This is a genomic window from Streptomyces sp. NPDC007088 (genome assembly GCF_042869355.1).
Classification (GTDB): Bacteria; Actinomycetota; Actinomycetes; order Streptomycetales; family Streptomycetaceae; genus Streptomyces.
The window spans coordinates 1-57092 of sequence record NZ_JBIAFO010000017.1 but is presented as its reverse complement, the minus strand read 5'-3'; the positions used below and the strand labels follow the sequence as shown (position 1 = coordinate 57092).

The 57092-nt window shown below is 73.2% G+C and carries 41 protein-coding genes, 4 tRNA genes and 7 pseudogenes (1 of these 52 running past the window's edge); 30 read left to right on the top strand and 22 right to left on the bottom strand.

What is annotated here, in order from left to right; genetic code table 11:
- On the bottom strand, nt 1–1755 hold the 5' portion of the coding sequence (locus ACFYMP_RS24335) for a SpoIIE family protein phosphatase (protein ID WP_388861556.1). The gene continues 39 nt to the left of window position 1, outside the view; only the first 1755 of its 1794 coding nucleotides appear in the window; the start codon lies at nt 1753–1755; its stop codon lies beyond the left edge, outside the window.
- A 631-nt stretch (nt 1756–2386) separates the two neighbouring features.
- Here ACFYMP_RS24335 and ACFYMP_RS24330 point away from each other — a divergent pair.
- The gene (locus ACFYMP_RS24330) at nt 2387–4570 is read left to right on the top strand and encodes a TerD family protein (protein ID WP_388861554.1); all 2184 of its coding nucleotides are present in this window, start codon (nt 2387–2389) and stop codon (nt 4568–4570) included.
- Between the two features lie 187 nt (nt 4571–4757).
- Here the strand turns inward: ACFYMP_RS24330 and ACFYMP_RS24325 are convergent, their stop codons facing one another.
- Together ACFYMP_RS24325 and ACFYMP_RS24320 are read right to left on the bottom strand one after the other, a co-directional pair.
- Entirely contained in the window at nt 4758–5621 is an 864-nt protein-coding gene (locus tag ACFYMP_RS24325) for a DUF4232 domain-containing protein (RefSeq protein ID WP_388861437.1), read from the bottom strand.
- A 217-nt stretch (nt 5622–5838) separates the two neighbouring features.
- Nucleotides 5839–7848, bottom strand: coding sequence for a protein kinase (locus tag ACFYMP_RS24320; protein ID WP_388861435.1), 2010 nt, complete (start codon nt 7846–7848; stop codon nt 5839–5841).
- A gap of 44 nt (nt 7849–7892) precedes the next feature.
- Between ACFYMP_RS24320 and ACFYMP_RS24315 the strand changes: the two genes are divergently transcribed.
- Nucleotides 7893–8471 carry an RNA polymerase sigma factor gene (locus ACFYMP_RS24315; protein WP_388861433.1) on the top strand — a complete coding sequence of 193 codons (579 nt, stop codon included), beginning with the start codon at nt 7893–7895 and terminating at the stop codon, nt 8469–8471.
- Here ACFYMP_RS24315 and ACFYMP_RS24310 read toward each other — a convergent pair.
- Together ACFYMP_RS24310 and ACFYMP_RS24305 are read right to left on the bottom strand one after the other, a co-directional pair.
- Nucleotides 8410–9390 carry a hypothetical protein gene (locus ACFYMP_RS24310; protein WP_388861431.1) on the bottom strand — a complete coding sequence of 327 codons (981 nt, stop codon included), beginning with the start codon at nt 9388–9390 and terminating at the stop codon, nt 8410–8412. The two genes, ACFYMP_RS24315 and ACFYMP_RS24310, sit on opposite strands and share 62 nt — an antisense overlap.
- Nucleotides 9391–9427: 37 nt before the next feature.
- The gene (locus ACFYMP_RS24305; RefSeq protein WP_388861429.1) at nt 9428–10030 is read right to left on the bottom strand and encodes a CGNR zinc finger domain-containing protein; all 603 of its coding nucleotides are present in this window, start codon (nt 10028–10030) and stop codon (nt 9428–9430) included.
- A gap of 26 nt (nt 10031–10056) precedes the next feature.
- On the opposite strand from ACFYMP_RS24305, the gene ACFYMP_RS24300 reads away from it, so the two are divergent.
- The 5 genes and pseudogenes from ACFYMP_RS24300 to ACFYMP_RS24280 all read left to right on the top strand — a co-directional run.
- Nucleotides 10057–11067, top strand: a complete 1011-nt coding sequence (locus ACFYMP_RS24300) for a DMT family transporter (protein ID WP_388861427.1) — start codon at nt 10057–10059, stop codon at nt 11065–11067.
- 94 nt (nt 11068–11161) lie between these two features.
- On the top strand, nt 11162–11578 hold the full coding sequence (locus tag ACFYMP_RS24295) for an SSI family serine proteinase inhibitor (RefSeq protein WP_388861425.1): 417 nt from the start codon (nt 11162–11164) through the stop codon (nt 11576–11578).
- A gap of 65 nt (nt 11579–11643) precedes the next feature.
- Nucleotides 11644–12588 (top strand): RNA polymerase sigma factor SigJ, encoded by a 945-nt coding sequence (gene sigJ / locus ACFYMP_RS24290; RefSeq protein WP_388861423.1) that lies wholly within the window; start codon nt 11644–11646, stop codon nt 12586–12588.
- Between the two features lie 233 nt (nt 12589–12821).
- Nucleotides 12822–14051 carry an NAD(P)/FAD-dependent oxidoreductase gene (locus ACFYMP_RS24285; RefSeq protein WP_388861421.1) on the top strand — a complete coding sequence of 410 codons (1230 nt, stop codon included), beginning with the start codon at nt 12822–12824 and terminating at the stop codon, nt 14049–14051.
- 329 nt (nt 14052–14380) lie between these two features.
- A pseudogene (locus ACFYMP_RS24280) lies at nt 14381–14666 on the top strand (tyrosine-type recombinase/integrase); the annotation flags it as partial.
- Nucleotides 14667–15392: 726 nt separating this feature from the next.
- Here the strand turns inward: ACFYMP_RS24280 and ACFYMP_RS24275 are convergent.
- Nucleotides 15393–15818 (bottom strand): hypothetical protein, encoded by a 426-nt coding sequence (locus ACFYMP_RS24275; RefSeq protein WP_388861419.1) that lies wholly within the window; start codon nt 15816–15818, stop codon nt 15393–15395.
- 124 nt (nt 15819–15942) lie between these two features.
- Nucleotides 15943–16764 carry a class I SAM-dependent methyltransferase gene (locus ACFYMP_RS24270; RefSeq protein ID WP_388861417.1) on the bottom strand — a complete coding sequence of 274 codons (822 nt, stop codon included), beginning with the start codon at nt 16762–16764 and terminating at the stop codon, nt 15943–15945.
- 56 nt (nt 16765–16820) lie between these two features.
- On the opposite strand from ACFYMP_RS24270, the gene ACFYMP_RS24265 reads away from it, so the two are divergent.
- The 12 genes from ACFYMP_RS24265 (at nt 16821) to ACFYMP_RS24210 (ending at nt 26598) form a co-directional block, all read left to right on the top strand.
- Nucleotides 16821–17537, top strand: a complete 717-nt coding sequence (locus tag ACFYMP_RS24265; protein ID WP_388861415.1) for a GntR family transcriptional regulator — start codon at nt 16821–16823, stop codon at nt 17535–17537.
- A gap of 607 nt (nt 17538–18144) precedes the next feature.
- The gene (locus ACFYMP_RS24260; protein WP_388861413.1) at nt 18145–18411 is read left to right on the top strand and encodes a DUF6284 family protein; all 267 of its coding nucleotides are present in this window, start codon (nt 18145–18147) and stop codon (nt 18409–18411) included.
- A complete protein-coding gene (locus ACFYMP_RS24255; protein WP_388861411.1) occupies nt 18408–18698 on the top strand; it encodes a DUF6303 family protein in 291 nt (96 codons plus the stop codon). The genes ACFYMP_RS24260 and ACFYMP_RS24255 overlap by 4 nt, the downstream gene beginning before the upstream one ends.
- Complete coding sequence (locus tag ACFYMP_RS24250; protein WP_388861409.1) at nt 18695–19681, top strand: DUF2637 domain-containing protein; 987 nt, start codon at nt 18695–18697, stop codon at nt 19679–19681. Before ACFYMP_RS24255 ends, ACFYMP_RS24250 begins: the two co-directional genes overlap by 4 nt.
- Entirely contained in the window at nt 19681–20016 is a 336-nt protein-coding gene (locus tag ACFYMP_RS24245) for an RRQRL motif-containing zinc-binding protein (protein ID WP_388861407.1), read from the top strand. The genes ACFYMP_RS24250 and ACFYMP_RS24245 overlap by 1 nt, the downstream gene beginning before the upstream one ends.
- Nucleotides 20017–20030: 14 nt before the next feature.
- Nucleotides 20031–20402, top strand: coding sequence for a DUF6251 family protein (locus ACFYMP_RS24240; protein ID WP_388861405.1), 372 nt, complete (start codon nt 20031–20033; stop codon nt 20400–20402).
- A 262-nt stretch (nt 20403–20664) separates the two neighbouring features.
- Nucleotides 20665–22452 (top strand): MarR family transcriptional regulator, encoded by a 1788-nt coding sequence (locus ACFYMP_RS24235; RefSeq protein ID WP_388861403.1) that lies wholly within the window; start codon nt 20665–20667, stop codon nt 22450–22452.
- 92 nt (nt 22453–22544) lie between these two features.
- A complete protein-coding gene (locus ACFYMP_RS24230; protein ID WP_388861401.1) occupies nt 22545–23459 on the top strand; it encodes a bifunctional DNA primase/polymerase in 915 nt (304 codons plus the stop codon).
- The gene (locus ACFYMP_RS24225; RefSeq protein ID WP_388861399.1) at nt 23456–23800 is read left to right on the top strand and encodes a hypothetical protein; all 345 of its coding nucleotides are present in this window, start codon (nt 23456–23458) and stop codon (nt 23798–23800) included. The genes ACFYMP_RS24230 and ACFYMP_RS24225 overlap by 4 nt, the downstream gene beginning before the upstream one ends.
- On the top strand, nt 23797–24960 hold the full coding sequence (locus ACFYMP_RS24220) for a DUF3631 domain-containing protein (protein ID WP_388861397.1): 1164 nt from the start codon (nt 23797–23799) through the stop codon (nt 24958–24960). The genes ACFYMP_RS24225 and ACFYMP_RS24220 overlap by 4 nt, the downstream gene beginning before the upstream one ends.
- 166 nt (nt 24961–25126) lie before the next feature.
- A complete protein-coding gene (locus ACFYMP_RS24215; RefSeq protein WP_388861395.1) occupies nt 25127–25324 on the top strand; it encodes a helix-turn-helix domain-containing protein in 198 nt (65 codons plus the stop codon).
- A complete protein-coding gene (locus ACFYMP_RS24210) occupies nt 25324–26598 on the top strand; it encodes a tyrosine-type recombinase/integrase (RefSeq protein WP_388861393.1) in 1275 nt (424 codons plus the stop codon). The genes ACFYMP_RS24215 and ACFYMP_RS24210 overlap by 1 nt, the downstream gene beginning before the upstream one ends.
- A gap of 81 nt (nt 26599–26679) precedes the next feature.
- Here ACFYMP_RS24210 and ACFYMP_RS24205 read toward each other — a convergent pair.
- Both ACFYMP_RS24205 and ACFYMP_RS24200 read right to left on the bottom strand, forming a co-directional pair.
- Nucleotides 26680–26752, bottom strand: a tRNA-Arg gene (locus tag ACFYMP_RS24205).
- Between the two features lie 192 nt (nt 26753–26944).
- Nucleotides 26945–27035: transfer RNA gene (locus tag ACFYMP_RS24200), tRNA-Ser, on the bottom strand.
- 266 nt (nt 27036–27301) lie between these two features.
- Between ACFYMP_RS24200 and ACFYMP_RS24195 the strand changes: the two are divergent.
- Both ACFYMP_RS24195 and ACFYMP_RS24190 read left to right on the top strand, forming a co-directional pair.
- Nucleotides 27302–27751, top strand: a pseudogene (locus ACFYMP_RS24195) (SSI family serine proteinase inhibitor); the annotation flags it as partial.
- 572 nt (nt 27752–28323) lie between these two features.
- Complete coding sequence (locus tag ACFYMP_RS24190) at nt 28324–32649, top strand: PAS domain-containing protein (protein ID WP_388861391.1); 4326 nt, start codon at nt 28324–28326, stop codon at nt 32647–32649.
- Nucleotides 32650–32862: 213 nt separating this feature from the next.
- Here the strand turns inward: ACFYMP_RS24190 and ACFYMP_RS24185 are convergent, their stop codons facing one another.
- The 9 genes and pseudogenes from ACFYMP_RS24185 to ACFYMP_RS24145 form a co-directional block, all read right to left on the bottom strand.
- Nucleotides 32863–33540 carry a lactate utilization protein C gene (locus tag ACFYMP_RS24185; protein WP_388861389.1) on the bottom strand — a complete coding sequence of 226 codons (678 nt, stop codon included), beginning with the start codon at nt 33538–33540 and terminating at the stop codon, nt 32863–32865.
- Nucleotides 33537–35192, bottom strand: coding sequence for a LutB/LldF family L-lactate oxidation iron-sulfur protein (locus tag ACFYMP_RS24180; RefSeq protein WP_388861387.1), 1656 nt, complete (start codon nt 35190–35192; stop codon nt 33537–33539). Before ACFYMP_RS24180 ends, ACFYMP_RS24185 begins: the two co-directional genes overlap by 4 nt.
- A complete protein-coding gene (locus tag ACFYMP_RS24175; RefSeq protein ID WP_388861385.1) occupies nt 35189–35986 on the bottom strand; it encodes a (Fe-S)-binding protein in 798 nt (265 codons plus the stop codon). Before ACFYMP_RS24175 ends, ACFYMP_RS24180 begins: the two co-directional genes overlap by 4 nt.
- Nucleotides 35987–36334: 348 nt before the next feature.
- Nucleotides 36335–37054 (bottom strand): annotated as a pseudogene (locus ACFYMP_RS24170) (class I SAM-dependent methyltransferase).
- 228 nt (nt 37055–37282) lie between these two features.
- Nucleotides 37283–38014 (bottom strand): FadR/GntR family transcriptional regulator, encoded by a 732-nt coding sequence (locus ACFYMP_RS24165; RefSeq protein ID WP_388861383.1) that lies wholly within the window; start codon nt 38012–38014, stop codon nt 37283–37285.
- 182 nt (nt 38015–38196) lie between these two features.
- Nucleotides 38197–39837 carry a long-chain fatty acid--CoA ligase gene (locus tag ACFYMP_RS24160; RefSeq protein ID WP_388861381.1) on the bottom strand — a complete coding sequence of 547 codons (1641 nt, stop codon included), beginning with the start codon at nt 39835–39837 and terminating at the stop codon, nt 38197–38199.
- A 277-nt stretch (nt 39838–40114) separates the two neighbouring features.
- The gene (locus ACFYMP_RS24155) at nt 40115–40699 is read right to left on the bottom strand and encodes a SigE family RNA polymerase sigma factor (protein ID WP_388861379.1); all 585 of its coding nucleotides are present in this window, start codon (nt 40697–40699) and stop codon (nt 40115–40117) included.
- Nucleotides 40700–40889: 190 nt separating this feature from the next.
- Nucleotides 40890–41822, bottom strand: coding sequence for a glycoside hydrolase domain-containing protein (locus ACFYMP_RS24150; RefSeq protein ID WP_388861376.1), 933 nt, complete (start codon nt 41820–41822; stop codon nt 40890–40892).
- Nucleotides 41823–42114: 292 nt separating this feature from the next.
- Nucleotides 42115–42798 carry a histone deacetylase gene (locus ACFYMP_RS24145; protein WP_388861373.1) on the bottom strand — a complete coding sequence of 228 codons (684 nt, stop codon included), beginning with the start codon at nt 42796–42798 and terminating at the stop codon, nt 42115–42117.
- Nucleotides 42799–43020: 222 nt separating this feature from the next.
- On the opposite strand from ACFYMP_RS24145, the gene ACFYMP_RS24140 reads away from it, so the two are divergent.
- Complete coding sequence (locus tag ACFYMP_RS24140; protein WP_388861370.1) at nt 43021–43467, top strand: VOC family protein; 447 nt, start codon at nt 43021–43023, stop codon at nt 43465–43467.
- A 78-nt stretch (nt 43468–43545) separates the two neighbouring features.
- Here ACFYMP_RS24140 and ACFYMP_RS24135 read toward each other — a convergent pair.
- A tRNA-Ser gene (locus tag ACFYMP_RS24135) sits at nt 43546–43632 on the bottom strand.
- 818 nt (nt 43633–44450) lie between these two features.
- Here ACFYMP_RS24135 and ACFYMP_RS24130 point away from each other — a divergent pair.
- Nucleotides 44451–44914, top strand: a pseudogene (locus tag ACFYMP_RS24130) (HD domain-containing protein); the annotation flags it as partial.
- Nucleotides 44915–45011: 97 nt separating this feature from the next.
- Nucleotides 45012–45250, top strand: a pseudogene (locus ACFYMP_RS24125) (DNA primase); the annotation flags it as partial.
- Nucleotides 45251–45788: 538 nt separating this feature from the next.
- Here the strand turns inward: ACFYMP_RS24125 and ACFYMP_RS24120 are convergent.
- A tRNA-Ser gene (locus ACFYMP_RS24120) sits at nt 45789–45875 on the bottom strand.
- Nucleotides 45876–46019: 144 nt separating this feature from the next.
- On the bottom strand, nt 46020–47591 hold the full coding sequence (locus tag ACFYMP_RS24115) for a S1C family serine protease (protein ID WP_388861367.1): 1572 nt from the start codon (nt 47589–47591) through the stop codon (nt 46020–46022).
- A 551-nt stretch (nt 47592–48142) separates the two neighbouring features.
- Between ACFYMP_RS24115 and ACFYMP_RS24110 the strand changes: the two genes are divergently transcribed.
- From ACFYMP_RS24110 to ACFYMP_RS24100, 3 genes and pseudogenes are all read left to right on the top strand, one after another.
- Nucleotides 48143–48976 (top strand): glycerophosphodiester phosphodiesterase, encoded by an 834-nt coding sequence (locus tag ACFYMP_RS24110; protein WP_388861364.1) that lies wholly within the window; start codon nt 48143–48145, stop codon nt 48974–48976.
- Between the two features lie 421 nt (nt 48977–49397).
- Nucleotides 49398–50125, top strand: a pseudogene (locus tag ACFYMP_RS24105) (ATP-binding protein).
- Nucleotides 50126–50377: 252 nt separating this feature from the next.
- Complete coding sequence (locus tag ACFYMP_RS24100; RefSeq protein WP_388861361.1) at nt 50378–51379, top strand: DUF5926 family protein; 1002 nt, start codon at nt 50378–50380, stop codon at nt 51377–51379.
- A gap of 479 nt (nt 51380–51858) precedes the next feature.
- Here ACFYMP_RS24100 and ACFYMP_RS24095 read toward each other — a convergent pair whose 3' ends face one another.
- A complete protein-coding gene (locus ACFYMP_RS24095) occupies nt 51859–52773 on the bottom strand; it encodes a bifunctional DNA primase/polymerase (RefSeq protein WP_388861358.1) in 915 nt (304 codons plus the stop codon).
- A gap of 772 nt (nt 52774–53545) precedes the next feature.
- On the opposite strand from ACFYMP_RS24095, the gene ACFYMP_RS24090 reads away from it, so the two are divergent.
- The 3 genes and pseudogenes from ACFYMP_RS24090 to ACFYMP_RS24080 form a co-directional block, all read left to right on the top strand.
- Complete coding sequence (locus tag ACFYMP_RS24090; protein WP_388861355.1) at nt 53546–54964, top strand: PP2C family protein-serine/threonine phosphatase; 1419 nt, start codon at nt 53546–53548, stop codon at nt 54962–54964.
- A gap of 251 nt (nt 54965–55215) precedes the next feature.
- Nucleotides 55216–56685, top strand: a complete 1470-nt coding sequence (locus ACFYMP_RS24085) for an aminopeptidase P family protein (protein WP_388861352.1) — start codon at nt 55216–55218, stop codon at nt 56683–56685.
- 241 nt (nt 56686–56926) lie between these two features.
- Nucleotides 56927–57092 (top strand): annotated as a pseudogene (locus ACFYMP_RS24080) (oxidoreductase); the annotation flags it as partial.

Below are 57092 nucleotides of genomic sequence, written 5' to 3'. Positions count from 1 at the left end.
GGTCTTGCCCTCGGGCTCCGGGCGGACGCCCCAGGCGTTGGACAGGAGGTCGAGGAGGACAAGGCCGCGGCCCGAGGAGGCGAGTTCGCCGGGGGCGCGCTGGTGGGGCAGTTCGTCGCCCCGGTCGGTGACCTCGATGCGCAGGGCGCGCCGGCCGCGCTCGCCGAGGACCCGTACGGAGAGCGCGGCGGACTGGTCGGTGTGGACGAGGACGTTGCCGAGGAGTTCCGAGGTGAGCAGGACGGCGGTGTCGATCTGGTCCTCGCGTGTCCAGTCGTGGAGCAGGGCGCGCAGTTCCTCACGGGCCTCGGACAGCCCTTCGCCCTGGTCCTGCCGGATGGTGAGGACGAGGCGGCGTTCGGGGACGGCGGTGGAGTCGTCGGCGTCCCTGCGCAGCAGGAGCAGGGCGATGTCGTCGCCGCCCCGGGTGGGGGCCTGCTCGTGGGGCTCGCGGGCGGGGCCGGTGACGACGCCCATGAGGCGGTCGGCCATGCCTTCGAGGTCGGCGGCGGGGGCGTCCGTCATGGCGTCCCGCAGCCGTACCCAGCCGGTGAACATGTCGTGGCCGCCGGTCTCGATCAGGCCGTCCGTGCACAGCATGAGGATCTCGCCCTCGGCCAGCTCCATGACGTCCACGGGGTAGTCGTTCTCGCCCGCCATGAGCCCGAGCGGCAGTCCGCCCCGGATGTGCCGGATGAGGCACGTGCCGTCGGGCAGCCGCAGGACGGGGTGCGGATGCCCGGCGCGGGCCACGTGGAGGGTGCCGGTGGCCGGGTCGGCCTCGACGTAGATGCAGGTCGCGAACCGTTCCTCGTCGACGGCGGCGAGGAACCGGGAGGTGCGCGAGAGGATCGCGTCCGGGCCGTGCCCCTCGGCGGCGTAGGCGTGCACGGCCGTGCGCAGTTGCGACATGAGGCCCGCCGCGTGCACGTCGTGCCCCTGGACGTCGCCGATGACGAGCCCGACCCGGCCGCTGGGCAGGTCGATGACGTCGTACCAGTCGCCGCCGACCATGAGGCCGCCGCCGGTCGGGACGTAGCGCGTCGCGACGGCGAGGCCGCCGCGTGCCTCCCCGGCGGCCCCCATACTGCTGCGCAGGCCCCGGGAGAGCGCCAGTTCCGCCGTGTTCGCGCGGCTGCGCTCGAAGACCTGGGAGAGAAGTGCGGCCGTCGTGTCGAGAAGGGCCCGTTCGGGTGAGCCGAACTCCGTCGGGCTGTCGAAAGCGGCCAGCCACACGGCGGTGACCCGGCCCGCCGCGGTCAGCGGGAGGAAGGCCCAGGCGCGCCGGCCCTTGCGCGCCGAGAGCTGCCAGGTGGCGGGGAAGCGGTCGCGGTACTCCTCCGGGGAGGACAGGTAGACGGAGCGGCCCGTGCGCGCGACCTCCACCGCCGGATAGCCCGTGGTCAGCGGCATACGGAAGCTCTTGTCGGGCCCGCCGGGACGGAAGTCGGCCTGCGCCACGGCGTTGAGGAAGTCGTTGCCGACCCCGAAGACGACCTGCCCGTTGAGGGCGAAGTCCGCGCCGTCCCGCAGCCGGGCGGCGACGCGCAGCGCCTCCTCCAGCGAGGTGGCCTCCGAGAGCGCGTGCCCGGCGTCCAGGAGCGTGGCCTCCCTGGGGCTGCGGGGTCCTCCGCCCGCCGCGGGCGCGGGTCCGGGCAGGTGGTCCTCCGGCGCGCTGACCTCGGGCGTGGGCGGCAACTGGTTGAGCGCCTCGATCTGCCGCCGCTCCGCCGCCTTGTGCCCGTCCCCGCGCAGTGGCGGGAACGCGCCCTTGTCCTGCGGGGCCCGCGAAGGATCCACGGGTGCGGAGGGGCCTCGTCCCGCCGCACCGTCCGCCGCCTCGGAGTCCCCCGTACCGGCCGCCGCCTCGGGGTCCCCCGTACCGGCCACATCGGGGTCCTCCGTACCAGCCGCCGGCTCCGGGCCACCCGCACCGTCCGCCGCCCCGGAGCCACCCGCGCCTTCCGCCGTCCCGGAACGGCCCCCGGCGGTCGCGGTCTCCTCACCACCGTCAGCGGAACGGCCCTCGCCCTCATCGCCCTCGCTCAAGCCCCTCTCCTCCCAGCGGCCTCGTAGGCGCACGCGCCCTCGTACGGATACGACGGGTACGCGGGGACGTGCGCGCGGCTCTCTGGGTCCATGCTCCGACTGTCCGGCGGGGTCCGCAGCGCGGAAGAAGGCCGGGCGGGTGGGACGACGGGACGCCGGCGCGGCGATTCGGAGGACGGAATTCCGGCCTTCACCCGATCTTCCGATCCTCTCCACAAGTCCGGGAGCCGGGCGTACGGTGAGCGCGGGGGTGCGCGGCGAGTGACCGCCGTGGCACAGAACGACGTCCGGTGGGCCGTGGGGATGCGGCATCGCCGTGGGGGGCCGTATGCATGAGATGACCAAGGGGTCGAACGTGGACCTCTCCGCGCTGAGCGAGGACGCGGACTCGGTCATGGTGGGGCTGAACTGGGGCAGCGCCGACGGTGAGGGCGACGCCGACGTGTCGGTGCTGCTGCTCGGCGCCGACGGCCGGGTGCGCAGCGACGCGGACTTCTTCTTCTACAACAATCCGTCCGCCGCCGACGGCAGCGTGCAGCTCCTGGGCAAGGTGCCGACCGGGACGGGCAGCGAGGACCGGGTCAGCGTCGACCTGAGCGCGGTCCCGGCCGCTGTCGAGCGGGTGGTGGTCGCCGCGAGCCGGGACCGGGGATCACGGTTCGGGGATCTCGACGGGCTGCGCGTGACCCTGGGCGACCGGCACGGGGAGCCTTTGCTGAGCTATCCGATCGACGACGCCACGGTCGAGAGCGCGTTCCTCTTCGGTGAGCTGTACCGCAGGAACGGGCACTGGAAGTTCCGCGCGATCGGCCAGGGCTACGAATCGGGGCTGGCCGGGCTCGCGACGGACTTCGGTATCGACGTCGACGAGGAGGCGGAGGAACCGGCGGAGACCGGGGCCGGTGCGGGGGCCGTCTCCGGCACGGACAGCGCCCCCGGCACGGAGAACGTTTCCGGTACGGAGAACGCCCCCGGTACGGAGAACGCTTCCGGGGTCTCCCCGGGTGGCGGGACGGCGGTCCTCCCGGCGGCGCGCGTCCACGCCGGGGGAGCCTCGGCCCCGGACGCGGCGCCGGCGAACGGGGGCGCCGTCCCGCCGGTGCCGGGTGGGCCCGCCGCCCCCGCCCCCGCCCTCGTCCCCGCGCAGGCCGCGGGTCCGGGAGCGGACGGGTCGCAGGCGCCGCGCCCCCGTCGTCCCCGGACCGCCAAGAAGAAGGTGACGCTGCCGAAGGCCGTCGGGAAGTCGCTCGCCGAGAACGAGACCTGGCGCCCCGCCCGGCTGTTCCCCGTGCCCTCGCTCAAGAGCGACCGGGAGCGCGAGGTGCGGGCGACGTCCGTGCTGCTCGCGGTGCTCGCCGAGGTACCGGAGTTCGCGCGACGCCTGCTGGCCGGTTTCGGGGCGCCGGCCGGGCGGACGCAGACCTTCACCGAGGTCACGCTGCCCCACGGGGACAGTCCCAGGCGACCGGACGGGATCATCCGCGTGGAGCGGGCCGGGAAGCTGTGGACCGCGCTCGTCGAGACCAAGACCAACGGCAATCCACTCAAGTCCGATCAGGTCCAGGCTTATATGGACATCGCGACGCGGCGCGGGTACGAGGCCGTGATCACTCTCTCCAACGACGTCGCCCTTGAGGGCACCCCGCTGGTCGAGGTGCGCACCGACCGGCGGCGCAAGAACCGGGCGGCGCTGCGGCATTTGTCCTGGGCCGAGGTGACGCATCAGGCACAACTGCTGATCCGGCACGAGGGCGTGGGGAACGCGGCGCACGCGTGGCTGCTCCAGGAACTCCTGCACTACCTCCAGCACGACAACTCAGGCTGTCACGGCTTCCAGAACATGGGCCCGGCCTGGGTCCCGGTACGCAACGGCATCGACGCCGAGACGCTGTGCCTGGGGGACCCGCAGGCGGTCGCGGTCGTGGAGAGCTGGGAGCGGCTGATCCGCCAGGTGTGTCTGCGGCTCGGCGGTGAACTGGGGCGCAGGACCCTCCCGGTGCAGCGGGCACGACGCGGGAGCGGGCCGGGGGACCGGCGTCTCGCTCAGGCGGACCGGCTGTGCGGGACGGGGCTGCTGGAGGCGGAGATCCGGACCGAGGGGGCGGTCTCGCCGGTCGGGATCGCCGCTGATCTGCGGACCGGGAAGATCCGCGTGTCCATGGAGGTGCCCCCGCCCGAGGCCACCTATCCGCTCACGGTCGTCAAACGGCTCCTGCGCCTCCTTGAGCAGGCGCCCGCCGATCTGCACGTCGAGACGCTGGTGTCCGGCGGGAGCGGGAAGGGCCCGCGCGGCACCCTGGAGCGGCTGCGGCCGGAGCCGGGTGACCTGCTGCCCAAGGACGGAAGCGCGGTGACGGGCTTCCGGCTGTCCCTGTTCAAGGGGATGGGTCTCACCCGGGGCAGCGCGGAGACCGGATTCATCCGCAGCGTCGACGACGCCGTGGACCGCTTCCACGGACAGGTCGTCGCGCGGTTCGCGGCGGCCGGCGGCGCGAACGCGACGAGCCCGGCGGCCGGCTGAGGGACGAACCCCGGCCGCTTGGCGCGAGCGAGGAGGCGAGGAGGCGAGCCTCGGGTGGGCGGGACCGGTGCCGCGCCCCACCCCGCCCGGGACCGGTGCCCCGCCCCCGCCCAGCGGCTCGCCCGCCCGAGGATCGCCCCCGCCCGGCCTCTCCGTCAGGCAGGCCCGCTCCCCGTCTTCCGCGGTCTCAGCCCCCCGTGCCCAGGGCCATGGGGCCGATCTTGGCGCGGCCGGTGGCGCCGTCGGCCGAGAGGGGGCCGCCGTCCCACGGGATGGGGAGGGGGGTCTCCTGGTCGGGCGGGGTGATGCGGACGGTGGCCGGGGTCACCTGCTCGCCCCCGGTGACCTCGGGGTTGGTGAAGGACAGGGGCGCCCACGCGCTCTTGCCGGGGGACAGGGTGATCTTCGTCTTGGCCCCGCCGGTCCGTTCCGGGTCCGCGGTGACCGGTGTGCCCGCGCCGTCGAGGAAGGACAGTCCGGGGAAGCCGTACACCGTGCAGGTGCCGCCCGACGTGTTGGTCAGGACGACCGCGAAGTTCTTCTGGCCCGCGCCGGGGTGGTCGGCGCCCACGGAGGCCCGCAGTTCGTTGCTGCGGCAGGCCGAGGGCGCGTCCTCACCGGACGAGCCGCCCTGTGCGGTGCCCCCGGAGTCCGGGGAACCGGTGGACCCGGAGCCGCCCGAGGAGGAGCCGGAGCCGGAGCCGGAGGACCCGCCGTCGGTGGAGCCGGACGTGCCGGTGGAGGAGTCCGGAGCCTTCCCGTCCGGGGAGCTGCCCTGCGAGGGCTTGTCGCCCTTGTCCGGGGCGCTGCCCTTCGAGCCGCCGGTGCCCGTCTCCTTGCTCGGGCCGCCGTCGTCCTGCACGGGACCCGCGCCGGTCCTGACGTGCTGCGGGCCGGCGTCCTTGTCGCCCCCGGCCCCGCAGGCCGTCAGGAGCAGTGCGGCGGCCGTGAGCGCGGCCGCCGTACCCGCGGCGGCGGACCTGCCGCGCCGCCCGGAACGGTCGCGTCCGGTCGCCGTGGGGCCGTGTGTGCTTCGTCGCGTCCTGGTCATGGCTGCGTCACTCCCGTTGTCGTTCCCCGTCGCCCCGCCCCCTCAAAAGCCCTGCACCCTTCTGGGATGCACCCCTGCCCGGAAAGGTTCGCGGAATCCCGGATCGGTTCTCCGGATCTTCCGCGACTCCCCGCGACGACGGCCCGCCACCGCCTCGGGACGGCTCAGGACGGCTCAGGGGACGGCCCACCACCGCCTCAGGACGGCTCAGGACGGCTCAGGACGGCTTCACGCTGAGGCTGCGCAGGATCTCATCCGTGGTCCTCTCGCAGTCCGCCGGGGCGATGCCGCCCTCCTCACCCCCGCAGCGGATCTGCGCGTACACGGCGTCGGTCCCCTTCTTCCCGGCCTTCCCGGCTTTTCCGGCCTTCGGGGTCATCGCGATCTCGTAGAGCCGCTGTCCGTCCGTCCCGCACTTCTCCCACGTGCGGACGGTGGCGTCCCAGTCGGGGAGGCCGGCCTTCCGCTCGCCACCGGCGCGGCAGCTTCCGTGCCGTACCCGGGCGACGTTCTCGGCGAGCGCCGTGGCCCCGGGCGCGAGGCCCGCGAAGACCCCGTTGACGTCCTTGCCCAGGTCACCCCAGTCCGCGACCTGCTGGGCGACGGTGAGCGCGGGCTCCTTCCCGGCGGTGAGCCCGAGCGTGGCCGGGTCCCAGTCCGGGTCGGCGTACTGCCCGGCCCACCGCGCGGGCACTTCGAGGCTGATGCGGTGCCTGCCGTCGCTCACTACGGCGGTCGTGGCGGTCCGCGCCTTCCCGCCTGCGTCGTGCTGTGCGGCTATGACCCCCGCCCCGGCGGCGAGCACGACCACCGCGGCGGCCACCGTGATCCAGCGCGCGCGACGCCGGGGACGCGCGGGCCGGCCGGCCACGGGCCCGAGCGCGGTCGCCGTGACCGGCTCCGGGACCGGGTCCGGGGATGTACGGGGGGACGGGAATGTGGACGCCGGGAGCGGCGGCGACGCCGGGGTCGCGGAGGACGCCGAGGGCGACGCGGGGGCCGCGTACGCATGCTGCGGCGGGACGGGGACGGGTTCCGCGCCCGGGGCCGCCCCGGCCCCCACACCCGAGACCGGCCGGACCACCGACTCGGGCGCCGCCCGGAGCCTCGACTCCGACTCCGTGCCCCGCACGGTCACCGCCCCCCACGCCGGGGAGGGGGGCCGCTGGGAGGACGAGGAGGACGAAGAAGACGGGGACGGCGAGGAGGACGAGGAGGGCGACACGGTGGAGGACGGGGCCGCCACCGGGGCCGGCGCCTCGCCCGCGACGGAGGTCCCGGAAGCCGGGCCCGGGTCCGGGTCCGCCCCCAGGTCCGGGTCCGGGTCCGCCGCCGGTGTGCCGCTCCCCACCGGTCCCGTCTCCGGTCCCGTCTCCGGTCCCGGAGAGGCAGCCGCCTCCGCCCGCCCCGCCGGGGTGTTCCGCAGGTGGCGCAGCGCGTCCATCATCTCGGCGGCCGAGCTGAAGCGGTCCTCGCGCTCGGGGGCCATCGCCTTGGCGATGACGGCGCTCACGGTGTCCGGGACGTCCGGCAGCAGTTCGTGCGGGGGCAGGACCCGGCCGGGCGGGCCCGGGACCGAGCCCGTCATCAGGTGGTAGAGCAGCGCCCCGAGCCCGTACACGTCGGCGCGTACGTCGATGCCGTCGACGGGCGGGTCGGACTGTTCGGGCGCCATGTAGCCGACGGACCCGGCGACGACCGTCAGCCCGGTGGCCTGGGCGAGGTTCTTGGCGAGGCCGAGGTCGGCGACCAGGACGCGTTCGCCGCTCGCGTCCGTGGCTCCCGCCGGCCCCGCCGCCCCCTTGAGCAGGACGTTCGAGGGCTTGATGTCGCGGTGCACGATCCCGGCCTCGTGCAGCGAGGCGACTCCGCGCGCGGCCCCGGTCGTGAGCCGCAGCGCCTCCGCCAGCGGGAGCGGCCCCGCGGTCAGGAGGTCCTCGACGCTGCCGAGATCCGCGTACTCCATGACGAAATAGGGGCGTTCGTCCGGAAGCTCGCCGACGTCGAAGACCTGCACCACCCCGCCGGAGCCGGCCCGCCGCAGCAGACGGGCCTCGCTCAGGAAGCGTTCGCGGATGTCCATGCGGTAGGCCCAGTTGTCGGCCAGGACCTTGACGGCCACGGGGGCGTCGAGGCGGTCGTCGTGGGCGAGCCAGACAACGGCGAAGGCTCCGGAACCGAGACGGCGCAGAACCCGGTACCGGCCGATCTGTTGAGGTGATGGCATACCTTTTATGATGCCCGGATGACGTCTCTCGCTCCGAAGGCCCCATGACTTCCGCCACGATCCCCCCCGACCAGCACGGACGTCCCGACACCGAGGCCCTCGCCCTGCGGGCCTCGGAGGGCGACGAACAGGCCCTCGACGAACTGCTGCGCGCGGTGAGCCCGGAGGTCGTACGCCGATGCGGCCGCTTCCTGCTGTACCGGGAGGACGCCGAGGAGGCCGCGCAGGACGTCCTGCTCCAGATCGCCCGCAACATCCGCCGCTTCGAGGGCCGCAGCCGCTTCAGTACGTGGCTGTACACCGTCGTCGCCAACTGCTCCCGGCAGAAGTACCGCGAGCTGAAGCGCAGGTCGGCCGAGCAGTCCATGGCCCCGGAGGAGCAGCAGAGCGCCGATCCGCGCACGACCAGCGTCATCGCCGGTTCGCGGCTCGACCTGCTGGAGGCGCTCGACCGGCTCGAACGGGACAGTCCGCATCTGGTCGCGCCGCTCGTCTACCGCGACATCTGCCAGATGGACTACGCGGAGATCTCCGACCGCATGGGCATCCCGCTCGGGACCGTCAAGTCCCGGCTGCACCAGGCCCGTCGGCTGATCCGTCCGTGGCTGCTGGAGGCCATCTGAGGGGTACGGGCACCCCGGGGCGAGCGTCCCCGGGGCCCGGTGGCAGCAGGCGGCGGGCCACGTCCTCCGTCTGCGCGCCCAGCTCCGCGAGGGCCGGCTCCGCGCGGACGGCGGCGCGCACGAGCAGGCCGACGGCGGCCGGCCAGTCCCTCGCCTCCGTGCCGCGTTCCTCCCGTCCCGGTCCGCGGGGCTCACCTCGTCCCCGTGCCGCCTCCCGCGGGCCCGGGTGCGCGCCGAGCCGGTCGAGGCCCCGGCGCAGGAGTCCGGCCGCGGTCTCCGGGTCCGCCCTGGCCACGGCCTTCACGGCGGCGATGGCGTTCTCCAGCGCGCTCGCGGGCAGCGACCACTCCGTCTCCGGGACGGCCCCGCCCGGCCCCTCCCCCGCCGCCGTACCGCCCTCGGCCAGGACCATGAGGTCCAGCCGCCAGAACAGCGGGAGCCCGGGGAACCGTACGAAGAGCAGGCGGGCGCCGGGGGAGTGCGCGTACTCGGGATCGGTACGGACCGCGCAGCCGTACTCCGGGATTCCGTACTCCGGGACGCCGTTTTCCGGGCCGCCGGACTCCGGAGCGCTGTGCTCCGGGCCGCCGGACACCGGAGCGCTGTGCTCCGGAGCGCCGGGCATCGCGCGGGCGCGTGCCGTCGCGGGGGCCCGCCGCCGCGGCCACGCGTCGCCGTACGCCTCCCGCAGCACGTGGGCCGCGTCCCGCAGTACGGTGCCCGGTTCGCGTACGCACGCGGCGAAGCGGTCCGCGGGCACCCGCCACTCGATGTCCATGTCGCTGTAGGCGTCCGCCCGGCCGGCCGCGAGCGAACCGCGCAGCCGGGTGACCGAACCGGGGCAGGCGCGCTCCAGCGCCGAGCGCACCAGGGACGCGGCCTCCGCCGGGGCCCCGAACTCCTCCTCGTCCTGCGTCATCCCGGCAGCGTAGGGCCTGACACGGCGCGATCCCGGCTCATGGCCGTGTCCCCGGGTGCCGGGCGCGGTGCCGGGCCACCGCGTCGTTGTTCGCGCACCGCACCGAGCAGTAGGCGCGCCGGCCGCCCCGCGAGGTGTCGACGTACGCGCGAGCGCAGCCCGCGCGGGCGCAGCGGCCGAGCCGGTGGGCGCCCGCGAAGCACACGACGTACGCGAGAGCGGCGGCCGTCGAGGCCTTGACGTGCGCGACGGCGTCCCGGTCGTCGGGGCCGTAGTGCAGGTGCGGGTGCCCGTCGTGCAGGGAGATGCGCGGCTGCGTCGAGGCCGCCGCGAGCAGCGCGTTGACCCGTGCGCAGCGCGCGGCCAGCGCGGCTGCCCGTTCGGCCGCTTCGCGGTGGGCGGCGACGGCCGCGAAGCAGGGGGACAGACCGTCCGCCGCCCAGCGCAGGAGCGCGCGGCGAGCAGCCCCGGTGAGCGGCGGACGGTGCACGCCGTGCGCCGCCAGGACGAGGTCGAGATCGGGGACGGGGGCGGGACCGGGGTCGGAGCCGGGGGCGGAGTCGGGGGCGGTGTCCGACGCGGCGTTGACCAGATCGGCGGCCAGTCGCGCCGCCTCGCCGCCGTAATGGTTGAACTGCACAAGGCCATGACAGCACGCTGAACGGCATGAGCACCAGGGAGTCGTGGGCCAGGAGCCCCGCAGGACCGGCGGACACGGGCACCGAGGAGTCGGCGGCCCGTGCGGCACTCGTCCCCGAGGGGGCGGGCGACCGTCTCGTCCGGGCCGCGCCGCTCCTCGTCCTGCTCCAGATATGCAGCCTCCAGGCGGGCTCCGCGGTCGCGAAGACGACGTACGACCGGCTGGAACCGACGGCGATGGCCGGCCTGCGACTGGGCTTCGCCGCGCTGGTCACGGCGGCGGTGGTACGGCCCGCGGTGCACCGGCTCAGCGCGCGGCAGTGGGGCGCGGCGGGCGCCCTCGGCCTGGTGTTCGCGGCCAACAACCTGACCTTCTTCCAGGCCATCGAACGGCTCCCGCTGGGCGTCGCCTCCACCGTCGAGCTGCTGGGACCGCTGCTGCTCGCCGTCGCGCTGTCGCGTCGCCCGGCCCATCTCGCGGCCGGGCTGCTGGCCCTGGCCGGAGTGCTGCTGCTCGGCGCCCCCGGGGGCCACGTGCCGCTCGCCGGGCTCGGGTTCGGGCTCGCGGCGGCGGGCTGTCGCGCGGCGTACGTCGGCTTGAGCAAACGGGTGGGGCGGCTGTTCCCCGACTTCACCGGCCTGTCCGTGGCGCTGCTGGTGGGCGCGGTCGTCCTCGTACCGGTGGCGGCCCTCGCGGACGGCGACGCGGTGGTACGGCGGCCTGGCCTGCTGCTGCCGGGCCTCGCGGTGGCGCTGCTGTCCTCACTCCTGCCGTACGCCCTCGACATGACGGTGCTGCGCCGCATCGACGCGCGCGCCTTCGGCGTCCTGCTGGGCCTCGGCCCGGCCGTGGGCGCGGGGATCGGATTCCTCGCGCTGCACGAGCCGTTGAGCGCGCGGCAGGCGGTGGCGGTGGCCCTGGTCGTCGCGGCGGCCCTGTGGTCCTTCGGGGGCGGGCACGGCCGCCGAACCGGGCCGGAGGAGCCACCCGCCCGATCGCTCCGCGAGCCGGACGGCGGGCGTTCCCGGCGTACGTGACGACGCCCACACCCGCCCCGGTGTCATAGGTGACCGCCCACAGCCACCCCCGGTGTCGTACGTGACCGCCCACAGCCGCCCTCGTTGACCGGCCGTGACCGGACTCCGACTCGCCTCACTGCTCGCGGCCGCCACCCTCCTCACGGCCGCGTCCGGTGCCGCGCACGCCACCACCGTCCCCGCGCCGCCCCCGGACGCCGGGACCGCCCGCCTCCTCCTCACCGTCGAGGGCTCCGGCAGCACCTGGATTCGCGGCCTGAGGCTCGACTGCCCGCCGGACACCAGCCCCCCGTCCCACCACCCGTACGCGCGCGAGGCGTGTGCCGAAGTGTCGGCGGCGGAGGGCGACTTCGACGCGCTGGCCGGTGCCCCCCGCCCGTGCGCCTTCGTCTACGACCCGGTGACCGCCAAGGCCAGGGGGACGTACGGAGGCAGCGAGGTGGCGTGGACGCGTACCTTCCCCAACTCCTGCGCCCTGGAGGCGGCCACGGGCCACGTCTTCCGCTTCTGACCCGGCGCCCCACCGTCGCGAGCGTTCCAACATCCGCCGGACAGCGGCGCGTTACCATCCGGCCCATGGCTCTGCCCACGAAGGACACGGACCGGTTCACGGCCGCGATGCCCCGCCTCCAGGCCATCGCCTACCGTCTCCTGGGCTCGGCGAGCGACGCCGAGGACGCCGTGCAGGACACGTTCCTGCGCTGGCAGGCCGCCGACACGGACCGCGTCGAGGTCCCCGAGGCGTGGCTGACGAAGGTGCTCACCCACGTGTGCCTCAACCAGCTCGGCTCGGCCCGCGTCCGGCGCGAGACCTACGTCGGCCAGTGGCTGCCCGAACCGCTGCTCGCGGGGGACCCCATGCTCGGCCCCGCCGACACGGCCGAGCAGCGCGAATCGGTCTCGTACGCGGTGCTCGTCCTGCTGGAGCGCCTCTCCCCGAACGAACGGGCGGTGTACGTGCTGCGGGAGGCGTTCGGCCACACGCACCGGGAGATCGCGGAGATCCTCGGCATCACCGAGGCGGCCGGCCAGCAGCTCCTGCACCGCGCCAGGAAGCACCTCGCGGACAGCAGGTCCCGCGCCGCGATCGACGAGGCCGCCGCCCGGCGGATCGTCGAGGAGTTCCTCACGGCCGCCGCCAACGGCCGGATCGAACCGCTCGTCCGGCTGCTCACCGAGGACGCCGTCGCGGTCGGCGACGGCGGCGGCAAGGTCCCGGCCCGGACCAAGGCGTTCGAGGGCGCCCTCGCGGTCGCGACGTTCATGCGGGGCCTGTTCAAGCCCGGCAAGTCCAAGCGCGCCCTCGTCGGCGGCTCACCGGACATCCACACGACGACCGTCAACGGCGCCCCCGCCTTCGTGGCGGTCCTCGACGGCCGGGTCATCGGCGTCGTCTGCCCGGAGATCACCGCCGACGGCATCGCCGCGCTGCGCAGCCAGGCCAACCCCGACAAACTCGAACGCGCGACCCGGCGCTGGGCGGCCACGGACCACGGAGACCCCCTGTTCACCGTCTTCTGACCCCCTCTCGTGCCGCCCTCCCCCTACCGTTCCCCCTGCCGCCTCCCCCCGCCCCCCTACCGCCGTCCGCCCGCCCTCCGGCCATCCCGCGCCGCGCTGTGAGCTGCTTCACACCCCGTCCCTGTCAGGAAACCGCGCGCTGCCCGGTTCAAGGGGCGAACGACCGGGCGAGTCGCCGGACGGCGCGTCACCGGGACCGCGCGTCACCGCGAACCTGAGACAGGAGTCAGGACATGCAGAGGCAGCAGCAGCACCGCATCCTCGTCATCGGAGCCGGTTACACCGGGGCCGTCGCCGCCGGCCGCCTCGCCAGGCGGCTGCACCGCGAGGACGTGACCATCACCCTCGTCAACTCCTCGCCCGACTTCGTCGAGCGTGTCCGGCTGCATCAGGTGGCGGCCGGCCAGGACCTCGGGGCCCGGCCGCTCAGCGAGATGTTCGCGGGCACGGGCGTCGCACTGCGGGTGGCCGGGGTCGTCGGCGTCGACGCCGACCACAAGACGGTCACCGTCACCACCGGAACCCCTGAAGACCGGACGCCGCCCGAGCAACTGCGCTACGACACCCTCGTGTACGCCCTCGGCAGCGGCTGGAACACCCAGGGCGTCCCGGGTGCCGCCGAGTACGCCCACGAGATCGCGAGCCGCCCGGGAGCGCTGCGGCTGCGCGAGCGGCTCGCCCGCCTGGACGCCGGACAGCCCGTGGTCGTCGTGGGCGGCGGCCTCACCGGCCTGGAGGCCGTGACCGAGATCGCCGAGGCCCGTCCGGACCTCGACGTCGCCCTCGCCGCGCGCGGCGAACCCGGCGACTGGCTCTCGCCCGGCGCCCGCGCGCACCTGCGGAAGGTCCTCGCCCGGCTCGGCGTCACCGTGCACGAGCACACCGCCGTCACCGGCGTGCAGCCCGACCGCGTCATCACCGCCGGCGGCGGGACCGTGCCGTCCGCCGTCACCGTGTGGACCACCGGCTTCGCGGTCCACCCGGTCGCGGAGGGCAGCACCCTGGAAACCAGCGGCACCGGCCAGATCGTGGTCGACGCGACCATGCGCTCGGTCTCCCACCCGGACGTCTACGCCATCGGCGACGCGGCCCTGGCGACCGGACCCGGCGGCAAGCCGCTGCGCATGTCCTGCGCCTCGGGCGTCCCCGCCGCCTGGCAGGCCGCCGACGCCCTCGCGGCCCGCCTGACCGGTGGAAAGCTCCCGGCCAGGACGCCGCGCTACTTCAACCAGTGCGTGTCCCTGGGCCGCAAGGAGGGCCTGATCCAGTACGTCACCGCCGACGACCGCGCCCGGCGCGCGGCCCTGACGGGACGGCTCGCCGCCCTCTACAAGGAGGTGGTCTGCAAGGGCGCGGCCTGGGGCGTCGCCCACCCGACCCTCGCAGTACCGGGCCGACGCCGCCGGGTCGCCGGCACGCCGGAGGGGACGGGAGCGAACGCGGCGGCCGGGGCCGCGGTCTGACCGGTACGGGCGGTCCGGGCGGGACGACAAGCCGGACGAGCGGAGAGCCGGACGAGCGGACGGCCGGACGAGGGCGGAGACGATCCGTCCGTCGTCCGGCCCGACGCGGCCAGGTCCGATCCGGCCCCGGCACAGCCCGTTCCGGCCGGCTCACCGGCGCTCCGCGCTCCGCGCTCCGCGCTTCAGCGTCACGTCAACGATCGCGTGGGCCGCACGACTTCACCACTGTCCTCCGTGGTCACGCGATTCTGTGACCGTGGGCCGCGTTCGTCGGGTGCTCGACTCATGACCTCCGGGCCTATCCACAGTGGGCGGGCGTCGGCGCAGCGGTGATCTTCACCGCCAAGTACGGGACGCCCATCGAGCCGGGCAACCTCACTCGGATGTTCGCCCTGCGGGCTCGACGTGCCGACCTCCGCGTGATCTCACTGCGGAACACCCGGCACACGTGCAGCTCGCTCCTGGTCGCCCTGAAGGTGCACCCTAAGGTCGCGCAACGCATCCTGCGGCACTCACAGATCGCCATGACGATGGAGGGTCTACGCGGAGGCGGGCGACGAACAGGTGCGCTCGGCTCTCGACCAGCTTTCCGGCGCAATGGACGGTAGCGGCTGACCTGATTGCTGTACTTCGCTGCTGTACGGCCCAACGTAAGAGGCCCCCGGATCATGTCCGGGGGCCTCTCACCTGTGTGCACTCGGCAGGATTCGAACCTGCAACCTTCTGATCCGTAGGCGGGTGCGCAGACGCGCCACACCCTCTGGCGTGGCCGTACGGGCCCGTCTGACGTGGTTCGCCTGCGCTTCGACATACGCCTGTGTGCGCCGACGTTGATGTCAGGTGTTGATGTCAGTCGGCGCGGCCATCCGGCACTCCTAGCCTGGCCATGGCCTTGCACGGACCGGGCTCGTAACTCCCGCCCAGGCCTGCCTGATCGCCCCTGCTGCAAGGGCACCAGGCGCCGCAGGGCAGTCAATCAATCGTTGACAGATATGTGATCATCACCAACCCCCCGTGAGTCAGTCACCTGCAACGCTTGGCTACGGAGACGAGCCATAGGCCTTGATAATATTTTGTCGCTTCACGGGCGGCCCCTCAGGCTTCGGCATCATTAATGCATCGGACCAAAACCACCAATCAGTGACGGGAGAGAAATGCCTCCGATGCACATGACTCGCCTTGTTCGGACTAGACGCCTAGCGTGCTCTTTCAATGCCGGGTTCGCTCTTCAGGTAGGCACCCTTGTGGCCTGCTCGTATTTTGTTGACCCGGAGCGCCTGACCGCCATCACGGCACTTTTGCTTCTTTGGCAACAGGCTTCTACGGCGAGGTCAGAAGGTGCTAGGAATTCACTTCCCCTTCTTCCTCGACCTCCCCAGGGAGAGCCGATTCAAGATCCGCCCAACGCAGCGCATGAGACAGGTTGACCCAGTGGTCCTCATGCATCTCCTGCGCGTTCACCACGTACCCCAGGCGATCCCTACGGCGACCATTCATGTACGCCTGTTCCGCTTCACTCCCGCCGCCGACAAGCCGGATGAAGCGCTGCTCTGCTGCCTGCCGACTGCGCATAGCCATAGCGTCGGCTATCTCGCGGAACGAAATTCCTCGGCGCCTCGCCTCGCGGAGTAGTCGCTCCTCCGAAGACTCGACAAGGACCTTTAGCTCGCTCACCAAAGTGAGACCATCGAGTAAGTCTTGCTTGGTCCTGCGCATTCCGTTCGGCGGATTCGCCGCAATGGAGAGAAAGGCCGCAACGTCGATCATGAAGTGCTGCGATTCTTGATATCTCGCAGCATGACGTTTGTATAGCCGCATGCATGCCCGGACTGCCGCATGCGGCAGCCATGTATATCGGTCCGGAACTCGCCGGCGAGCGATGGCCATGATCTCAACCGCCAATGCCGCTGGGAGCTTTCCCTGTGGCCAGTAGGTGCGAACTGGCAGCGAGTAGTTCCGGATACGGCTCCGCCAGCCTAGCCGCTGCCATCGCGGAGGCGATCAGATCGTCCGTGGGCCCCTCGCCCGGCTGCTGTTCGGCCGCCTTCACCAGGGACCACGCGGGCCCTTCGATACCGAAGACCTGCACGTCTGTCAGGCCGGAGGCGGTCAGCTCCGCCACAAGCTCTTCGGCGCGGTGGAAGTAGGACAGGGTGAACCCTCGCACACCGTCGTAGACGGCCGTCTCAAGAATCTTGGAGACGGAGTCGTGAATCCGCTCGGTGTGCAGGTGTGCGTACGTGACGTGCTCGAAGAGCGACGCGTAACGGTTGATCGCGGCAGCAGCGATCAAGCCACCCGGCTTCACCACACGGCGTGCCTCCGCCAGCGCCTTACGCCGGTCGTCCGGGTCAGGGAGGTGGTAGAGCGGCCCAAGCAGCTGCACTACGTCGAAGCTGCCGTCCGGTTGCGGCAGATCGCGGGCATCCCCCACGAGCGCTGAGCACACGGCCGCGGCGCTCTTTATATGGCGGGGCACGGGGTCTACGAGCGTGACTTCGTAGCCGTCCTTCACCAGCCATTCAGCGTGAATCCCGGTTCCCCCTCCCACGTCGAGCACACGTGCCGGCGCGGGAGGCAAGAAGCGTCGGAGGAGCTCTTGAGTCCTGGCCAGCTCCATGCGGCCGTCTGCCGAGCTGCGCAGGCGGTCGTCCTCATCCACTGTCTCGCCGTAGAACCGCATCACGGAGGGAGCCAATTCGAGATTCGACATGGTCGCAGTATCGTGTGTACCGGTGGACCAGTCCAGCGCAGGAATTAGGAGAAGCCATGGCAGTCCTGAAGTACGAAGAGATCGCAGAGTTCCTGCGCGCCCGTATTGCCGCTGGTGAGATCGCTCCCGGGGGGACGATCCCGTCGGGCCGCGAGCTGGCCGAGCAGTGGGACGTGTCACGGGCTACCGCCATCAAGGCCGTCGATGTGCTGCGGAACGACGGCGTGGTCGTGGCCAAGCAGGGAACCGGGTTCGTCGTCACGGAAACACCCGTGGCACGCCCTGCCGGCGCTCGCCGCGCAGGGTCGGCGCGCATCCTGGGCGGCATGCCGTTCCTGCGCGTCGGTACGCCTGACTGGGCGGAACCCCCCGCCCACGTCGCCGCCGCCCTCCGCCTCTCCCCTGGGACTGAGGCGCTTCGGCGCGTTCGCATCCTCCAGCTCCCGGACGGAACCCCGAATAGCTGCGTTGAGGCGTGGTTCCCCCCGGAGATTGCGGAGGCATCGCCACGCCTTGCCGACACCAGCCCGATCGCCGAAGGCACAACGCGCTACGTCCGTCGCCAGACCGGGCGAGGCCCGGCCGAAGGGGTGGACGTCACCACAGTGCGCCTCGCATCGGAGACGGAGGCGGACCGCTTGAAAGTGCCCCAGGGCACACCAGTGGCCGTGCTTCTGCACACGGCGTACGACGAGCATGGGAAGCCGCTGGTCTGCGAGGAGGGCGTAACGCCGTCCTCGTTCTTCGAGCAGGTGGATACCTACGCCATGTAGGCGCAGCACGAGCAACAAAGCCCGCTGGACCGGTCCACCGGTTCAGCTTTTTTTGTTGCCCCGAAAGTGCTCCCCGCCTGCGTCTTTGCTCGTGATGGACCGACGACGCGCGGATCCATCGCTTGACTGGACCGGTCCACCGGTCCAGTCTCTTGTTGTGGCCATCGCCCAATCCGGAATCTACGGAGAGGGCCGATGCCGTCACGCCAAAACTCAACAGCGTGATCCACCGCGTCAGTACGGCCGTGACCACACCGGCCGGGGCGAGTGGAGACCAGCCGACCGAGAACCGGCCCCCGTCACACCGGGGCCCACACCCCCTGACCGGGGAACGCCATCGGCTCTAAGAACCGCACAGCACACCTTCGAAACTGCGACGACTTCCGGGATCTCGGACCTCCCCGGAACGAGCAGCGCCGTGCGACATCAGGAGAACCGAAGCACCAGCGCTCACGGTGCCCGGCATTCGGCCTGCCTCTCCGGCGGGCTGCGGTGCCGGGTTGCCGTGGTCGCTCGTAGCCCACGAACGACCCAGACGGCGCGAGGCCCCGGTGCGGACACACCGGGGCCTCTTTCGGGCCGCCCCACTGTGAGGAGAAAACGACCCATGAAGACCATCGCTGCACTTCAGCCCACTGTTACGGCCGCCTCGCTCGACTTCGAGCCTACGGCCGCCGAGCTGGACGCGATCGAGCACGAGATGCCGCTCATCCGGGCGGAGGTCGCTCTGCTGGACGCGCAGATCATGACCATCGACCGCCCGGCGAACGAGCTGGACACGCGGCGGGTGCGCCGGGCCCGCAACCGGGTCCTGGCCGCCCGCCGCGACCTGACCAACCGCGCCGGCACGGTGCAGCCGGGCGGTGCGGCATGAGTGCGGCCGACACCTTCACCGCGCAGATGGCCATCGGCCGGAACACTGGCCGGTGGCGCCTGTACGTGGTGATCTTCGGCGGACTGGTCTCCGAGTGGCCCGAGTACGGGTTCGACGGTGACGCGGTGCCGAGCGTTCAGGACCGTTCACGGGCGCTGGACGCGCTCGGTTACGTGTTCACGGACGGCCCGATCTGGGACTGGACCGAGGACCACGCCCCCGGCGACGACCCGGCCGGACCGGTCCGCCTGATCGCTTCCACGCGGGTGCGGGAGGTGGCGTCGTGAACGATGTTCAGATCCGTTCAGCGGAGCGCGCGTTGTCGGTCGGGACGTGGCTGATCGTGGGCGGCGCGATGCTGTTCTCCATCCTCACGGTCACCCCGCTGATGGAGCACCACACCCCCGAGGGCTGGACCTGGACCGCCCCCATCCTCCCCTTGGTGGTGGATGCGGCGGTCGTCATCGTCGTGCGTCTGGATGCCGTTCTGGCCCGGTTGGGCGGGCACGGCGGCCGGTGGCCGATCGCGTTGCGGTGGATGACCGGGTGCATGACCCTGGCCCTGAACGTCGCGGACTCTGCGCTGCGAAAAGAGCTGGTCGGAGTGGCCGTGCACGCGGTCGCGCCGTTGCTGCTGATCGTCACCGCAGAGACCGGCCTGGCCTATCGGCAAGCCATCACTGCCGCGCAGACGGCCCGCGAAGCTCAGCTCAAAGCCGAGCGGGCCGAGCGGGAGCGGACCGCCAGCGAGCGCCGCGAAGCACAGGAGCGGCGGGCCCGTGAGGAGCGCGAGCACGCCGCCCAGTTGGCCCGCGAGCAGCGTGACCACGAAGCCCTGCTGGCCCGTGAACAGACCGCGCGGCAGGAAGCCGTACGGCGTGAGGAACGCGAGCGGGCCGAGGCTCGGGAACGTGCCGAGCGGGAGGCTCGTGAACGCCGTGAACACGAGCGTGAACAGCAGCGCGCCGAGCGTGAACGCCTTGAACGCGAAGCCGTACAGCGCCGCGAGCGCGAGCGGCTGGAGCGTGAGCAGGCCGAGCGTAGGCAGCAGCAGGAGCGGGCGGAACGGGAGGCCCGTGAACGCGAGACGCTGCTGTCCGGCGGCCCGGTGAACACCAAGCTGCCCGAGGACAAGGCCCGGCAGATCGTCACCGCCGCCCACGACTCCGGGCTCCCCGTCCGCACGGCCTCAGACCTGTGCGGCTGGTCGACCGGTTGGGTCTCCACCCGCTACCAGGAGCTGCGCGACCGGTCGGCGGTGGCTGCGTGATGGCCGCGCTTCCTGAGTACCGGTGGCGTCTCGCACCGGACGGACTCGCCACCCGCCGTCAGCTCCGTGCGATGGGGCTGCGACCGGGTGGTCAGGACGTGGTTGCTGAACTCCAACGTCCCCGCCGTCGGCGTGGCCCGCTGGTCGCCTACCTCTACCGCATCGACCGGGCCAAGCCCGTAAGGCCGATGACCCCGGGTCGCCGGACCGCTCTCGCCAAGGCGATGACGGCCCGGCGGACCTGCCCGAACTGCCGCCGCGACGCCGGGTACTGCATCCCCCGTTCGCTCGGCATGTGCGTTGCCTGCTCCGACTCGTTCGCCCCCGCGGCTTGAACCGAAGGAGAACCATGGACCAGCACCTTCCCGCCCCGAGGGCGGTCACGGTCGTCCAGCTCCCGGACGGCTCCTACACCTACGCCGACGCCACCCACCTGCCCGCACAGCAGCAGGCACCGCAGCAGATCGTCCAGCACATCCACCAGGCACCGCCGGACCGCACGGTGCAGCGCATCGCGCTCGGCTCCGGTGTCGGTGCCGGGGCGGTCGCGGCCGGCGTCTACTTCGGCCCGCTCCTGGTCGGCGTCCTGACGGCTATCGCCGCGAACCTCGCGATGCTCGCGTTCCTCGCGGCCGTCATGGCGTGGGGTGTGGTGAGCGTCGTGAAGTCTGTGGGCGGGTCGGACGGCAAGGCCGCCTCGAAGAGGCTCCGGCGCCGCTGAGCACCCCCGAAGCCGTAGGCGGCCCGCAGGGCGCCTGACCCCCCGTCCGGGTGGGTTGAGACCCCCCGGGCCGCGTTCGGCCACCACAACCCTCGTAGCAACGCAGCGTGAGCGAAGTTTCCCGCCTCGCGCGCACACGCGTAGGGACCCCCTGGGAAACCAGGAAACCGGAAACTTCGTAACTCCGCGTACACACACCCGCGTGTGGGGGCGGGCCATGCCGGGCCCGCCCCCACCGACTCAGAACCCTTGGAGAGATCCCGTGAGTCAGTCTCAAGTCTGGCGTACGCACCGCCAGTACGCCGCCACCGCCGCCCGATGGAGTGCGGACCGGTGGCGCAAGGAAGCCGACCGCCGCCACACTCTGCGCGCCGACCGCAAGCCCCTCGTCCGCGACGCACGCCGCGCGCTGGCCACCGCCCGCGCCATAGACCCCGAAGGCGTCACCCCTCTGCGTCACCGCGCGGAACGGGAGCTGCGCACCGCCAAGCGCCGCGTCCCGGACCCGATGTGGCTGTTCGCCTCCAAGACCGCCACCGCTCTCGGTGTCGCCGGGTACGTGTGGCTGCCCACCGTGTCCGTCCGCGCCTGGGTGTGGACGGCCGTTGCCGTGGTCGCCGCCGTCACCGCCCTGACCGTGGTCGCCGCCGTGCGCGGGCGCGACACCATCGGCCTCACTCCCACCGCTGAGGAGACCGCGCTGCTGAAACGCCTCCAGCCGCAGCACTGGAAGGAGCACGCCGAACAACGCGGCCTGGCCGGAACGCTCACCGGCCGGCCGAAGCTGACCGACGCCGGGATCGTCGTCGCGGTCCGCCTCGACGGCACATGGACCGCCACCAAGCTCCGCTCGGCTGAGGACCACGTCCGGTCCCTGCTCGGTGCCCGCACCAGCCTGCGCATCCAGACCAAGGCGGGCAAGCAGGGCGGGTGGGCCGAACTGACCCTGCGCACCCGCAGCGCCGCCGACGGCGACGACCTGACGTGGACACCCGAGCGGCGTTCCCTCGGCATCGACACCGTGACCGGCGAGCAGGTCACCGTGCCCCTCGGTGAGCGCCTCCTGATCGCGGGCCGCTCCGGCGCGGGTAAGTCCGTCGCCTCCCGCCCGCTCCTGTTCGACGCGTCCGAGGGCGAGTCCAACGCGCTGGTCATCATCGATCTCAAGCGCGTGGAAGGGCGGTTGTGGGACCACCGGGCCCGCGTCGCCTCCACCCCGCACGAGGTCATCGACGTCACCGACGAGCTGGAGACGGAGATGCTGGAACGGCTCTCCGTCCTGCCCAAGGGACAGGACACCTGGACTCCGACCCCGGAGCGGCCCCGCATCACCGTCGTCGTCGACGAGGGCGCCGAAGTCATGACCGCCGCCGACAAGGTCACCTACGAGACCGAGACCGCCGACGGCAAGACCCGCACCGCCACCCGGTCCGCCCTGCCCGCCCTGGAGTCCATCGCCCGTATGGGGCGGGCCGCGTGCATCGACCTGTGGTGGATGACGCAGAAGCCCACCATCGGCGACGGCATCCCCAAGCAGATCGCCCCGCAGATCGGCGTCTCCATCTGCCTCGCCGTCCGCACGCCGGCCGAAGCCCGCGTCGTCCTCGGAGAGGACGCACAGGCCAAGGGATGGACCGCCGACGAACTCCCCGTCCCCGGCGTGGCCCTGATCCGGGACGGCAAGCGCAAGCCCGACCCGGTCAAGGTCCGCTACATGGACAAGGCCGTCGTCATCGCCCTGCCCGACCGCACCCCCTGGTCACGCTCGGGCGTGCCGACGGAGGAAGCCGCGGGCACCCCGACGCTCACCCTCGTGAAGGACACCGCACCCGAACCGGCACCCGCTTCGGACGGTTCCGCCGCGCGCGTGCTCAAGGCGATCGAGACGGCCGATGAGCCGGTTCGGCAGAAGGACTTGGTGACGCTCACGGGCCTGTCCAAGGGTGCAGTGTCCAAGGCCGTCAAGGCCCTCACCACCGAGGGCACCGTCGTCCGCTCCTTGGACGGTTACCTGAACGCCGTCCAGGGCGACGACATCGCCGCCGCCTGACCTACCCACACCACGAGGGCGGCCCCCTCGTCTCGCCAAAGTCGCGGGGCCGCCCTCATCCAGCGCTTCTCACAGAACTGGAGACATCCAGCATGACCCATCACCCGCCATCCGCGCTGCTGTCCGCAGCCTTACAAGCCGCCGAACGCGGCTGGCATGTCTTCCCGCTCCGCCCCGGCGACAAGCGCCCCGCCCTCCACGGCGAGACCGCCTGTCCCCGCACCGGCCCCTGCACCGACGGCCACCTGAAGTGGGAGCAGCGCGCCACCACCGACCCCGACCGCATCCGCGCCGCATGGTCCGCCGGAGCGTTCAACATCGGCATCGCCACCGGCCCGTCCGGGCTAATCGTCGTCGATCTCGACAAGCCCAAGCTCAACAGCGAAGGGGACGCGCCTGACGGCGCGGCCAACCTTTCGGCGCTCTGCGAGCGCGCCGGGCACCCGGTGCCCCGCACCCGCACCATCCGGACCGCGAGCGGCGGTACGCACTTGTACTTCTCCGCTCCCGCCGCCGCCCACCTTCACAACACCGCCGGAACCCTCGCTCCCCTGGTCGACACCCGAGCATGGGGCGGATACGTCGTCGCCTCCGGCAGCACCGTCAACGGCCACACATACGCGGTCGACGGGCCCGCCCTCATCAACCCCCTGCCCTCATGGCTCCGGACACTCCTCCTGCCCCAGCACCCGAAGCACGCAGCCGCCGTTCCGGCGCCTGCTCCGGTGTCGTTGCGAGGCCACCGGTACGCGGAAACCGCCCTCCAGCGTGAACGCGAGACCGTGCGTGCTGCAGGTGAGGGACGACGCAACACGACCCTCCTCGCGTCCGTACGGGCCGTGGGCCGGTTCGTGGCGTGGGGCGACCTTCCCCGCCACGTCGTCGAAACGGCTTTTCAAGCAGAGGGCGAGGCGCTCGGGCTCACCGCGGCCGAGTGCCGCGCCACCATCACCAGCGCTCTGAACTGGTCCCTCCGCACCTGCCGGCCACGACCGGAGGCGGCATGACCACCCGGACCGATCCCCACCTGAAAAGCCTCCCCAACCCGCCCAGGCATCGCCGAACCGGCCCCGACCGCAACGGCGAGGGGGCGCCGAAGGTCGTCGCCGAAGGCGTCCGCATTGCTGTTCGCCCTGACCCGCACACGGTCACCGTGACCGGCCTCCAACCCGGCCTGACCGTGCGCAGCATCGGGCGCAACGAACTCCCCGTCGCCGACTGGCTCTGCGCCTGTGGTCGCCACGAACGCGCCCGGGGCCGCCGCGCCGTCATCGAACTCACCACCCGCGCACGCGTCCAGCAGTGCCCCCACACCACCCCCGCTGCCTCTGGGAGGGCCGCCGCATGACCGACCCCACTCCCACCACATCGCCTATCGATGGCGCCGCTCTCCTCGACGAGGTCGAGGCGTTCCACCGGCGCTTCAACGTCTTCCCGAGCGAGGCCGCGTTCGTCGCGGTGGCTCTGTGGGACGCGCACGCGCACCTGCTCGACTGCTTCGACTCCACGCCCCGCGTCGCCTTCCTGTCCCCCGAACCGGGGTCCGGGAAGACCCGGGCGCTGGAGATCGTGGAAACCCTCGTTCCGCAGCCCATGACGGCTGTCAACGCGTCCGCCGCCGCTCTGTTCCGGTCCGTTTCGGCAGGCAACGGGAAGCCCACCATCCTGTTCGACGAGATTGACACCGTCTTCGGGCCCAAGGCAGGGGACAACGAAGAACTGCGCGGCTTCCTGAACGCCGGGCACCGCCGCACTGGGGTCACCTACCGGTGCATTGGCGACGGCGGACAGCAGACCGTGCAGGCCTTCCCGTCGTACTGCGCGGTCGCGGTCGCCGGTCTCGGCTCACTGCCGGACACGATCATGAGCCGCGCCGTCGTCATCCGCATGCGCCGCCGCGCCCGCAACGAGAAGGTCGAGCCCTTCCGGGCCCGCATCCACGAAGCCGAGGGGCACAAGCTCCGGGACCGGCTCGCCCACTGGGCAGAGCACGCCCGCGACCTCGTCATGGGCGCCTGGCCGGACATGCCCGAGGGGGTCAGCGACCGGCCAGCCGACGTGTGGGAACCGCTGCTCGCCATCGCCGACGCCGTCGGCGGTCACTGGCCCGAGCGGGCCCGCGCCGCATGCGTGACCCTCGTCACCGCCTCCCGCGCCAACGACAAAGGCAGCGTCGGAGTCCGGCTGCTTACCGATCTGCGTGACCACGTCATGGTCGGCATCGACCGCCTGCCCACCGTTGCCATCCTCGACAGGCTCAACGCCCTGGACGACGCCCCGTGGGCCGACCTCCAGGGCAAGCCGCTCGACAACCGGCGCCTGTCCAAGATGCTCGCCGAGTACATGACGGCCGACAACGAGCCCATCGCCTCCCGCAACATCAAGACCGCCGGGAGCGTGCTCAAGGGCTACTACACCGCCGATCTCTGGGACGCCTGGGCCCGCTACTGCCCCCCACCCCCGGAAAGTCCGCTACCTGCGCTACCGGGCACCGAAAACATGGTCTGACCAGCACCAACGCGGTAGCGGCAGCCAGTCTTGGTTGCCGCTACCCATCCGCTACCGCTACCTCGTCCGCTACCTCCGACAGGCCCCTGACCTGCGAGGTAGCGGCGGTAGCGCAAGTAGCGGCCCTCAGAGGTATGCCCCGAGGACCATTCCGGAGGAGCCCCGCATGACCACCGCCATGCCCGCCAGTCACGAAGCGCTCAAAGTCCCCGAAGTCATGGCGGCGCTTCGTCTCAGCCGCAGCAAGGTCTACGACCTCATTCGCTCCAAACAGCTCCCGAGCTTCACTGCCGGCCGGGCGCGACGCATCCCGGTCGACGCCCTCCGCGAGTACATGCGCAACCAGATCGAGGAGGCCGCCTGATGGCCAAACGACGCGCCAACGGCGAAGGAACGATCACCAAGCGCACCGACGGCCGCTACCACGCCGCCGCCTACGTCTACCGCCCGGACGGGACCCGGACACGGAAGTTCGTCTACGGCAAGACCCGCGAAGAAGTTGCCGACAAGCTCACCGAGTTGCAGGAGAAGACGCGTCAGGGCATCCCGGCCGCGTCCTCCACGATGGCGTTCGGCGACTACCTGACCTACTGGCTCGCCGCCATCGCGCCAGAACGGCTCAAGCCCGCCACGCTCAACAGCTACGAGGGCCTGACCCGGCTCTACATTCGGCCGGCGCTCGGCAAGAAGCGGCTCAACCGGCTCTCGCCTGCCGACGTACGTCGGTTCCTGACCGAGTTCAAGGGTTCTTGTCTCTGCTGCCTGCGACGCGCCGACCACGAGCGCCCGGAAGGCAAACGCGGCTGCTGCGCCGTGGGCAAGTGCTGCAAGCGGCTTCCGTCCGCCCGCACGGTCCAGTACGTGCACGCCGTACTGCGGTCAGCCCTACAGCAGGCGATGCGCGAAGAGCTGACCGCTCGGAACGTCGCGCGCATCGTCGAGACCCCGACCGTCACACGCAAGGAGGTGCGCCCCCTGGACGGCGCCGAAGTCCGCATCCTGCTCAAGACCGCCCGCACGCACCGGCTGTACGCGCTGTGGCTGCTGCTCGTGTCGACTGGCCTGCGGCGCGGGGAAGCTCTCGCCCTCACGTGGTCGGACGTTGACCTCACGAACCGACAGCTCCGGGTACGCCGGAACGTGCAGCGCATCCGGCGGGAGCTCCTCTTCGGGACACCGAAGACCACACGGTCGATCCGCACCGTGTCCCTGCCGCGGCACCTCGTGCGGGCGCTCGCCCATCACCGCGAGCAGCAGGAGCGCGAACGGAAGGTTGCGGGCAAGAAGTGGCAGCCGACGCACGGGCAGCCTGACGGACTGATCTTCACCACGCAGACCGGGAGGGTCATCGACCCTCGCAGCCTCAACCGGATGCTGACGATCCTGTGCAGGAACGCGAACGTACGGCGCGTCAGGGTCCACGACCTCCGGCACACCTGCGCCTCGATCCTGCTCTCACGAGGGGTGGACGCCCGCACGATCATGGAGACGCTGGGCCACAGCACCATCACCATGACGCTCGACACCTACGCGCACGTGATGGACACGACGCTGCGGGCGGCTGCGGAGCGCATGGACGACGCACTGAATCTCGATGACCCCGACGACGAGTCGGAGGAGGAAGCGTCGGACGGCTGAGAGCGTCTCTCCGGGTGCGTTGATGTCACCCGCTGATGTCAGAGGCCCCCTGGACGATGTCCAGGGGGCCTCTCACCTGTGTGCACTCGGCAGGATTCGAACCTGCAACCTTCTGATCCGTAGTCAGATGCTCTATCCGTTAAGCTACGAGTGCTTGTGCTCTGCGTTACCGGGGTTTTTTCTGCCCCGTCGGCGTTGCGTGGACAACATTACATGACCTGCGGCCGGACGTGAAATCCGTATCGCGCACCCCATCTGACCTGCGCAAACGCTCGCGCGTGCGCGGGGTGTCCGGGGGACGCGCAGGGCCCCGGTCGTGGGAACGACCGGGGCCCTGGCCTGGCTGCGGAGGCGGAGGGATTTGAACCCTCGATGGGCTTTAAGGCCCAAACCGCATTAGCAGTGCGGCGCCATAGACCGGACTAGGCGACGCCTCCATAGCTGCACCTGCGCCCGGGATACGTGCGCGGGGTGCGGAGAGATGATGACACAGCCGAGCGCGGTGCCACCAATCGGCACCCACGGTACTGGGTGGGGAGAGCCTCGGGCAAAGGGGTTCCGCGCGCCCGGGGCGCCCCTTCCCGCCCCCGTACTCCCGGTCCTCCCGGTCCTTCCGCAACGTCCCGGCCGTCGCCGCGTTAGGCAGGCGGACCCCTCCCTGCCCGGCCGGCAGGTCCCCGCACCTCACGACGGAGCGCCCCTCATGAGCACCAAGATCTCCGAGAAGACCGCGCGCCACGGGATTCGTACGCCGCTGCTCGCCGCCGCCCTCGTCTCCCTCGGGCTGTTGTCCGCCCTGCCCGCCTCCGCCGCGCCCGCCGCCCGGGACGCCTGGGGGGACCGGCTGACCGTGACCATCTCGGGGGCGGGAGCGGGCGTGGACGGGACCGTCACGCTGCGGTGCCACCCGGCCGGCGGGAGTCACCGGGAGGCGGCCGCCGCCTGTGCGCGGCTCGACGGGGTGACGCGGTGGGGGAAGGACACCTTCGCGCCCGTGCCGGAGGACGCGCTGTGCACGATGCAGTACGGCGGTCCGCAGACCGCGCGGATCACCGGGCGGTGGGCGGGGCGGCACGTCGACGCCTCCTACGCGCGGACCGACGGGTGCGAGATCGCGCGCTGGAACGCGCTCGTGCCCGTCCTGCCCTCGATGACCCGCTCGGAGGCCGCGACCGGCGAGGGAGCCGCCAGCCGCCCGGACGCCGCGACCCGTCAGGGAACCGTCAACCGCCCCGACGCCACGACCCGCGAGGGGACCAGCGCCCTCACAGACGCCACCACCCGCGAGGGGTCCCGCACACCCGCCGACGCCACCACCCGCGAGGGAGCCGTGATCCCCGCCGACGCCGCGCCCCGCGCGCAGGACGCGCCCGGGGGCGGAGCGGCCGCCCTGCGCTGAGACGGCCGCCGCCGGTACGGCGGGGTGTCGGGTGTGGGGAGCACGTGTGCGGGCGCGCCGGTGCCACGTGTGCGGGCGCGCCGGTGCGGGGCCGCCCGGTGCCCCGCCGTACCGGCGTGCCGCGCCTGCCGGGGCTCCGTGCCGGGTTCTGGTCTCATCCGGCGTTGCCCGTCCGGGCGCTGCCCGTAGACTCCCTTCCGTGACACGTCGCGGGCCGCGCGGCAAGATGGCCCGCACGGGCCGCCGGACGGTTCGTGGTGTGGGGTAGAGCGCGGCGCCTCGCCTGAGTGCGGGGCAGCGCGGAACGTCAGGGAGGAAGCGTCGTCGTGAGCAGCAGGCCATCCCGGGGCACTGCTCGCCTCGCAGCCATACTCGACTCCCTGCCCGACGCCCTCGTGCTGGTCAACGCCAACGGCACGGTCGTCAACGCCAACACCATCGCCCTCCAGGCCCTGGAGTCGCCCGGTACCGCCCTCGTCGGGCGCGGACTGCTCGACCTGCTGCCCCAGTTCGACTCGCGGCTCATCCCCGGGTCGATGCGGCGCCCCGAGTCCACCGACGAACGCGGGCGCACCAAGCCGGCCCGGATGGTCGCGCGCCGCACCGACGGCAGCGAGTTCCCCGTCGAGGTCACGAGCGCGAACCTCGCCGACGGCCGCACCGCCACGGCGGGCTCCGGCTCCTCCTCGTACGAGGACCACGGCGGCCGATACTCGGGCGACGAACTGCTGATGATCGTGATCCGCGATCTCACCGGGACCGTCGACACCGAGGCCGAACTCGCGCGCTCCCAGCGGCAGACCGAGATGATCCTGCGGGCCGCCTCCGAGGGTGTCGTCGGCACCGACACCGAGGGCCAGGTCGTCCTCGTCAACCCGGCCGCCGCGCAGATACTGGGGTACCGCGCGGGCGAACTCGGCGGGCGCGAACTCCACCCGCTCGTGCTGCACTCGCGGGCCGACGGCAGCGAGTTCCCGTATCCCGAGTCGCCGCTCGCCGACACGCTGCGCTCGGGCCGCAAGCACCGCGTACGCGGGCAGGTCCTGTGGAACAAGCGGGGCGAACAGGTGCCCGTGGACCTCACGACGGCGCCGGTGCGCGACGGGGACCTGCTCGTCGGGGCCGTCATGACCTTCACCGACCGCCGCGCCTACGACGAGCTCGTCACCCGGCACGCGGCGGAGGTCGAGGAGCTGACCGCGCGGCACGCCGCCGAGGTCACCGAGCTGAAGGACGGGTGGAGCGAGGAGGTCTCCGCGCTCAAGGAGGCCCGCGCGCGCGAGGTCGCCGAACTCACCGAGCGCCACGAGAGCGCCCTCGCCGAGATCACCGGAAGCCACGAGAGCACGCTCAGCGAACTCACCGGGCGGCACGACGAGGAGATCGCGCAGGAGAAGGACCGGTACGCGGCGCTCGCCGAGCGGGAGAAGGACCGCTTCGAGGCGCTGTCGGCCCGGCACGAACAGCTGCTCGCCGTCCTCGACACCTCGCTGCGCGGGCCGCTGGAGGAGCTGCGCCGCGAACTGGGCACCCTCGCCGCCGACCCGGCCGGGCAGTTGTGGCCCGAGGCCAACCAGATCCTGCACCATCTCGCGGCCGGCTACGCGCGGATGACGACGCTCGTCGACAACGTCCTCAGCTATCAGCGGCTCGACGTCGGCACCGATCAGCTCCGGCGGCGGAACGCGATGCTGGACGCGGTCGTGACCGCCGCCGTCGACGGCGCCGTCGACCTCATCGGGCCCGGCCGCGCCCAGTTCGCGGTGCACGCCCCGCCCATCGAGGCGCAGGTCGACGCGGACCGGCTCGCGACCGCCCTCGCCCACCTCATCGCCGACGTCGCCGGGATCGACGCGACCGGCAACGCCCGTACGGGGCTGGTGAACACGGGCTACGTCGACTCGACCATCGTCGTCGCGGCGGCCCAGCGCGGGGACGCCGTACGCATCGAGGTGCGCGGCCCCTACCCCGGGGGCGACCCGGTGCACGGGCCGATCGTCGCCGGGATCGTGCGCGCCCACGGCGGCGTGCTCCAGACGCACACGGTGCCGGGCGTGGGCGGCAGCGCCTACATCCTCGACGTGCCGATCGGGGAGGGCGCGGGCGTCGTACCGGCGGCCGTCGCCCCCGTACCGGCCATCGAGAACCCGGCGCCCGCGCAGCCCACGTCCCCCGAGCCCTCCGAGGCCGGTACGGAGTCCGGGGCCGCGAACAGCTCCGCCCCGAACGGGCCCGCCACGAACGGGCACGGGCGGCGGCGCGCGCGGCGCTCGTCCACGGACGCCTTCCTGGAGAGCGAGGTGCGCCAGGAGACGCAGGCCGGTCAGGGCGGCGCGCCGACCGGGCGGCGGCGTGGCCGGCCCGCTCCGGAGGAACCCGCCGCCGCGCCCGCCCAGGGCTCGCCCTTCGCGCTGACCGCCGGGCCGTCCGACACGTCCGCGGCGCCCGGTTCCCCGCAGACACCGCCGCACGGGGCCGTCGTGACGGCCGCCGAGCACGCGGCGGGGACGGCGGCCGCCTCGCACTCCCTCGGGCCCGTCAGCGTGTCGCCGCGCGGGGTGCCCGTGGGCCCGGCCGGTACGGGGATGCCCGCGCTGCCCATGCCGAACGGGATCGATCCGGCCGCGGCCCAGCCGATCGGGCCGGACGGCGGTCCCGCCGCGGACCAGCCCACCGGACGCCGCGCGCGCCGGGCGCTGACCGCCGTGACCGGACCGGGGTCCGCCGGGACGCCGGGCACCGGGCAGGCGCCTTCCGCCCCGGCGGGCCCGACGGAGCCGGCTCCGGAGCCGCAGGCCGGGGTCGAGGCCGGGGCCGGGCAGGCGCAGGCCCTCGCCTCGGGGCCCCGCGTGCCCTTCGCGTTGCCGCCCGCCCAGGCCGACCAGCAGTCCGGGCCGGCGGCTCAGTCCGCGCGGCCCGCTCCGTCCGTGGGGCCCGAGCCGTCTGTGGAGGGCTCCGGGCAGCCCGCCGGGCCCGTCGTGTCGGAGGCCCCGAGCCCGGCCGGCCACGGCGCGGAGCGGGCCACCGTGCAGCCGCCGATGGCCGCCCCACCCGCCCCGCCCGCCGCCGCGCGGCTCCCGCAACCGCCGCTCTACGCGCCCGCCGCGCCCCCGGCGACCGCCTACGAGGAGCAGGTGTACGAGGAGCAGGCGTACGGGCCCGGGACTCCGGCCGCCGGTACGGCAGGGGCGGAGCCGGTGGGCCCGGAGCCGCGGTCGGCTTCCGTCCGGCGGGAGCAGGAGCAGGAGCAGCAGCACTCGCACGAGCGGGACGCCGCGCGGGCGCCCGGCGCGCGCCCCGTACCGGCCCCGTCCCCGGCGCCCGAGAGCGACCCGGACGGTGCGCGGGGGCGGGCGTTCAGTGTGCGGACGCTCGGTGCGGGGGTGCCGTTCGACGAGCGGATCGCGGGTCCCCGGCCCGCCGCCGCGCAGTTGCCCGCGCAGGCCGCGCAGCAGTTGCGTCAGGCACGTCTCGCGCGTCAGCAGGCGCAGCCGGCCCCCGGCACGGCGGCGCCGCACGCGAACGGGACGCAGGGCGGCAACGGTTCGGGCCGCCGCCGCAAGCTCGCGACCCCGCCGGGGCCGCCCGCCGGGGCGCCCGGGGCGGACCACCCCGAGGCGGAGGCGCACCCTCAGGGCCCGCAGTCCGCCGCGCCCGGCCTGCCCTCCGTACCGGCGCAGACACCGCGCGGCGCGCAGCCGCCGCTCGCCGCCCCGCCGGTGCCGCCCGCCCCGCCGCAGGTCCCCGGGCAGGGCGCCGCGCAGGGCCAGGGCGGGTCCCAGGGCCGGCTGTCGGGTCAGGAGCACGGACGCTCGTACGCGATCGGGGCGCCGGACGCGGGCGCCGAGGGCCCCGAGCCCCTGGACGGCCCGAACGGCGCCGTCGAGGTGGCCCACCGGCCGCAGCCGCAGCCCCTGGACGACGAACTGCCGCCCGAGCCGCTCGACAACCCGCGCCGTCTGCTCGTGTGGCCCGCGCCCGACGCGGGCACGCAGCAGGCGCTGAGCGACCGGGGCTACCGGCCCGTCATCGTCAACTCCCGCGAGGAGGTGGACGCGCAGATCGCCGCGTTCCCCGCCGCGCTCTTCGTGGACCCGCTGACCGGGCCGATCACCCGGACCGCGCTCCAGTCGCTGCGGCAGGCCGCCGTGGCCGCCGAGGTCCCCGTCCTCGTGACGGCCGGTCTCGGGATGGCGTCCCGCGAGAGCGCGTACGGCGCCGACCCGGCCGTCCTGTTCAAGGCGCTCGCCCCGCGCGACAGCGAACAGCACCCGCCCCGGGTCCTGCTGATCGAGGAGCGGCCGGAGATCGCCGGCGCGCTGACCGCCGCGCTGGAGCGGCGCGCGATGCACGTGACGCGCGCCGCGACGGACGCGGAGGCGGTCGCCGCCGCGACCCAGGCGCCGCCGAACCTCGTCGTCATGGACCTCACGCAGGTACGGCGCAGGCGGGCCGGGATCGTGGACTGGCTGCGCGCCAACGGGCAGCTCAACCGCACGCCGCTCGTCGTCTACACGGCGGCCGGTATCGGGCCGGCCGAACTTCCGGGCCTGGCCTCGGGCGAGTCGGTGCTCTTCCTCGCCGAACGCTCCACGAGCGAAGAGGTGCAGGGCCGCATCGTCGACCTCCTGGCGAAGATCGGGACCAACTAGAGCGACTGGGGCGGCTCGGGCGGCCGGACCGACTGGGGCGGCTCGGGCGGCCGGACCGACTGGGGTGGCCGGACCGACTGGCGGGACCGGCGCGGCCGGCCGGCGCGGTTCCCGCCCGTCCCCAGGCGTTGTCCCCCGTGAACGGCACGACGACGCGCCGGTGACGTGCCCGGCCGCCCTCAGGCGTCCGTCCCCGGGCGTCCGTGGGCGTCCTCAGGCGTCCGTCCTGATGATCACGTCGAGGGTGCGCGGTCCGTGCACGCCCTCGACCCGTTCCAGTTCGATGTCCGAGGTCGCGGAGGGGCCGCTGATCAGGGTCGTGGGCCGGCCCGGGACCAGACGGGCCACCGCCTCCGGGACGCCCGCCGTCACCGAGGACAGGTCCACGACGCACACGTGCAGGTCCGGCACGAGGCTCAGCGCGCGCCGCCCCTGGTCGGGGCCGCCGTCCAGGAAGATCGTGCCGGTCTCCGCGCAGGTCACCGCCGAGGCCGTGACGACGCCGTCCAGGGCGCCGAGGCCCGGCGCGGGCTCGTCGGCGGAGTCCGTGCGGACCTCGCCGTCGAAGGCCGCGAGCCAGGCGGGGTCCAGGCCCGCCGGGACGCCGACGAGCCGCGCGGAGCGCTCGTTCAGGACGGCGGCGACGGTCGCGGCGGTCCCGGCGGCCGTGCACGGGTGCACGTGCGCCTTGTAGTCGACGAGCCGGTCGGTGAGCAGTTCGAGGCGCTCGGCGTCCGGCAGGGTGCGGCCGGTGCGGTAGGCGCGCGGGACGGTGACCGGCTCGCGCGGGGCGAGCGCCAGGGCGTCGCGCACCCGGCCCAGGACGGCGTCACGTGCCGGACCGCCGCGTGCCGGGCCGCCCTGCGGGGACGCGGTGTTCGTGGTGCTCATGCCTGCTCCTCCGGCTGCTGCCCCGTCGCCTGTCCGGGCGTCTGTCCGGACGCCTGTCCGGGCGTCTGTTCCGTCGGCTGTTCCGCCGGCTGCTCCGTCGGCTGTTCCGTCGGCTGTTCCGTCGTCCGTGCGCGCTGGGCGGCGCCCTCGGCCGCGGCCTCGCTCATCGCCGTACGGCCCTCGGGGGAGTCCAGCCAGTGGCGGAAGGTGTGCCGGGGTGGGGCGGGGGTGTCGCGGCTGTCGCTCCAGCCGCTGAACGGCGGCGGGAGGTGCTCGATCTTCCTGTCCCGGCCCGCGACGATCCGGCCGAGGCCCGCCGCCTTCTGCGCGGCGGTGTACAGGCCGGGCCTGGCCATGACGGTGGCGGCGGCCCTCATCGCGAGGGACTCGGCCGTCGTCCCGGAGTGCTCGGTCTTCTGGTGGCGCAGTTCGACGAGGAGCGAGGGGATGTCGATCTTCACGGGGCACGCGTCGAAGCAGGCGCCGCACAGGCTGGAGGCGTACGGCAACGAGGCGTTGGGGTCGTCCTTCGTCTCGTGCATCCCGGCGAGCTGCGGGGTGAGGACCGCGCCGATCGGGCCCGGGTACGTCGATCCGTACGCGTGGCCGCCGGCCCGCTCGTAGACCGGGCACACGTTGAGGCAGGCCGAGCAGCGGATGCAGTTGAGCGCCTCGCGGCCGGTCTCGTCGGCGAGCGCGGCGGTGCGGCCGTTGTCGAGCAGCACGAGGTGGAAGTCCCGCGGCCCGTCGCCGGGCGTGACACCGGTCCACAGCGAGGTGTACGGGTTCATCCGCTCACCGGTCGAGGAGCGCGGCAGGAGCTGGAGGAAGACCTCCAGGTCCTGGTGGCGCGGCAGGACCTTCTCGATGCCCATGACGGTGATCAGGGTGTCCGGCAGGGTCAGGCACATGCGGCCGTTGCCCTCGGACTCGACGACCGAGAGGGTGCCGGTCTCGGCGATGCCGAAGTTGGCGCCGGAGACGGCGACCTTCGTCGTCATGAACTTCTCGCGCAGGTACACGCGGGCGGCGGCGGCCAGTTCGGCCGGTACGGCGTTCAGCTCCGGGTCGACGCCGGGGATCTCCTGGAGGAAGATCTCGCGGATCTCCTCGCGGTTGCGGTGGATCGCGGGGACCAGGATGTGCGAGGGCTTGTCGTGCGCGAGCTGGACGATCAGCTCGGCGAGGTCCGTCTCGTGCGCCCGGATGCCGCGTTCCCCCAGGTACTCGTTGAGGCCGGTCTCCTGGGTGGCCATGGACTTGACCTTGATGACCTCCTCGCTGCCGGTCTCCTTGACCAGCCGCGTGACGATCTCGTTGGCCTCGACGCCGTCGCGCGCCCAGTGGACGGTGCCGCCGCGCTCGGTGACCTTGCGCTCCAGCTCCTCCAGCAGCTCGGGCAGCCGGTTCATGGTGTCGGTCTTGATGGCGCTGCCCGCGTCCCGCAGCGCCTCCCAGTCGGGGAGTTCGGCGGTGACGTTCAGGCGCTTCTCGCGGATCGTGTGCGTCGCCTTGCGCAGGTTGCGGCGCAACTGCCCGTTCCGCAGCTCCGTGTGCGCGGCCTCGGGGAACCTCTGGTCGCCGCGCAGGTTGCCCGCGCCGTACGGCGCGCGCGGCGGGGCGGCGGGCATGCCCAGGAACGTGTTGCTCATCGGGTCACCTCGGGGGAGCGGGCGGCGCCGGCCGGCGCGCCTTCCAGGGGGTAGGGCCTCGCGCGGGTGGCGGCGAGGACCTGCGCGAGGTGCAGGGTGCGCGTACCGGCCTTGACGCGGGACAGGCCGCCGCCGATGTGCAGGAGGCAGGAGGAGTCGCCGGCCGTGCACACCTCGGCCCCGGTCCCGGTGACGTGCGCGACCTTGTCCTTCAGCATCGCGGTGGAGGTGTCGGCGTTCTTGACGGCGAAGGTGCCGCCGAAACCGCAGCAGGCGTCGGCCTCGGGCAGCTCCACGAGGTCGATGCCCTCGACGGCGCGCAGCAGCCGCAGCGGCTTCTCGCCGACCCGCAGCATGCGCAGCGAGTGGCACGTGGGGTGGTAGGTGACGCGGTGCGGGAAGTACGCGCCGACCTCGGTCACCCCGAGGACGTCGACGAGGAGTTCGGACAGCTCGTAGGTCTTGGAGCGGACGCCCGCGACCCCGGCGCGCAGCGCGGCGTCCCCGTAGCGTCGGGCGACGATCTCGTGCTGGTGGCGCACCGAGCCCGCGCAGGAGCCCGAGGGCATGACGACGGCCTCGATCGAGGGGTCGCCGAACTGTTCGGCGAAGTTGCGCACCAGCGGTACCGGTTCGCGCTGATAGCCGGTGTTGACGTGCATCTGCCCGCAGCAGGTCTGCCCCGGCGGGAAGACCACCTCGTGCCCGAGCCGGGCCAGCAGCAGGGCGGTGGCGGACACGGCGTCGGGGAAGAGGGTGTCCCCGAGGCAGGTGGCGAAGAGTCCGATACGCATGGAGGACCTTCCCGGTCGGGCGGCTGAGCCCGGGGCCGGCCCGGTCCTGGTGGCCCCGGGCCCCGGGCCCCGTGGCCCGGATTATGGTCCGACCATACTACCGTCACACCCAAAAAGGGGACGTGACACGCTCCGTCGCGACGCGTCGCGGTACGCCCGCGCCGCTGACGGACGCGTGCGTGAGTCCCGGGGGACGAGGGCCCCGCCCCCCGGTCGCGGCCTCCCCTGCCGGCCTCCCCCGCCGGGCTCCGCGGAAGCCGTAGGGCCGTCGCCGGCCGTACCACCGGCGTTCCTACCGCCCGGCCGTGCCACCCGCGTTCCTACCCGCCCGCCGTACCACCGGAGTTCCTACCCGCCGTACGGGAGCCGGTAGACGGAGACGTGGGAGGGCGAGTCCCCGGTGAATTCGGCCCCCCGCCAGTCGGCGTGCCGGGACTCCAGCCGGAGACCGGCGAGTTCGGCCATGAGGTCCAGCTCGGCGGGCCAGACGTACCGGTGCGGGCTGCGGAACAGCCGGGTCGGGCCGCCGTCGTCGTAGCGGAGGTGGTGTGAGACGACGCGCTGGCGCAGGACGTCGTACGTGTCCATCAGCAGGTAGCCCTCCTCGGACCGCCCGACCACCCCCGGCCGGCCGGGCGGGAGGCTGCGCAGCTCCGGCACCCACAGCTCGACGACGAAACGCCCGCCCGGCGCGAGGTGGCGGGCGGCGTTGCGGAAGCACCGGACCTGCGCGGACTGCGTGAGCAGGTTGGAGATCGTGTTGTAGACGAGTTAGACGAGCCGGAAGCCGCCCGGCTCCGGAGCGGTGGCGCTCGCCATGTCCCCGACGACGACCGGGACCGTCGCCGCGTCCGCCTTCGCGCGCAGGCGCTCGATCATCGGCCGCGACCGCTCGATCCCGGTGACGGGCACCCCGCGCCGCGCGAGCGGGACGGCCACCCGGCCGGTCCCGACGGCGAACTCCAGGGCGCGGCCGCCGTCCGCGAGTTCCACGAGGCGGTCCACCGTCGGGTCGAGCACCTCGGGCGCGAACATGCCGGTGCCGGGGGTGTCGTAGGTGCGGGCCATGCCCTCGTCCCAGACGCCCTCGTTCTGGACGTCCGCGCCCCAGACGTCCTCGCCGAACCGTTCGCCGCCGCCGCCCTCGCCCTCGCCCTCGCCCTCGCCCCGGCCGTTCTCGTCCGCGTTGTCCTCGTCGATCCGCATACGGGGCAGGGTCCCGGGGACGGGGCGCGGTGTCGACGGGTTTTCCGCCGCGCGGGCCCGGCGGCCGCTCCCGGTCCGGGCCGGACGGTCTCAGTCCTGGGGGGAGCCGTCCACCAGGGTGCCGTGGAAGCCGCGGATGTGCTCCTCGGCGAGGTCGGCGGCGGCCTCGCCGTCGCCCTCGCGGACCAGGCGCAGCAGCGCGGCGTGCTGGGCGTTGAGCGCGGCGGCCGTCGCGGGCCAGTCCTCGGCGGCCTCCAGGGCCCGCAGGATCAGCGGCCGTACGGACTCCCGTACGGCGGCCGTGAGCGTCGAGGTCAGCGCGTTGCCCGAGCTGCGGGCGATCTGCACGTGGAACCGGGTGTCCAGGTCGTTGAACTCCTCCGGCCCGATGCCCGGCCGCCGCAGCCCGTCCAGGATCTCCCCGGCCACCGCGAGGTCCTCGGGCGGGGCGTGCCGGGCGGCGGCCTCGAAGCTGGAGCGCTCCAGCACGACCCGGGCCTCCAAGACGTCCTCCAGGCTGTAGCTGCCGAGACCGAAGTGCAGCCGCAGCAGCCGGCCGAGGGCGTCGTCCGGGTGGCGCACGATCCGGGCGCCCGCGTCGGCGCCGCGCCCCGCGTGCGCGACGAGCACCCCGACCGTCTCCAGGACCCGCAGCGCCTCGCGCAGGGCCGACCGGCTCACCCCGAGCGCGGGCGCGAGCTCCCGCTCGGGGGGCAGCCGGTCCCCGGCCTTGAGCTTCCCGGCCAGCACCTGCTCCTCGATGCTCTCCAGGACCAGTTCATGCGTGCGCGACTGCCGCACGGGGCGCCACTCGGCGGCCATCCGCACCTCCCCGGTTCCCGGGCGCCCCGGACCCGGGACGCCTCCCCCGCGCGGGCCGGGCGGCCTGCCCGGCCACCGCCCGCGCGGGACTGCGTACGCCCCCAATCTATGGCACAACGGGGGCAATGGTCGGACCGTACCGGCAGGGGCAGGGGCGGGCGCGGAGCGGCGCGGCCCCGCGTTCACGTGAGCCGGGTGACGTCCAGCTCCCCCTCGGCGTACCGCGCGCGCAGCACCTTCTTGTCGAACTTGCCGACGCTCGTCTTCGGCACCGACTCGATGAGGGTCCACCGCTCCGGCAACTGCCACTTCGCGATCCGCCCGGCGAGGAAGGTACGCAGTTCCGGCAGCCCCGCGCTCGCGCCCTCCCTCAGGACGACCGTGGCGAGCGGGCGTTCGCCCCACTTCTCGTCCGGTACGGCGATGACGGCGGCCTCGGCGACCTCCGGGTGGGCCATCAGTTCGTTCTCCAACGCGACGCTGGAGATCCACTCGCCGCCGGACTTCACGACGTCCTTGGCGCGGTCGGTGAGCGTCAGGAACCCGTCCGGCGAGATGAGGCCGACGTCACCGGTCCTGAGCCAGCCGTCCTCGCTGAACTTGTCGGCCGGCCGCTGCGGCTCGCCGCCGACCCCGCCGTAGTACGCGCCGGCGATCCACGGGCCGCGCACCTCCAGCTCGCCGGCCGACTTCCCGTCCCACGGCAGCCGCTCGCCGTCCGGCCCGGTCAGCCGCGCCTCGACCCCGGCGGGGAACCGTCCCTGCGTGACGCGGTACGCCCACTCCTCCGCGGCGTCGCGCGCCTGGGCCGGCGGGCGGGCGACGGTGCCGAGCGGCGAGGTCTCCGTCATGCCCCACGCGTGGCACACCCGCATGCCGAGCGCGTCGAACGCCTCCATGAGCGCGGGCGGACACGCCGCCCCGCCGATGGTGACCTGGGTGAGCGAGGAGACGTCGCGCGGCCTGTCGGTCAGCTCCGTCAGCAGCCCCTGCCAGATCGTCGGCACGGCGGCGGCGTGCGTGGGCCGCTCCGACTCGATCATCTCGGCGAGCGGGGCGGGTTGCAGGAACCGGTCCGGCATCAGCAGGTTCACGCCGGTCATGAAGGTCGCGTGCGGCAGCCCCCAGGCGTTCACGTGGAACTGCGGGACGACCACGAGGCTCGTGTCGTGGTCGGTCAGCCCCATCGACTGCGCCATGTTCACCTGCATCGAGTGCAGGTAGACCGACCGGTGCGAGTAGACGACTCCCTTCGGGTCGCCCGTCGTGCCCGAGGTGTAGCAGAGGGCGGCCGCGGCGCGCTCGTCCAGCTCGGGCCAGTCGTACGCCTCGGGGCGCCCCGCGAGCAGCTCCTCGTACTCGTGCACCCGCACCCCGTCCCCGGCTCCGGCCAGTACGGAGCGGTCCCCGGGGCCCGAGACGACGACGTGCTCGACGCTCGGCAGCCTCGGCAGCAGCGGGGCGAGCAGCGGCAGCACCGTGCCGCTCGCGATGATCACCCGGTCCGCCGCGTGGTTGACGATGAACGCGAGCTGGGCCGCGGGCAGCCGCAGGTTGAGGGTGTGCAGCACGGCGCCCATCGAGGGGACGGCGAAGTACGCCTCCACGTGGTCCCCGTTGTTCCACATCAGGGTTCCCACCGGGTCCCCCTCGGCGACGCCCAGTTCCCGCAGGGCGTGGGCGAGCCGCGCCGACCGGGCACCGATCTCGGCGTAGGTACGGCGTCGCGGCTCCTCGCCGGTCCAGGTCGTCACCGTGGAACGCCCGTGCACCGTCGAACCGTGGACCAGGATGCGGGAGATGAGCAGGGGTACGTCTTGCATCGTGCCTTGCACCGGTTGTGCCTCCTCAGCGCGTCGTGACGCGGGGGGTGAGTTCCGGTGATTGTGCTTCCATACCCAGTGGTATGTCACTAGCCGCGGCGGATCGATTCATCACACAGGCACAGCTCAGGGGCGTGCACCCCAATGGCCGGGGCGCGGGAGCCGTCCGGTGGCGGGGGCGGGCGAGCGGAACGGTGACGGGGGGGGCGGGCGAGCGATCCGGTGACGGGGACGCGGGAGCCGTCCGGTGACGGGGGGCGGGCGAGCGGGGCCGCCGTCAGCGCAGTACGCCGAGTTCCCCGTCCTCGCGGAGCTTCCCGAGCGCCCGGGACACCGCGCTCTTGACCGTCCCGACGGAGACGCCGAGCACCGCCGCCGTCTGCACCTCGCTCAGGTCCTCGTAGTACCGCAGCACGACCATGGCCCGCTGCCGGTCCGGCAGCCGCAGCACGGCGCGCCACATCGCGTCGCGCAGGGACTGCTGCTCGGCCGGGTCGGTGGTCCGCGACGGCTCGGGCTCCGGCAGGTCCTCGCAGGCGAACTCGTCGACCTTGCGCTTGCGCCACTGCGAGGTACGGGTGTTGATGAGCGCGCGCCGCACGTAGCCGTCGAGCGCGCGGTGGTCCTCGATCCGGTCCCACGCGACGTACGTCTTGGCCAGCGCGGTCTGGAGCAGGTCCTCCGCGTCGCACGGGTTGGCGGTGAGCGCGCGGGCGGTACGCAGCAGACCGGGGCCGCGGGCCCGGACGTAGGAGCTGAAGGAGAGCGGGGCCGGCCGGGTGCCGGACGAGGTGCGGCCACCGGGACGCGAGGCGCTCTTCGATGGGCCGGTGCCGCGCACGGGCACCTTGGTCACGGTCATGGCCCCACGCTAGGAGCGAGCCCCCCGCTCCGGGATCGCCCGGAGGTCCCGACCCCCTGTCCGCCTATGGGAGTAGAACCGGGGGCAGGCTCCACCTCCTGAAGGTGGAGGACGCGAGGCCCGCCCTCAGGGTTCGTACCCCCGGGGGAAGCCGGACGCCGGGGGGCGGGAGACGGCCCGGCCCGGCCGCTCAGCCGATCCGCGCGACGGGGGCGTCGACCATGTTCCGGTCCACGTTCAGCGTCACACCGCCGTGCGTCTCCCGGACGTTGCCCCGGTACTGGTGGACGCGGCGCTGCGGCTGCCAGGCGCCCGCGGCGAGGGAGGGCTCGCGGTCCACCGAGCCCTCGCCGCCCCAGCGGGCGAACCACATGACCTCGGGCAGGTCGGCGACGCCCGCGCGCCGGGCCCGTTCCATGTGCGCGACGCCCGAGTCCGCGCTGCTGTAGAAGCCGGAGACGTAGCCCTCCGCCCGCACGGCGCGGTTCCAGGCCCGGACGAAGGACAGCGTCGTCGCCGCGCACTGGGCGTCCCTGTGGTCGTACTGCTCCATGTCGAGGTAGAGCGGACTGCGCGACCCGATCCCGACCTCGGCGGCCCGCCGCACGGCGTCCCGCCCCTCCCGCTCCCCCTGGGCGACGGGGTCCGCGCCGATCCTGACCGCCTGCTTGTTCTCCGCCGCGACGCAGGGCGCCTGCGAACCGACGTACACCGGGAGCACCGACCAGCCCAGGGCGCTGACCCCGCGTGTCCACTCGGCGTCGAGGTACGGCTGCGAGGGACAGGCCCGGCCCCGGCCGCCGAAGTAGACGCCGACGCCGCCGTACCCGGAGTCCCGCCAGCCGCGCATCGTCGAGAGCGGCGGCGCCGTACAGGTGTCGAAGGCCCGCCCCTCGAAGACGGGCACCCCGAGCACCGTCCAGTCGGCCCCGGCCCCGGCCCAGGACCACGTCGCCTCGCCGCCCACCCCGTCGTCCTCGGCGACGCCCCCGGCGCGGGCCCCCTGGGCGGGCAGCAGCACCGTGCACAGCAGCGCGAGGACCAGGACGAGGACCGGAGCGGGGAGGGCGGGAACGTGGCGGGCCGGGACGGGGGCCGAGGGGGGAAATGTTTGTCTGATCATGGGCTGAGTGAACGCGGAGCCGGGCGGCCCCCCGCCGAGGACACGCACCCCCTGCGCCGTACGGCCCGCCGGAACCGCCTGGGTGGGGGTGCGGACAGTCCTTCCGGAGGTCCCCCGTTCGCGTCACGGTGCGCTACTGCCCTCCCGCCCCCCGGCCCGTCTCCCCGCCGGGGACGGGGCCCGCGCGGCGACACACGGCCGCCACCGCACGGCGTCACACGAGGACGCACAAGAGGGCGCAAGGGCACGCAAGGGACACGAACGGCCTCGCAAGGTCACGCACGGTCCTCGGCTAGGAAGCCCCCGTGCCGTCCCCCCACCCGCCCCGGACGCTCCCCTCCAGATACCGCTCGATCTCGGCCCCGCCCCACGCGCCCGTCTCCGTGAGCCCGGTGACGAACTGCCGCAGGTACACGGGGGAGGGCGCGAGCGGTACGACGTCCCGGACGGACCACGGCGCGGTGAACGTCAGCGCGGGCCGCCCGTCGAGCGCGCCGAGGCACAGCAGGGTCTCGTACCGCCCGTCCCCGCACACGACCCGCCGGACACGCGGGCCCGCCGGGGCGGCCGCGCCGACCGGCCCGGCCTCCGGCACGGCGAGCACCTCGTCCAGCGACGGCCCCTCGCCCGGCTCCCGGTACATCTCCTGGGCGGCGACGTCCCGGAACTGCTCCCGCGTGATGTCGTAGCCCCGCGCCAGGACCCGCCCCGGAGCGGCCGGATCGTAGAAGCCCCGCCCGCCACCCCACACGGCCGACTCGGTGGCGAAGTACAGCCGCCCCGCCAGCTCCAGCGCCACGTCCCCGGCCGGCGCCGCGTCGTCCCGGCACCCCGGATGCGCCAGCCGCCCACCGGGCGCCCGGCCGCCCCGCAGATACACCCCGAACCGCTCGGCGCACATATTGGACCCGTAACTGACGTACCAGACCCGCTCGGCGCCCCCACCAGCCCACCCGGTAAGCCTGCGCACACCCACGCGGGGCCCTCCCTCCACGCCCGCCGCCGGTCCCACGTTCCCCGGCGGGGCCGGACGTCCCCCGTCACTCGCCATACGTCACTCGTCATCCGTCACTCGTCACTCCTCATCCGTACTCGCGGACCGTATCTGTCCGCGAGGGGCGCGAGGGTGGACCACGGGCACACGCCGGAGGACCGGCCGCCCGACCGCCAGACCGCCAGACCGACCGAGGAGAGACACGTGGAGAACCAGGCTCAGCACGGACCCGCTTCCGGCCCCGTGCTCCCCCTGCGCGGGATGGCGACGGTGAGCTTCTGGTCGGAGGACCTGCCCGCCGCCGTCGCCTGGTACACGAGGGCCCTCGGCTGCCCCCCGTACTTCGAGCGCCCCGGCTACGCCGAGTTCCGCGTCGGCGACCTCCAGCAGGAGCTGGGCGTCATCGACCGCCGCTACGCGCCGTCCGGCGCCGCCGGGAGCCCCGGCGGCGCGATCCTCTACTGGCACGTGGACGATCCGGACACCGTCGTCGCCGCCCTCCGCGCCCTGGGCGCCACCGAGCACCAGCCGCTCACCGACCGCGGCGGCGGCTTCCGCACAGCCTCCGTCCTGGACCCCTTCGGCAACATCCTGGGCCTCATGCGCAACCCCCACTACCTGGACGCCCTGCCCTCGCGCACGGCCCCCTGACCCCGCCCGCTCCGGCCACACCGCCACGCACAGCGAAACGGCCCCCGACCGTTTCGCCCGGTCAGGGGCCGTTCTCCACGCGGAGGTTGTGGGATTCGAACCCACGGTGACATCGCTGCCACGACGGTTTTCAGGACCGTTTGGCGCGCCCGCCCCGTGCCCCGCTTGACCAGTGCGAACCGGCCAACGAGGCGCCACGCCCGACCGGATCTGGCCACAGGTTGGCCACGTCGCCGCTCACCTTCCGCCCTTGCGTCCCTTGCGTACGGCGTAGGGAGCTGCAAATGCGACTACAGCGGTGGCCGTCCCGACAGGGGTAGCCAGAACGGGCCACCGCAAGACCACCGCAACGGTCGCTCCGGCCAAGCACAGGAGGAGCGCCAATGAAACCCACGAGTGAGCCGCACCACCGGCTTCGTCGTCTGTCGGCTCAGAATTTGAGCTTCCCGGGTGAGTCGGTACTGTCATGAATGACCTTTCATATGCACCTGAACTGGTCAGGGCGGCTCCCGTTCCAGCGGGGGCCGCTTTTTTGCGGCCACGTCGCCCCTTCACCGCACATGTTGACAGCAGATGACGGGACATCAAATCCGCTTATCCACAGCCCCTGTGGATAAGTCGTGATCTTCTGTGTAGAAGATGCCCGAGTCTGTGCATGAAGCTGGGGATGGCGCTGTTGATGCCCGGGGGGTCAAGCACCTGACCTGCATGAACTCTAGTAACGTTCTGTGATCGAAAAATACTCGGGCTAAATCTCGAAATCGTCCCCAGTAGGGTCTGTAAGCGCCGGGCCCTGGTCATCATCGGAAGTGCAGTCCGCGCGGGCCGGGCAGGCGAGCGTCAGTTCGCCCAACTCAGGGTCAGCGACCACCGCCCCCCGGCTATCGGACACCGCCGGCGACTGCTGCCGACGGATTCGCCCCATCTGCTACTAGCCTGAGTAGGAGTTGATGGACTCTGGACCCAGCCGATCGGAAGGAGAGGCCCGCACCCTGGCGCCGATACTCGGGAAAGAGGCGCCCCTACTCGAAGCCGCTGCGGTCCTTCATGACATCGGCTACTCCCCTGAGATCACCCACACCGGTTTCATCCGCTCGACGGGGGGTGCCACGTTCGGGAGGTCGGGGCGCCCTCGCGCGTCACGTCCTTGGTCGTCCACCACTCCTGCGCCCTGCTCGAAGCGGAGGAGCGAGGGCTACGGGGGGAACAGGAGACGGAGTTTCCGCAGGAATGTTCCGACCTCGTTGACACACTGATCTATTGCGACATAACCACGACACCGGATGGCGAGCCGACGACCACGACGGCGCGGATTGGCGAGATCGAGGGTCGATACGGCCCGGACTCGATCGTGGGGCGTTTCATCCTGCGAGCAGCGCCCCAGATTCATGAGGCAGCAGCCCGCGTGCGAGAGCGACTCACTACTACTGAGAGCACTCAGCCGATGTTTGGCTGCGCGCGGGATTCGTCCAAACCGTGCTCGATACGGAACCGCATGGACGGGTGTATTTCGAGATCGGAGTGGCCCGCTGGGTTGCCCCAGGGCCACCGGGTGCCGCAACACCGAGCGGTACGTACGCACCCAGGCTCGCACGCGGCCTCGCACTCGGTAGGGACCCACACCGGAGTCCGGCGTCGGCTCGCAGGCGTTCGGCGTCGCCCGCTTCCTCGCCACCCAGCACACCACTGCCCCGGCCCTTGCGGACTCGACGCCTTGGGCGAGGACGTCGTGGCCACCGCCGTCTCCGTCGGCGTCCCCGAGCCCTACGCCCGGCGCGCCGTCACCTTAAGCGCCACACGCTCCGTACCGATCCCACCCGTCCTCGTGCGGCTGCTGCGCCGCCATCTGGCGACGTACGGCACGGCGCCGGACGGTCGCCTCTTCCCCGCCGTCAACGGCGGCCGACTGCGCTCTACCGAGTACACCGAGGTATGGCAGGCCGCGCGCGAGACGGTCCTCACGCCAGGCGAATTCAAGACCCGCTCGCAGAAGGACCCATATAAGAACCGCGCCGCCGGCGTGTCCCTGTGGATCGCTCAGGGCCTCGAACCCGCCGAGGTCGCCCGCCGCGCCGGGCACAGCGTCGCCGTCCTCTACCGCTTCTACGCGAAGGTGCTCCGCAAGGACCAGACCGAGGCCAACCGCCGTATCCCCGCCGCCCTTGAGGCCCCGGAGTAGGCCGCGAGCCTGGCCACAGGTTGGCCACACACACTGGTCAACAGCGGGATTCGAGCGGTCAGCCTGAGACACCCCGCGCGCCGAAGGGGCGCCCCGCGTCTGCGGTGCGCCCCTTCTGAGCTGCGGTCTTCCTGACCTCGGGCGGAGGGTGTGGGATTTGAACCCACGGTGACATCGCTGCCACGACGGTTTTCAAGACCGTTCCCTTAGGCCGCTCGGGCAACCCTCCCCGTTCCGGCGCCCGGGGGGCGGCGGAGCGGGGTACAGACTACCGGCCGTGGGCCGGGGCGCGAGGCCGGTCTCGGCAGGCGGGCCCGGACGGGGCCGGGCGCCGTCGTGGTGTCCGGGCCCGGCCCCCTCGCGGCATCCGGTTCTAGTCGTCGCCCTTGCGCTGGCCGAGGGTCACCTCGACCATGTGCTGCTTGCCGCCGCGCTTGTAGGTGAGCTGGACCTTGTCGCCGGGCTGGTGGGTCCAGATCTCGCCGATCAGGGTCGGGCCGCTGTCGATGATCGTGTCGTCGAGCTTGGTGATCGTGTCGCCCGACTTCAGGCCGGCGTTCGCCGCCGGTCCGCCCGAGGTGACCGCCGCCGAACCGTTCGGGCCCTGGTCGGCGATGGTCGCGCCGTCCGTGCCCTCCTCCAGGGAGACCGTCGCGCCGATCACCGGGTACACCGGGGTGCCCGTCCTGATCAGCTCCTGGGCGACCCGCTTGGCCTGGTTGATCGGGATGGCGAAGCCGAGGCCGATCGAGCCGCCCTGGCTGGAACCGCCGCCGAGACCGCCGCCGCCGCTGCCGGGCTGGATCGCGGAGTTGATGCCGATGACCGCGCCGCGCGCGTCCAGCAGCGGCCCGCCGGAGTTGCCCGGGTTGATCGAGGCGTCGGTCTGCAACGCGCTCATGTACGAGCTCTTGGCGCTCTCCCCGTCACTGGAGGCGACCGGGCGGTCCTTCGCGCTGACGATGCCCGTGGTCACGGTGTTGGACAGGCCGAAGGGGGCGCCGATCGCGATCGTCGCGTCGCCCACCGCCGTCTTGTCCGAGTCGCCGAGGGCCAGCGGCTTGAGGCCCGAGGCGTTCTTCAGCTTGATCACGGCCACGTCGTAGCCCTGGGCCCGGCCGATGACCTCCGCGTCGTACTTCTTGCCGTTGGAGAAGGTCGCCGAGAGCTTCCCGCCCTCCGCGGCCGAGGCCACCACGTGGTTGTTGGTGAGGATGTGGCCCTGCTTGTCGTACACGAAGCCGGTGCCGGTGCTGCCCTCGCCGTTCCCGCCCTGCGCGTCGATGGTCACGACGCTCGGCAGGGCCTTCTGGGCGATCCCGGCGACTGAGGCCGGGTCCCGCTTCGCGGCGGCCGGGCTGTCCGCGGCCGCGACCGTCGTCGAGCCGGCGCCGTTGTCGTCGCGCTCCGCCGCCCAGTAGCCGACGCCGCCGCCCACGCCGCCCGCGACCAGCGCGGCGACGATCACCGCGGCGACCAGCCCGCCCTTGCGGCCGCCACCGGACCGGCCGGGCTGCGGCGGCTGGTACGAGGCGCCCCACGGGCCGTCCTGGCCGCCGCCCTGCCCACCGCCCGAGCCGTCACCGCCGCCGCCTCCCGGGTAGACCGGGCCGCCGCCCCCGCCCGCGTACGCCGGGATCTGCGGCGGCGGGGGCGGCCAGCCGCCCGGCGGGGGAGTCTGCGGAACGGGCGGGACGTGCGCGTCCGAGGCCACCGGCGCGGCCGGCGCGGCCGCCGGGGCCTGCTCCGCGGCCGGGGCGCCGGCCTGGGGCGCCACCTGGGCCGGGGAGGGGTCGGCGGGCCGCTCCGGGGCCGGCTCGGTCTTCGTCAGCGAGGCCGCCCGGGGGGCGTCTTGCTGCGGCTCGGAAGGCCGGGAGGCGTCGGCCGGCCCAGGAGGTGCGGACGGGGCGGGGGGTACCTCGTTGCCCTCGTACTCGGTGCTCACAGGCTCTGTCTCCTCGGTCCCAACGGTGTCGCGGCGTCCCGACCGGCCCGGGAGGGTGCGGTCCGGACGGGGCTGCCGGCGACTACGCGTCTTCGGTCTTCGTCCGCGGGTGCGGCTGTCTCAGGTCTTCCCCGGTCACCGTGGTCCTCCGGTCCTCCGGTCGTCCGGTCGCACCGGTTCCGGTGCCCGCGCTCTCCGGTTTTCCACGATTTCCGGTTGTCCACGATTTCAGGTTGTGCACAGTCAGCTTTTCCCACAGCGCGTCAGGGCACTGTAAGCCGATCCTGTGTGTACGCGTCATTTTGATCTTCCGGGAGCCGTACGGCATCCGCAGGGTGCCTTACGGGCCTCCCCGCGCCCCGCGCGGGCTTCCCGCCACCGAGGGTACGAGCCCCGTACGGCCGCCTCCGGGCCACCCGGATGCACCCGTGCGCCCGGCCGTGCCGAAAGCCTCGCCCGAGCCGCGAGGAACCGCCCGGAAGCGGCCCTCCGCCTCCGTACGGCCCTCCTTGTCCGCGCGGCCACCCGCCTATCGATGGGAGCATGACGGCGTGACCCACGTACGACAGCAAGTCCCCCAGGTCGTCGCCCACCGCGGCGCCTCCGAGACAGCGCCCGAGCACACCCTCGCGGCCTACGTGAAAGCCATCGAAGAGGGCGCCGACGCCCTGGAGTGCGATGTGCGCCTGACCGCCGACGGGCATCTGGTGTGCGTCCACGACCGGCGGGTGAACCGCACGTCGAACGGACGCGGAGCGGTCTCCGCGCTGGAGCTGGCCGACCTCACCGCCCTGGACTTCGGCTCCTGGATGGGCAAGGAAGAGGCCGAGGAGTCCCCCGACTGGGACCCCGAGACCACCTCGGTGCTCACCCTGGAACGGCTGCTCGAACTCGTCGTGGAGACCAACGCGGCCGGCCGGCGGCTGGAACTCGCCGTCGAGACCAAGCACCCCACCCGCTGGGCCGGGCAGGTCGAGGAACGGCTGCTGCTGCTCCTCGAACGCTTCGGCCTGTCCGGGAAGACGAGCGCGGGCGAGGAGCCCGACGGCCCCTTCTCCCCCGTACGGGTCATGAGCTTCTCGGCGCGCTCCCTGCACCGGGTACGGGCTCTCGCCCCGGACCTGCCCACCGTCCACCTCATGCAGTTCGCCTCGCCCCGGCACCGCGAGGGCCGCCTGCCCGCGGGCGTCCGCATCGCGGGACCGAGCATCAGGATCGTGCGCAACCACCCCGCGTACGTCGCCCGCATGCAGAGCGCGGGGCATCAGGTGCACGTCTGGACGGTCAACAACCCCTCCGACGTGGAACTGTGCGCACGGCTCGGCGTGGACGCCATCATCACCAACCGCCCGAAGGCCGTACGGGAGCAGTTGGACAGCCTCTGACGCGGCCGCGCCGCCCCGGCCGGGCACCTGCCGGGCACCTGCCGGTCGCCTTGGTCGCCTTGGGGCCCGCGCGTCGGCCGGCCGCTCACGGCGAGCTGCCGGGGGGCGTCTCGTGGCCGGTTCCCTCACCGGCCCCGCGCACGTCACACCGTCATACGGTCATATGAACCGGCTGGAAATCGCCCCTCTAGGGCGCCTGCGGGGCGGGGTGTCCCGCCGCCCGGGACCGGCCCGCGACTCAGCCCCTCAACAGCCTCATGCATATGCCAGCGGCAAGTTCGCTGACCAGGCGGGGAGGAATGTCCCGGGGCCCCGCCGGGCGCCCGGCCGTCCCTCGCCGTCGCGTCCCGGCGGGTGCACATGGGGTGCACCGGCGCGTTCGCTCCGTGTCCGGCTCCGGGCCGTACCCCGACCGGGAGGGATTGGCCGGTTTCCGGCCCAGTCCATTGGGGCATTCACTCCGTGGCGTGGGGGTGTAAGGAGGTCTCGGGGGTGGCGTTGGTGGTGGCACAGGAAGTGCCCGCGTCGTCGAGCATGACCGTTCCGCACGGTCCTGCCGGCGTGCGGAAGGCACGGCACTGCATGCGGGACGAGCTGCGCGTGAGCGGCATGTCCGACGCGGTGATCGACGACGCGGTACTGATCCTCTCGGAACTGCTGAGCAACGCGTACCGGCACGGCAGACCACTGCCGGCCTCCCATCCGTGCGCGGGCGCGGCGGGCGCGGAGGAGGGCGACGTACTGGCCGCCTGGGAGGTGGACCGGCGCGGCCGGCTGACGGTCGAGGTCACCGACGGCGGCGGCCCGACCCGGCCCGTGCCCGCGACCCCCTCGGTCACGGCCCACGGCGGCCGGGGACTGAGCATCATCACCGCCCTGTCCGAGAACTGGGGCGTACGCGACGAGGCGCACGGCGAGGTCACGGTGTGGGCGGTCGTCAGCCGCGACCACCGGCACGAGGACTTCGCGACCCGCATCAGCGCCCCCTCCGTCCCGCTCGCCGACCTCGGCTTCGCGGACGCGGTGGAGGAGTTCGGGCGCGCGGGCCGCCTCACCGGCGGGACGGCGTTCGGCGGCGAGACGTTCACCGACGAGGCGGGCTTCGGCGCGGACGACGGCTTCGAACCGGCCGACAGCTACGGCGGCTGAACGGCCCCGCGGACGGCCCGGCCCGAGCAGCCGGGTCCGGCCCGGCGGCCGGGTGACTCCGCCCGGCGCGGCGACTCCGCCCGGCCGTGGTGGTCCCGGGCGAGTCGCGAGCGGCTGCGGCGCGCGGCCCCGGCCCGGAAGCGGCGTACGGCCGAAGCGGCGTACGGCCCCGGGCCTCGGCCGGGGATCGGTGTCCCCCCGAGGCACTAGGCTCGCGCCGTACGAGCCGAGCCGTAACGGGAGACAGCGACGATGGCCAAGAAGCGCCCGCAGACCAAGGGCCAGCAGACCAAGGGCAAGGGCGGCAACGCCCCGGCAGCCACGCTCGCGGACGGTGAGATCCCGGTCGTCGGCGCCCGGGAACCCTGCCCCTGCGGCTCCGGCCGCCGCTACAAGGCGTGCCACGGCCGGGCCGCCGCCCACGCGGCCACCGAACTGGTGCGGCGCCCCTTCGAGGGGCTGCCCGGTGAGGCGGACTGGGTGGCGCTGCGCGAACTGGTGCCCGCGGCGACCGTTCCGCTGCGCCTCAAGGGCGGGCTGCCCGAAGGGGTGCCCGCCGTGACCCTGGCGACGGTCCTGCCGATGGCCTGGCCCGCGCTGCGCCGCGAGGACGGATCGGTCCTGCTCGGCCTGCAGAACGACACGGCCTCGGGCGACCTCAGCCGTGACCTGGCGGACACCCTGAACCGGGCCCTGGGCGCCACGCCGGGGCAGCCGGTCGAGGCGCGCCGGGCGCCCGTCGACGGCCCGCGCCTACAGGACCTGCTCGACCCGGACGGACCGTTCGAGCCGCAGGTGCACAGCGGTTTCGAGTTCTGGGTGCCGGAGGCCGGGTCGGATAATGCCTCCGCCGAGGTCACCGCCTCCCTGGAGCGCGCGAACTCCGCCGTCGTACCGACCGTCCGGCTCACCGGCGTCGACGCGGCGTACTGGTGCGAGACGCCCGAGAAGAACCACCTGCGCTGGATCATGACGGTGCCCGAGGAGGAACTGCTCGACGCGCTGGCCCGCCTGCACAGCGCCGGGGAGTCCTCGCTCGGTGAGAACACCCGCCTCGTCGGCTCTTTCCGGGCACACGGGCTGACCGTTCCGGTGTGGGATCTGCCGAGCGAGGTGTCCGCGCAGGACGTGGAGAAGCCGGCCGCGGCCTTCGCGGAGCGTCTCGCCGGGGCCCTGGAGACGAGCACGCCCCTGACGCCGGAGGAGCGCCGGGCCCGTGCCGGGCTCACCAACCGCCAGGTGACCCTCACCTGACCTGGGCGGGAACGTCTGGACCGGCCGAGCCGCCCGAGCGTCTCGGACCGGCACGGGCGCCGCGGGCGCGGACCGGCCGACGTACGCGCCGGTAAGTGAAACCGGTCACACCCTCTGCCCGTGACCGCTTGAGATCGGGCCCGAACGGACCAGACTGAATTTGCGAACCGGCGATCTCTTGTTACGGTTCCAATAGCCCGGTTGCTGGTGCATCCCCCGTCGCCAGCAACCGGGCGCTTTCATGCCCTGATCCGGCGCCCCGGCGAACCGGCCCGCCCGCACGCGCGGCGGCTGCCCCCGGTGTACGCGCGGTGAAGCAGACACTCCCAGCGCTCCGCGCTCCCCCCGGGCCCTGCCCGTAGGAGCGCCCGCGGGCCGGCCTCCACCGGACGGCGCACCCGCGCCGGACGGGGCCACACCCGCCGGACGGCGCACCCCGCCGGACAGAGCCGCACCCGCCGGACGCCGCCACCCCGCCGTCACAGCTCCGGCGCGCTCACGCCCGTACGGGTGACCGTGGCGACCGTCGCCCCGACCACGGCCTCCACGTCCGGCAGCCACGGGCGCGCGGAGCCCGGAAGCGGCGCTCGCGCCCAGCGCACCGCGCCGAGCCCGGTCACCGAGGGCGGCAGCGGCAGGTAGCCGCCCGAGCCGTGGAAACGCAGCGCGCCCGGCACCGAGTCCTGCGCGTACAGCAGCGCGCCGAGGCGCTCGAAGTCGTACGGCGCCACGAGGATCGCCCAGCGTTCCGGCCCCGCCACCACGGGCCCCAGCCGCTTGCCGAGCCCGTCCAGGGCGGCCAGCGTCGCCGGCCCGGCCGCCGCGGGGAAGCTCACCGCGCAGGGCCCCCGGCCTCCGGTGGCCAGCAGGATTGGCGCGGCGGGCCGGTTCTGCCACCACCAGCGGACCATGCGGGCGTCCGTCGTCGCGGCGAGCAGCCCCGGCTCGAAGGGGTGGGCCCCCGGCAGCGCGCACTCCGGGTCCGGGCAGGCGCAGAGCCGGCCGGTGGACCGACGGTGCTCGTGGCCGAGGGCGCGCTGACGGTCGACGCCGCGGTTCGGGTCGGCGGCGTCCGCGTTCCCCGCCTCCGTCGCGCCGTGCGCCTTGCCCGGACCGCGAACGGCCCCGGCGTTGCGCTCCTGCGGCCTGCCCCGGCGCCCGTGCTGGTGCCGGACGCGCGGTCCCGCACCGGGGAGCACCGGCCACGACCAGTCCGTCGCGAAACGGAGGGCGGCCTCGCCGACGTCCGGCGCATCCGGCTGATCGAGGAATTCGGCCGGGTCGAAGAACTCCGGCTGTCCGGGAAGTTCCGGCTGATCCGGCGGATCCTGCTGGTCCGGACCGCTCGTGGGTCCGGACTGGAGCCTGCGGTGCTTTCCGGGGATCTCACGCATGAGCGCTCGTTCCTTTCCGTTGAACGCCGAGGACCCACATCAGATCGGTGTGGACCACTTCTTCGGCCTACGTGCCGCTCGCCTTCGGCGAGCCCCGCTCCGCCGCGGACGACGGGCAGGTGCGCGCGCAGGTTTTCGCGCGTAGGTGGTGCGGGCGAACAGTGACGCGCGAGGTGCGGACACCCCGGGGCGCACGTCGTGCGGAACAACTGTGCGTACAGAGGGGGGTGCGCGGGGGCACCGGTGCCTCCCCGCCTCAGAGCAGGGAAATCCCTCTGGCCTAGCTGTGGAACGTGGCGGGGGGACGGCGCTGTACTACTCGTACCGGGCGATGTCGCCGCGTCCACCTCGGTGGGCGGGCCGCCTTCAACGCCTCTTCCGTTGCCGTGGAGGACGCGGGATGTGCTCCGCGGGTTCCTGGACGGCCCGTTGTCCGGCCGCCTCGGGCACTCACCGAGTACGTACCCCGAGCGACCTCGGCAACGCTCCTCCGCACTGCTCGTCCGGCTCGAATGCCCCGGACGAACCCGTTCAGTCGACCCCAGACCCCTGTGCCATGGACCGGTTTCAGGCCAAAGACCACTCCTCGCGCCGGGCCGCGCGGTCCCCCGGAGGATGGCGCGGGGCCTGACGGACACCAGGAATCCCCGCAGAACAATGCTGGACATCTCCTCCCGAATCCGTGTAGATGTGGTGCATTGTCGGCACGTAGAACGACATGGGGGTTTGCGATGCTGTGGAGCGTTTCGTACTGGCCCGAGAGCCGGGAAACATGAGCACCCCACCTGTTCCGAAAGTGGCCGGAACAAGCTCTGCCGCCTCCCTGTCCGCCCAGAATGTCCCCCCGGATTCCCCCTCTCGTGCCTCGTCCACACCGGCCTCCGCCGCGCTTCAGGACCGACTGGCCGGCTGGGTCTCGGACCTCACCACCCTGCACGAACTGACCGAACGCCTCGCGCGCTGCGGCACGGTGGACGCGGCGCTCCAGGAGGTGGTGCGCACGGGCGGGGCCCTGGTGGGCGCCCGCCGGGGAGTGGTCCGGCTCGAACCGCCCGGCCCCGCGCGGCGCGAGGGCGGGGGCGGCCTGTCCGACCAGCGCCTCCTGCCCGGCCCCCGCAACCGCGTGTTCGGCCTCGGCCTGGACCCGGCGCAACTCGGACGCCTGGAGACCCTGCCCAAGGAGTCCTCCTCCTACGGGCACATCATGGACGCCCTGCCGGGCACCGAGGGGCCGCTCGCGCATCCCGACCTGCTCACGGAGGCGGACCTCGACCCGCGCTGCCGCGAGGTGGCCAGGGGGCTCGGTATCGCCGCGAGTTATGCCGCGCCCCTGCTCGCCGCGCCGGAACGCCGGCTGGGCGCCGCCGTCTGGCTCTACGACGAACCGGCGCAGCCCAGCGAACGGCAGTGCCACATCGTGGGGCTGTACCTGCGGTACGCGGGCGAGCACCTGGCCCGTCTCGATGAACTGGGCGGTGCGGTGGAGGACGCCGAGGCTCTGCGTGGGCAGCTCCGCTCGGGGGTGCTGCCCCGCGTCCACGGTGTCCGCCTGGCCGGCCGCTACCGGGGCGGGACGCGCGGCGGGGGCGGCTGGTACGACGCCCTCCCACTGCCCGACGGAACGCTCGGACTCGCGGTCGGCACCGTCACGGGTTCGGGCAGCGCGGCGACGGCGGCGATGGCCGCCCTGCGTTCGGCTCTGCGCTCGTACGCGGTACTGGAGGGGGAGGACCCCGTCGCGGTGCTCTCCGACATGGAGCTGCTGCTCCGGCTCACGGACCCCTCGCGCAGCGCCACCGCCCTGTTCGCGCACTGCGATCCCGCCGCCGGGAGACTGACGCTGGCGGGCGCCGGGCACGCACCACCGCTGATCCTCGGCGAGCGCCGTGTCGAGTTCGTCGAGAGCACGCTCTCCGCGCCCCTGGGCATGCTCAGCTGCTGGGAGGCTCCGAGCGTGGAGATCCGTCCGGAGCCGGGAGAGGCCGTCATCCTCTACTCGGACGGCCTGCTGCGCTGCACCGGCGTTCCGGTGGACCGGGCCTTCGCCCGTCTGCACGCGGTGGCGGCCGGCGCCCCGCGACTGTGCCGCCGTGATCCCTCGGCCCTCGCGGACCACCTGCTGGACGCGCTCCTGCCGAAAGGCGGGGCGATCGAGGAGGACATCGCACTCCTCACGGCATGTTTCACGTGAAACATGCCGTTTGCGGCGCCTTGACCACGCATTGCGGCGTCTCGACCGTGAACAGCGCGGTCATGACGTGTTTCACGTGGAACATCCCCCTGCGCGGGTGGTACTCCTCACAGCGCCGCCGCTTCGCCGCGCACGCCCCGGAGTTGGGGGCGGCTCCTCCCGCGAAGCCGGCCCGTCCTCCCCACGCCCTCCGGTCAGGAAGCCGGACAACCGTACGATGGCGGGGTCGAGTGACGTAAAGGAGACAGCGCATGCAGGACGGTGGCCAGCAGGTTCCGAACGCCGAGGAGCAGACCGAGGAGGCGGAGCCGATCAAGCAGCGGAAGAACGGCCTGTACCCCGGGGTGTCCGACGAGCTGGCCGCGAGTATGCAGTCCGGCTGGGCCGACACCGAGCTGCACGATCTCCAGCCCATCCCTCAGGCCGGGCACACCGCGGACCGGCGTGCGGCGCTCTCCGCGCGCTTCCCGGGTGAGCGTCTGGTGATCCCGGCGGGCAAGCTCAAGGTCCGCTCGAACGACACGGACTACCCGTTCCGCGCCTCGGTCGAGTACGCCTATCTCACCGGTGACCAGACCCAGGACGGCGTCCTGGTCCTGGAGCCCACCGAGGACGGGCACGAGGCCACGATCTACCTGCTGCCGCGTTCCGACCGGGAGAACGGCGAGTTCTGGCTCGACGGCCAGGGCGAACTGTGGGTCGGCCGCCGCCACTCGCTCGACGAGGCGCGGCAGTTGCTCGGCCTGCCCGCGAAGGACGTCCGCAAGCTTCCCGAGGAGCTGCGTGAGGCGACCGGACCGGTACGGGTCGTGCGCGGCCACGACGCGGGCATCGAGTCCGCGCTCACCGACAAGGTCACCGCCGAGCGGGACGAGGAGCTGCGGGTCTACCTGTCCGAGGCGCGTCTGCTGAAGGACGCCTTCGAGGTCGGCGAACTCCAGAAGGCCGTGGACTCCACCACCCGCGGTTTCGAGGACGTCGTCAAGGTCCTCGACAAGGCGCAGGCCACCTCGGAGCGCTACATCGAGGGCACCTTCTTCCTGCGGGCGCGCGTCGAGGGCAACGACATCGGCTACGGCTCGATCTGCGCGGCCGGTCCGCACGCCTGCACGCTGCACTGGGTACGCAACGACGGTCCCGTGCGCGCGGGCGATCTGCTGCTGCTGGACGCCGGGGTCGAGACGCACTCGCTCTACACGGCCGACGTCACCCGCACGCTGCCCGTCGACGGCACGTACACCGCGTTGCAGCGCAAGATCTACGACGCGGTCTACGAGGCCCAGGAGGCCGGGATCGCCGCGGTCAGGCCGGGCGCGAAGTACCGCGACTTCCACGAGGCGGCGCAGCGGGTGCTGGCTACCAGGCTCGTGGAGTGGGGGCTTGTCGAGGGCCCCGTGGACCGGGTGCTCGAACTGGGTCTCCAGCGTCGCTGGACGCTGCACGGCACGGGTCACATGCTCGGCATGGACGTCCACGACTGCGCCGTCGCGCGCACCGAGACGTACGCGGGCGGCACGCTGGAGCCCGGTATGTGCCTGACCGTCGAGCCGGGTCTGTACTTCCAGGCCGACGACCTGACCGTGCCCGAGGAGTACCGCGGGATCGGCGTCCGGATCGAGGACGACATCCTGGTCACCGAGGACGGCAACCGGAACCTGTCCGCCGCCCTGCCCCGCTCGTCCACCGAGGTCGAGGCGTGGATGGCGCGGCTCAAGAGCTGAACACGGCGCGGCGTACCGGTTCTGACCGGCGACCGGGCCGGGACTGATCGACGACCGTCCCCCGGACGCTTCGCCGACCGGCGCGGATGCTTACCGCCGGCGCCGGTCGGCGCGAGCGGCGACCGCCGCCACGGAGGAAGGGCCGGGGGGGGGGGGGCCCCCCCCCCCCCCCCCCCCCCCGGCGGGGGGGCCCCGCCCGGGCCCCCCGGGGGGGGGGGGGGGGGGGCCCGCCCGCCGGCACGCCGGACAGCCCGTGGTCGTCGTGGGCGGCGGCCTCCCCGGCCTGGAGGCCGTGACCGAGATCGCCGAGGCCCGTCCGGACCTCGACGGCGCCCTCGCCGCGCGCGCCGAACCCGGCGACTGGCTCTCGCCCGGCGCCCGCGCGCACCTGCGGAAGGTCCTCGCCC

What these genes read in the sequence shown, in the direction of transcription:
- ACFYMP_RS24285 (WP_388861421.1), top strand. Translation starts at nt 12,822, where the DNA reads ATGCAGAGGCAGCAGCAGCACCGCATCCTCGTCATCGGAGCCGGTTAC.
- ACFYMP_RS24095 (WP_388861358.1), bottom strand. Translation starts at nt 52,773, where the DNA reads ATGCGTGAGATCCCCGGAAAGCACCGCAGGCTCCAGTCCGGACCCACG.
- ACFYMP_RS24325 (WP_388861437.1), bottom strand. Translation starts at nt 5,621, where the DNA reads ATGACCAGGACGCGACGAAGCACACACGGCCCCACGGCGACCGGACGC.
- ACFYMP_RS24160 (WP_388861381.1), bottom strand. Translation starts at nt 39,837, where the DNA reads ATGCAAGACGTACCCCTGCTCATCTCCCGCATCCTGGTCCACGGTTCG.
- ACFYMP_RS24225 (WP_388861399.1), top strand. Translation starts at nt 23,456, where the DNA reads ATGACCACCCGGACCGATCCCCACCTGAAAAGCCTCCCCAACCCGCCC.
- ACFYMP_RS24230 (WP_388861401.1), top strand. Translation starts at nt 22,545, where the DNA reads ATGACCCATCACCCGCCATCCGCGCTGCTGTCCGCAGCCTTACAAGCC.
- ACFYMP_RS24320 (WP_388861435.1), bottom strand. Translation starts at nt 7,848, where the DNA reads ATGCCATCACCTCAACAGATCGGCCGGTACCGGGTTCTGCGCCGTCTC.
- ACFYMP_RS24155 (WP_388861379.1), bottom strand. Translation starts at nt 40,699, where the DNA reads ATGACCGTGACCAAGGTGCCCGTGCGCGGCACCGGCCCATCGAAGAGC.
- ACFYMP_RS24260 (WP_388861413.1), top strand. Translation starts at nt 18,145, where the DNA reads ATGAAGACCATCGCTGCACTTCAGCCCACTGTTACGGCCGCCTCGCTC.
- ACFYMP_RS24240 (WP_388861405.1), top strand. Translation starts at nt 20,031, where the DNA reads ATGGACCAGCACCTTCCCGCCCCGAGGGCGGTCACGGTCGTCCAGCTC.
- ACFYMP_RS24165 (WP_388861383.1), bottom strand. Translation starts at nt 38,014, where the DNA reads ATGGCCGCCGAGTGGCGCCCCGTGCGGCAGTCGCGCACGCATGAACTG.
- ACFYMP_RS24215 (WP_388861395.1), top strand. Translation starts at nt 25,127, where the DNA reads ATGACCACCGCCATGCCCGCCAGTCACGAAGCGCTCAAAGTCCCCGAA.
- ACFYMP_RS24245 (WP_388861407.1), top strand. Translation starts at nt 19,681, where the DNA reads ATGGCCGCGCTTCCTGAGTACCGGTGGCGTCTCGCACCGGACGGACTC.
- ACFYMP_RS24270 (WP_388861417.1), bottom strand. Translation starts at nt 16,764, where the DNA reads ATGTCGAATCTCGAATTGGCTCCCTCCGTGATGCGGTTCTACGGCGAG.
- ACFYMP_RS24315 (WP_388861433.1), top strand. Translation starts at nt 7,893, where the DNA reads ATGACTTCCGCCACGATCCCCCCCGACCAGCACGGACGTCCCGACACC.
- ACFYMP_RS24310 (WP_388861431.1), bottom strand. Translation starts at nt 9,390, where the DNA reads ATGACGCAGGACGAGGAGGAGTTCGGGGCCCCGGCGGAGGCCGCGTCC.
- ACFYMP_RS24275 (WP_388861419.1), bottom strand. Translation starts at nt 15,818, where the DNA reads ATGATCGACGTTGCGGCCTTTCTCTCCATTGCGGCGAATCCGCCGAAC.
- ACFYMP_RS24185 (WP_388861389.1), bottom strand. Translation starts at nt 33,540, where the DNA reads ATGAGCACCACGAACACCGCGTCCCCGCAGGGCGGCCCGGCACGCGGC.
- ACFYMP_RS24085 (WP_388861352.1), top strand. Translation starts at nt 55,216, where the DNA reads ATGCAGGACGGTGGCCAGCAGGTTCCGAACGCCGAGGAGCAGACCGAG.
- ACFYMP_RS24220 (WP_388861397.1), top strand. Translation starts at nt 23,797, where the DNA reads ATGACCGACCCCACTCCCACCACATCGCCTATCGATGGCGCCGCTCTC.
- ACFYMP_RS24300 (WP_388861427.1), top strand. Translation starts at nt 10,057, where the DNA reads ATGAGCACCAGGGAGTCGTGGGCCAGGAGCCCCGCAGGACCGGCGGAC.
- ACFYMP_RS24175 (WP_388861385.1), bottom strand. Translation starts at nt 35,986, where the DNA reads ATGCGTATCGGACTCTTCGCCACCTGCCTCGGGGACACCCTCTTCCCC.
- ACFYMP_RS24210 (WP_388861393.1), top strand. Translation starts at nt 25,324, where the DNA reads ATGGCCAAACGACGCGCCAACGGCGAAGGAACGATCACCAAGCGCACC.
- ACFYMP_RS24090 (WP_388861355.1), top strand. Translation starts at nt 53,546, where the DNA reads ATGAGCACCCCACCTGTTCCGAAAGTGGCCGGAACAAGCTCTGCCGCC.
- ACFYMP_RS24180 (WP_388861387.1), bottom strand. Translation starts at nt 35,192, where the DNA reads ATGAGCAACACGTTCCTGGGCATGCCCGCCGCCCCGCCGCGCGCGCCG.
- ACFYMP_RS24265 (WP_388861415.1), top strand. Translation starts at nt 16,821, where the DNA reads ATGGCAGTCCTGAAGTACGAAGAGATCGCAGAGTTCCTGCGCGCCCGT.
- ACFYMP_RS24150 (WP_388861376.1), bottom strand. Translation starts at nt 41,822, where the DNA reads ATGATCAGACAAACATTTCCCCCCTCGGCCCCCGTCCCGGCCCGCCAC.
- sigJ (WP_388861423.1), top strand. Translation starts at nt 11,644, where the DNA reads ATGGCTCTGCCCACGAAGGACACGGACCGGTTCACGGCCGCGATGCCC.
- ACFYMP_RS24255 (WP_388861411.1), top strand. Translation starts at nt 18,408, where the DNA reads ATGAGTGCGGCCGACACCTTCACCGCGCAGATGGCCATCGGCCGGAAC.
- ACFYMP_RS24100 (WP_388861361.1), top strand. Translation starts at nt 50,378, where the DNA reads ATGGCCAAGAAGCGCCCGCAGACCAAGGGCCAGCAGACCAAGGGCAAG.
- ACFYMP_RS24330 (WP_388861554.1), top strand. Translation starts at nt 2,387, where the DNA reads ATGACCAAGGGGTCGAACGTGGACCTCTCCGCGCTGAGCGAGGACGCG.